The 40,865-nt window shown below is 45.0% G+C and carries 44 protein-coding genes and 2 pseudogenes; 23 read left to right on the top strand and 23 right to left on the bottom strand.

What is annotated here, in order from left to right; translation table 11 throughout:
* The 6 genes and pseudogenes from ACE1CM_RS29720 to ACE1CM_RS29695 form a co-directional block, all read left to right on the top strand.
* Positions 1–190 (top strand): annotated as a pseudogene (locus tag ACE1CM_RS29720) (hypothetical protein); the annotation flags it as partial.
* On the top strand, positions 187–366 hold the full coding sequence (locus tag ACE1CM_RS29715; protein WP_374882455.1) for a hypothetical protein: 180 nt from the start codon (positions 187–189) through the stop codon (positions 364–366). The pseudogene ACE1CM_RS29720 and the gene ACE1CM_RS29715, both read left to right, overlap by 4 nt.
* A gap of 340 nt (positions 367–706) precedes the next feature.
* The gene (locus ACE1CM_RS29710) at positions 707–1,933 is read left to right on the top strand and encodes a GNAT family N-acetyltransferase (protein ID WP_374882454.1); all 1,227 of its coding nucleotides are present in this window, start codon (positions 707–709) and stop codon (positions 1,931–1,933) included.
* Entirely contained in the window at positions 1,934–2,173 is a 240-nt protein-coding gene (locus ACE1CM_RS29705; RefSeq protein ID WP_374882453.1) for a hypothetical protein, read from the top strand.
* Positions 2,157–2,306: pseudogene (locus ACE1CM_RS29700) on the top strand (hypothetical protein); the annotation flags it as partial. The gene ACE1CM_RS29705 and the pseudogene ACE1CM_RS29700, both read left to right, overlap by 17 nt.
* 96 nt (positions 2,307–2,402) lie before the next feature.
* Entirely contained in the window at positions 2,403–2,774 is a 372-nt protein-coding gene (locus ACE1CM_RS29695; protein WP_374882457.1) for a DUF4346 domain-containing protein, read from the top strand.
* A gap of 184 nt (positions 2,775–2,958) precedes the next feature.
* On the opposite strand, the gene psb32 is transcribed toward ACE1CM_RS29695, so the two are convergent.
* From psb32 to ACE1CM_RS29680, 3 genes are all read right to left on the bottom strand, one after another.
* Positions 2,959–3,687 carry a photosystem II repair protein Psb32 gene (gene psb32 / locus ACE1CM_RS29690; protein WP_374882452.1) on the bottom strand — a complete coding sequence of 243 codons (729 nt, stop codon included), beginning with the start codon at positions 3,685–3,687 and terminating at the stop codon, positions 2,959–2,961.
* 145 nt (positions 3,688–3,832) lie between these two features.
* Complete coding sequence (gene ureG / locus ACE1CM_RS29685) at positions 3,833–4,465, bottom strand: urease accessory protein UreG (protein ID WP_374882451.1); 633 nt, start codon at positions 4,463–4,465, stop codon at positions 3,833–3,835.
* 538 nt (positions 4,466–5,003) lie between these two features.
* The gene (locus ACE1CM_RS29680; protein WP_374882450.1) at positions 5,004–5,690 is read right to left on the bottom strand and encodes an urease accessory protein UreF; all 687 of its coding nucleotides are present in this window, start codon (positions 5,688–5,690) and stop codon (positions 5,004–5,006) included.
* Here ACE1CM_RS29680 and ACE1CM_RS29675 point away from each other — a divergent pair.
* Complete coding sequence (locus ACE1CM_RS29675; RefSeq protein WP_374882449.1) at positions 5,680–5,949, top strand: helix-turn-helix transcriptional regulator; 270 nt, start codon at positions 5,680–5,682, stop codon at positions 5,947–5,949. The genes ACE1CM_RS29680 and ACE1CM_RS29675 overlap by 11 nt on opposite strands.
* Positions 5,950–5,968: 19 nt before the next feature.
* Here ACE1CM_RS29675 and ureE read toward each other — a convergent pair whose 3' ends face one another.
* A complete protein-coding gene (ureE, locus tag ACE1CM_RS29670) occupies positions 5,969–6,406 on the bottom strand; it encodes an urease accessory protein UreE (protein ID WP_374882448.1) in 438 nt (145 codons plus the stop codon).
* A gap of 264 nt (positions 6,407–6,670) precedes the next feature.
* On the opposite strand from ureE, the gene ACE1CM_RS29665 reads away from it, so the two are divergent.
* From ACE1CM_RS29665 to ACE1CM_RS29650, 4 genes are all read left to right on the top strand, one after another.
* Positions 6,671–7,081 (top strand): hypothetical protein, encoded by a 411-nt coding sequence (locus ACE1CM_RS29665; protein ID WP_374882447.1) that lies wholly within the window; start codon positions 6,671–6,673, stop codon positions 7,079–7,081.
* Positions 7,082–7,156: 75 nt separating this feature from the next.
* A complete protein-coding gene (locus ACE1CM_RS29660; RefSeq protein WP_374882446.1) occupies positions 7,157–7,651 on the top strand; it encodes a GAF domain-containing protein in 495 nt (164 codons plus the stop codon).
* A 29-nt stretch (positions 7,652–7,680) separates the two neighbouring features.
* On the top strand, positions 7,681–8,796 hold the full coding sequence (locus ACE1CM_RS29655; protein ID WP_374882445.1) for a DNA cytosine methyltransferase: 1,116 nt from the start codon (positions 7,681–7,683) through the stop codon (positions 8,794–8,796).
* The gene (locus ACE1CM_RS29650) at positions 8,771–9,628 is read left to right on the top strand and encodes an NgoMIV family type II restriction endonuclease (protein WP_374882444.1); all 858 of its coding nucleotides are present in this window, start codon (positions 8,771–8,773) and stop codon (positions 9,626–9,628) included. Before ACE1CM_RS29655 ends, ACE1CM_RS29650 begins: the two co-directional genes overlap by 26 nt.
* Positions 9,629–9,630: 2 nt before the next feature.
* Here the strand turns inward: ACE1CM_RS29650 and ACE1CM_RS29645 are convergent, their stop codons facing one another.
* Positions 9,631–10,374: a hypothetical protein gene (locus ACE1CM_RS29645; RefSeq protein ID WP_374882443.1), complete on the bottom strand. Its 744-nt coding sequence runs from the start codon at positions 10,372–10,374 to the stop codon at positions 9,631–9,633.
* Positions 10,375–10,685: 311 nt separating this feature from the next.
* Entirely contained in the window at positions 10,686–11,762 is a 1,077-nt protein-coding gene (gene acsF / locus ACE1CM_RS29640; protein WP_374882442.1) for a magnesium-protoporphyrin IX monomethyl ester (oxidative) cyclase, read from the bottom strand.
* Positions 11,763–12,120: 358 nt separating this feature from the next.
* Between acsF and ACE1CM_RS29635 the strand changes: the two genes are divergently transcribed.
* Together ACE1CM_RS29635 and ACE1CM_RS29630 are read left to right on the top strand one after the other, a co-directional pair.
* Complete coding sequence (locus ACE1CM_RS29635) at positions 12,121–12,591, top strand: TM2 domain-containing protein (protein ID WP_226574455.1); 471 nt, start codon at positions 12,121–12,123, stop codon at positions 12,589–12,591.
* 204 nt (positions 12,592–12,795) lie between these two features.
* Positions 12,796–13,620 (top strand): alpha/beta fold hydrolase, encoded by an 825-nt coding sequence (locus ACE1CM_RS29630; protein ID WP_374882456.1) that lies wholly within the window; start codon positions 12,796–12,798, stop codon positions 13,618–13,620.
* 141 nt (positions 13,621–13,761) lie between these two features.
* On the opposite strand, the gene ACE1CM_RS29625 is transcribed toward ACE1CM_RS29630, so the two are convergent.
* Positions 13,762–14,379: a DUF2996 domain-containing protein gene (locus ACE1CM_RS29625; protein ID WP_374882441.1), complete on the bottom strand. Its 618-nt coding sequence runs from the start codon at positions 14,377–14,379 to the stop codon at positions 13,762–13,764.
* Between the two features lie 253 nt (positions 14,380–14,632).
* On the opposite strand from ACE1CM_RS29625, the gene ACE1CM_RS29620 reads away from it, so the two are divergent.
* The gene (locus ACE1CM_RS29620; RefSeq protein ID WP_374882440.1) at positions 14,633–14,845 is read left to right on the top strand and encodes a hypothetical protein; all 213 of its coding nucleotides are present in this window, start codon (positions 14,633–14,635) and stop codon (positions 14,843–14,845) included.
* A gap of 336 nt (positions 14,846–15,181) precedes the next feature.
* Positions 15,182–15,325: a hypothetical protein gene (locus ACE1CM_RS29615; protein WP_374882439.1), complete on the top strand. Its 144-nt coding sequence runs from the start codon at positions 15,182–15,184 to the stop codon at positions 15,323–15,325.
* Positions 15,326–15,329: 4 nt separating this feature from the next.
* Here ACE1CM_RS29615 and ACE1CM_RS29610 read toward each other — a convergent pair whose 3' ends face one another.
* The 4 genes from ACE1CM_RS29610 to ACE1CM_RS29595 all read right to left on the bottom strand — a co-directional run bounded on the left by ACE1CM_RS29610 (position 15,330) and on the right by ACE1CM_RS29595 (position 17,948).
* Positions 15,330–15,605, bottom strand: coding sequence for a MoaD/ThiS family protein (locus ACE1CM_RS29610; protein ID WP_374882438.1), 276 nt, complete (start codon positions 15,603–15,605; stop codon positions 15,330–15,332).
* Positions 15,606–15,693: 88 nt separating this feature from the next.
* Positions 15,694–16,998: a threonine synthase gene (gene thrC / locus ACE1CM_RS29605; protein WP_374882437.1), complete on the bottom strand. Its 1,305-nt coding sequence runs from the start codon at positions 16,996–16,998 to the stop codon at positions 15,694–15,696.
* Positions 16,999–17,305: 307 nt separating this feature from the next.
* Entirely contained in the window at positions 17,306–17,566 is a 261-nt protein-coding gene (locus ACE1CM_RS29600) for a MoaD/ThiS family protein (protein ID WP_374882436.1), read from the bottom strand.
* Positions 17,567–17,783: 217 nt separating this feature from the next.
* Positions 17,784–17,948 carry a hypothetical protein gene (locus ACE1CM_RS29595; RefSeq protein WP_374882435.1) on the bottom strand — a complete coding sequence of 55 codons (165 nt, stop codon included), beginning with the start codon at positions 17,946–17,948 and terminating at the stop codon, positions 17,784–17,786.
* A 461-nt stretch (positions 17,949–18,409) separates the two neighbouring features.
* Here ACE1CM_RS29595 and shc point away from each other — a divergent pair, with 461 nt between their 5' ends.
* From shc to ACE1CM_RS29570, 5 genes are all read left to right on the top strand, one after another.
* Complete coding sequence (gene shc, locus ACE1CM_RS29590) at positions 18,410–20,320, top strand: squalene--hopene cyclase (RefSeq protein ID WP_374882434.1); 1,911 nt, start codon at positions 18,410–18,412, stop codon at positions 20,318–20,320.
* A gap of 422 nt (positions 20,321–20,742) precedes the next feature.
* On the top strand, positions 20,743–20,892 hold the full coding sequence (locus ACE1CM_RS29585) for a transposase family protein (protein WP_374882433.1): 150 nt from the start codon (positions 20,743–20,745) through the stop codon (positions 20,890–20,892).
* A 33-nt stretch (positions 20,893–20,925) separates the two neighbouring features.
* Positions 20,926–21,096 (top strand): transposase family protein, encoded by a 171-nt coding sequence (locus tag ACE1CM_RS29580; protein ID WP_374882432.1) that lies wholly within the window; start codon positions 20,926–20,928, stop codon positions 21,094–21,096.
* A gap of 194 nt (positions 21,097–21,290) precedes the next feature.
* Complete coding sequence (locus tag ACE1CM_RS29575) at positions 21,291–23,015, top strand: MASE1 domain-containing protein (protein ID WP_374882431.1); 1,725 nt, start codon at positions 21,291–21,293, stop codon at positions 23,013–23,015.
* A gap of 332 nt (positions 23,016–23,347) precedes the next feature.
* A complete protein-coding gene (locus tag ACE1CM_RS29570) occupies positions 23,348–23,554 on the top strand; it encodes a hypothetical protein (protein WP_374882430.1) in 207 nt (68 codons plus the stop codon).
* A 15-nt stretch (positions 23,555–23,569) separates the two neighbouring features.
* Here the strand turns inward: ACE1CM_RS29570 and ACE1CM_RS29565 are convergent, their stop codons facing one another.
* The 10 genes from ACE1CM_RS29565 to ACE1CM_RS29520 form a co-directional block, all read right to left on the bottom strand.
* Complete coding sequence (locus tag ACE1CM_RS29565; protein WP_374882429.1) at positions 23,570–24,055, bottom strand: hypothetical protein; 486 nt, start codon at positions 24,053–24,055, stop codon at positions 23,570–23,572.
* Positions 24,052–25,179 carry an AAA family ATPase gene (locus ACE1CM_RS29560; protein WP_374882428.1) on the bottom strand — a complete coding sequence of 376 codons (1,128 nt, stop codon included), beginning with the start codon at positions 25,177–25,179 and terminating at the stop codon, positions 24,052–24,054. The genes ACE1CM_RS29565 and ACE1CM_RS29560 overlap by 4 nt, the downstream gene beginning before the upstream one ends.
* An 80-nt stretch (positions 25,180–25,259) precedes the next feature.
* Entirely contained in the window at positions 25,260–26,144 is an 885-nt protein-coding gene (locus ACE1CM_RS29555; protein ID WP_374882427.1) for a phosphotransferase, read from the bottom strand.
* 331 nt (positions 26,145–26,475) lie between these two features.
* Entirely contained in the window at positions 26,476–27,012 is a 537-nt protein-coding gene (locus ACE1CM_RS29550) for a DUF6022 family protein (protein WP_374882426.1), read from the bottom strand.
* A gap of 11 nt (positions 27,013–27,023) precedes the next feature.
* Entirely contained in the window at positions 27,024–27,461 is a 438-nt protein-coding gene (locus ACE1CM_RS29545) for a GNAT family N-acetyltransferase (protein WP_374882425.1), read from the bottom strand.
* A 56-nt stretch (positions 27,462–27,517) separates the two neighbouring features.
* On the bottom strand, positions 27,518–27,922 hold the full coding sequence (locus ACE1CM_RS29540) for an MAPEG family protein (RefSeq protein ID WP_374882424.1): 405 nt from the start codon (positions 27,920–27,922) through the stop codon (positions 27,518–27,520).
* Positions 27,923–28,092: 170 nt separating this feature from the next.
* On the bottom strand, positions 28,093–28,392 hold the full coding sequence (locus ACE1CM_RS29535; protein ID WP_374882423.1) for a type II toxin-antitoxin system RelE/ParE family toxin: 300 nt from the start codon (positions 28,390–28,392) through the stop codon (positions 28,093–28,095).
* Positions 28,385–28,612, bottom strand: coding sequence for an addiction module protein (locus tag ACE1CM_RS29530; RefSeq protein WP_374882422.1), 228 nt, complete (start codon positions 28,610–28,612; stop codon positions 28,385–28,387). Before ACE1CM_RS29530 ends, ACE1CM_RS29535 begins: the two co-directional genes overlap by 8 nt.
* Positions 28,613–28,748: 136 nt before the next feature.
* On the bottom strand, positions 28,749–29,480 hold the full coding sequence (locus tag ACE1CM_RS29525) for a class I SAM-dependent methyltransferase (protein ID WP_374882421.1): 732 nt from the start codon (positions 29,478–29,480) through the stop codon (positions 28,749–28,751).
* 172 nt (positions 29,481–29,652) lie between these two features.
* Complete coding sequence (locus ACE1CM_RS29520) at positions 29,653–35,103, bottom strand: AAA family ATPase (RefSeq protein ID WP_374882420.1); 5,451 nt, start codon at positions 35,101–35,103, stop codon at positions 29,653–29,655.
* Between the two features lie 256 nt (positions 35,104–35,359).
* Between ACE1CM_RS29520 and ACE1CM_RS29515 the strand changes: the two genes are divergently transcribed.
* On the top strand, positions 35,360–36,397 hold the full coding sequence (locus ACE1CM_RS29515) for a BMP family protein (RefSeq protein WP_374882419.1): 1,038 nt from the start codon (positions 35,360–35,362) through the stop codon (positions 36,395–36,397).
* Between the two features lie 230 nt (positions 36,398–36,627).
* On the top strand, positions 36,628–37,809 hold the full coding sequence (locus ACE1CM_RS29510; RefSeq protein ID WP_374882417.1) for a radical SAM protein: 1,182 nt from the start codon (positions 36,628–36,630) through the stop codon (positions 37,807–37,809).
* Positions 37,810–37,920: 111 nt separating this feature from the next.
* Here ACE1CM_RS29510 and ACE1CM_RS29505 read toward each other — a convergent pair whose 3' ends face one another.
* Both ACE1CM_RS29505 and ACE1CM_RS29500 read right to left on the bottom strand, forming a co-directional pair.
* A complete protein-coding gene (locus ACE1CM_RS29505; RefSeq protein ID WP_374882416.1) occupies positions 37,921–38,868 on the bottom strand; it encodes a hypothetical protein in 948 nt (315 codons plus the stop codon).
* Positions 38,869–39,165: 297 nt separating this feature from the next.
* On the bottom strand, positions 39,166–39,780 hold the full coding sequence (locus ACE1CM_RS29500) for a histidine phosphatase family protein (RefSeq protein ID WP_374882415.1): 615 nt from the start codon (positions 39,778–39,780) through the stop codon (positions 39,166–39,168).
* Between the two features lie 336 nt (positions 39,781–40,116).
* Here ACE1CM_RS29500 and ACE1CM_RS29495 point away from each other — a divergent pair, with 336 nt between their 5' ends.
* Entirely contained in the window at positions 40,117–40,290 is a 174-nt protein-coding gene (locus tag ACE1CM_RS29495; protein ID WP_374882414.1) for a hypothetical protein, read from the top strand.
* Positions 40,291–40,865 lie beyond the last annotated feature (575 nt).

Raw genomic sequence — 40,865 nt, 5'->3', positions numbered from 1 at the left:
GAAGGCGCATTGGGCTTATTTATCCACTAATTCTACTAATTTACCTGATTGGGGACAAGCGGCTAACACAGCGCTCGAAGTTATCTTGCCGAAAATCCTTTTGTTTCTTTTTTTACTTGACTTGGAACGGATGATTCCTTTAGCACGGAGTTATGGTTTTGACATTCATCTTTCCAGGTGCAAGATGTGAGATTAGACAACATTGATGCAATCGCTCCGAGTAACATTACTATTGATGGCGCAAGTATAGAGCAGTCAGATGGTACTAGCTGGATGGGAATGTACTGTCTGAATATTGAAGACGCAAAGATGGGGAGATGGGGAGATGGGGTGATGGGGAGATGGGGTGATGGGGAGATGGGGTGATGGGGAGCGTGACCATTCTCAAGTCAGGACTTACGCAAAAAAACTAAGGGCGATCCGAAAAATCGTGGGTTTAGAGTCGTGAGATATCACCTTTGTTTTTGGTTGCGCTGGCGTAAGTCCTGAAGTGAGAAGCACTCGGTCAATAGTCTCCCGAATTGGGAAGCGCTATGAAGAAGAAAATTGTTTCTGGTTGGAATCCCCTGACTCCTATCATTTGGTTTCCCTGCCTTCCCGTCTCCCCGCGTCCCCCCTTCCCCGCGTCCCCCCTTCCCCGCGTCCTCTTCAAGCTCCTTATTGTTACCCTAAAAAAAGTTTAATTTTCGCGCTCCAAGTTTCCCCAATGGTAGAACAGCTATTACCTCGCTATTCTGTTTCCTGGATTAACAAGATTGCTGAAATTCCTCAGACAGCGTGGGACGCCCTCGCCATGCCCCTCAAAACTCCATTTTTAGAATGGGAGTGGTTGAATAATCTAGAAACTTCTGGCAGTGCGACGGCGAAGGCAGGTTGGCTACCCAATCATCTTACCGTGTGGCGCGAGCGCCAACTAATCGCCGCCGCACCGCTTTACGTCAAAGGTCACAGTTACGGCGAATTTGTCTTCGACCACCAATGGGCAGATCTAGCTTATCGCTTGGGGGTGCAATATTACCCGAAACTGTTGGGGATGGCGCCGTTTACCCCAGCGGAAGGTTATCGCTTTTTAATCGCCCCAGGTGAAGATGAAGATGAACTCACCGAATTAATGGTAGGGGCAATCGACCATTTTTGCGATCGCCACCAGATTTCTGGTTGTAATTTCCTCTACGTTGACCCCGAATGGCGTCCTATAATGGAACGCCATGGCTTCACCAGTTGGATGCACCACAGCTACGTTTGGCAAAATTCTGGCTTTAACACATTTGATGATTATTTGCAAGTTTTTAATGCCAACCAGCGCCGCAATATCAAGCGGGAACGCAAAGCAGTAGAAACAGCAGGCTTGCGATTAGTAACCCTCACAGGCGATGAAATTCCCAAGTCGCTATTTCCCACCATGTACAAATTTTACAGCGACCATTGCGACAAGTTTGGCTGGTGGGGCAGCAAGTATCTGACAAAGAAGTTTTTTGAGCAACTGCATCACCATTATCGTCATCGGGTGTTATTTGTCGCCGCTTATAACGAAAACGATTCCCACCATCCAACGGGGATGTCTTTTTGCATCACTAAAGGCGATCGCCTTTACGGTCGCTACTGGGGTTCTACCCACGAGATCGACTGCTTGCACTTTAATGCTTGTTACTATATGCCGATTGAGTGGGCGATCGCAAACGGTATCCAAATTTTCGATCCAGGTGCGGGAGGTCAGCATAAAAAACGTCGCGGTTTCCCCGCTACACCCAATCACAGCTTACACCGCTTTTACAACCCTCGTCTGTCTCAAATTCTCCGGTCTTATATTAGCGAAGTCAACGAAATTGAACGGCAAGAAATCGACGCCATTAATCAGGATATTCCCTTTAGCCGTCGCGAAGTTAAACTCAACCCGGATGGGGAAGTAACCTTCTCCGATGCAGATTCCTGAATGCAACCGTTGTATTCTATTCTCTGTGTCACAATTGAGGAACAGACAATTACTCCTACTAACGAACAAGCTCTAGCTTGTCTGCGCGTTTGCCAGATGCTGTCCAACTATTACCGGGACATTCAAATTTTCCGTTTTGATGACCAAACTGGAGTTGTATTCATTTTTGCAGGTGAAGAACTGCAAATTATTGTCCCCCCTAATGGAGCCTGGAGGTTTTTAGATGGCACCCAACTTTGAAGAAATGACCAACAAACAACTGATCGCCTATGCACTGGCACATCGGGATGAGATGGAACCTTTGCGCGTATTATACAATCGTCGCACTCCCGATTCAGAGGCGACTTGGTATGGCCCAATGACGACTCCTGAAGGCGAACCAATCGCAGAAAATATCCGCATCGCAGAGGAAGCTATTCGCCAACGCATTGAACTATCCGACCAAAAAAAAGCGAAAAAAACCGCACAAATTAATCAAATTGCTGAAATTGATAATCAACTATCCCATCGTCATCTTGACCTCGATCCGGGTGGATATTTTATTATCTACCTGGAGCGAGATGCTGGACTAATTTGTGCCAAGCACTTCACCAATGTTATTAACGAACAGGGTTTAGCCGTAGATCCAGAAACCGGAAAAGTGATTCCCGCAAAGGGTAAAGTGCAACGCACCCACGAAACCCTATATACTGGCAGAACCGCGAAGGAACTTTGCGTGAAAATTTTTGAAGAAACCCAGCCATGTCCGGTGACAATGTTAGACCATGCCGCTTATTTGGGGCGAGAATTTATGCGCGCTGAAATGGCACTGATTAATGGGGAAGAGTACGTTCAAGACTAATAATGTAAGTTGCTAGCTATAAACCTATCTGTTGCTTAAATGGCTAATGGCTAATTGCTAATTGTAAAATTTTGACTGCTCCCATTAGCTATTAGCGATTAGCAGCCATAACTAGATAACTAGCAACTTGGGTTAATAGCAAAAACCCGATTTCCCTCAAAGAAACCGGGTTTGGCAATTGGGATTATGACCCCATTGCTTGATACCAAAAATAAGTTGCCATCGGGATGACGGTAGCGGCAATTAACAAGCCAACGACCCAGATTGTAGCGTTGCCTTGGTCGGTTTCTTCGGCCTTTTTAAAAGTGCCTTCGACTTGAATGTTATCGGCAATTTGGGGTGCGCCCGGATCTGGTTGTCCGGATAAGACGGCGACTAAGCGATCGCTTGCATCAGAAAATGCTTGGTTGTATTTCGCTTCCCCATTCCGCAAAGGCACTAAAACGGTTTCCGACGCCACGCTATCGGCAATTTCATCAGAAAGGATAGATTTGACTTTATCCCCCGTCCGAATCGCAGTGTTATTGGTTAAAGTATCCATCACCAATAATGTTTGATTCCCTTGGTCATCAGGGGTAGGAAACCACTTTTCAAATAACCCATCGGTGAAGCTGTCGATGGTTTCCCCGTAGTCGAGGCGGCGAATGGTGACAAATCTGACTTCGTTACCCGTAGTCTTGGCTAAATTATTCAGTGCGTTGCTAATTTTACCTTCAGTGGCGCGGCTGAGGACTTCCGCTTCGTCGAGTACCCGCGTGGGATCACCAGCTGCTAAACTCGGCATCTGATAAACTCCAGTAGCGCTTGCGGGTGCAGCTACCAGTGCGGTAAACAGCAAGAGCGACGCGACTGATAAAATTAGCCGCGTGTAGTATTTTTTCTGTCGGTTAATCGTGTGAAAGAGCTGTTGCATGGAATGAAACCTATGAATCCTTTCCAAAAAATACTACAAATATGGGTAATGGGTAATGGGTAATGGGTAATTGCTCATTGCTCATTGCTCATTGCTCATTGCTCATTGCTCATTGCTCATTATTGTATCGGCGCGCCATTAGCGATTAGCCATTAGCCATTAGCCAAGATGCTTCGGTTGTTGCGCCTAAGTGCAGTTTAATAAACTCGATGACAAAGGGAAGTCCTTCCTGGGTTTTTAAATTGGTAAAGACAAATGGTTTATCGCCGCGCATTTTTTTGGCATCCCGTTCCATAATGCCCAAATCCGCACCTACCAAGGGAGCGAGGTCAATTTTGTTAATTACCAGTAAATCCGATTTGGTGATGCCGGGGCCGCCCTTACGGGGAATTTTATCACCAGCCGCCACATCAATGACGTAAATCGTCAGATCCACCAATTCTGGACTAAAGGTAGAAGCGAGGTTATCGCCGCCGCTTTCGACGAAAATTAGGTCGAGGTTGTTAAAGCGATTTTCCATCTGTTCGATGGCGACTAGATTCATCGACGCATCTTCCCGAATTGCCGTGTGGGGACACCCGCCAGTTTCCACGCCGACGATGCGCGAACTCTCCAACGCCTGACTCCTGACCAAAAACTGAGCATCCTCCTGGGTATAAATATCGTTGGTCACCACCGCAATGCTGTATTGCTGGCGCATCCCCTTGCACAATGCATCGACCAACGCCGTTTTTCCCGACCCCACCGGGCCTGCAATTCCCACGCGAAACCCAGTCATAGATGGTTTCTCCCGATCCAGTTATTTGAATTAAAGCATCTAACAGCTATTCTCCGTAAATTTACTGGAAATTTTAATTGGTTGCGCTCGCTTGCTTCGTCAGGACTTACGCAAACACCAAAGTTTCTTTCGCAGCCAGAAACTTTGGTGATAGTATCTTCCTGCGTAATTCCTGTTCATTTTACACCAACTTTACCAAAACTTTGTCGAGTTGCAACTGCTGCACCAAACCCACTTTTTTATTCATAAATTATTTTTAAAATTTAAGTATATTCAGTATATTTAAGCCCATTTCTTTATGCAATCTTTAAACAAGGTTTGGAGAAATATTAATCTAATTATTTAGATAAAGATTCAGTAAAATTCCGTTTTTATGGTAGACGCCAACTAGATAATTGGATAAGCTAGCATTTAGGTGTAAAAAGCTACATCTGGTTAGCCAAATTAAATCAGGAGGCATTAATTACCATGAAGGAGATAGAAGAGAATCGATTATGGCTTCAATTAGCAATTAGCAATTAGCAATTAGCCAAATAAATCAACTGCGAAATAACCGGGTATATTGGGTTTCGTGAGCCATACTTGCTAGTGCTAATCCCCAACTGCAACTGCTCAAGTCATCATCTGACAAAGCTAAAATTTTTTCCGTCGATTCAACGATGCTGATATGTAAATTTAGCAGCAACTGTTGAGCGGCAGTTTGCCCCAAGGGAATCAGTTTAACCCCAGCACCGATTAAATTGGTAGCCCAACTGTGTAAGTATCCGAGTAAGGCGGTTTTATCAGTTATTTGCCAGTGGGCGGCAACAATGGCGAAAGCGATCGCATAATTACAATGACTCCCGCAAGCGTTCACCATCGGCATTAGCTGCGGTTCCAACTGTTGCAGCAAGCGCGTTAAAGCGCGTCCCATTTGCCAGCTTTGCTGGCGTAATTCTTCAGTTTCCCTCGCCGCTGACGCCCAAGCATTCCAATAACTCAACCTCTCTAAATTGCCCAGTTTAGCAGCTTGATAAGCTCGCAACATCACCGCCGCTTCTAACCGAATTGCACCGCAGGTTAGTTCCCGTTCTAACCAATGTTTCAAACTTGGTTCATCTTTAATAGTTTCCCAAGAAACTAGCTGTTCCAAACCTTCGGAATAGCTGTAAGCGCCCACAGGAAGGGCTGAATTAGTCAATTGTAACAAATTTAGCAGTACGAGGTCATCGATTATGGTTAACATGGTCAAGAAAAAACGAGAAGTAGACGCACCAGAAAGTCCTTTGAAGGTGTTAAGAAGAAAAGTACAATTAACCCAAGAGCAACTAGCAAAGTTACTGGGAGTTTCTACCAGAGCCGTTCAAGCTTGGGAGGGTGGCGAGTATCAACCTAGTTTGACCATTCCTCAAATTAAAGCCCTCTGTCGAGCTTTAAATTGCAGTCTGGAAGATTTGCCAGACGAGTTCGGCACCCCGAAGCGATCCCCGGAAGAAGAAACCTAATCCAAAATCCCAGATGCCGCTAATGCTGGTGTCCATAAGCACCTACCTCCGGCTGAAAAGGCACTACTTCTTCTTTTACCTCCAGATCCATTTGTTCGAGCATAGTCTTCAACACCGGATCTGGAGACAGTCGTAAGTAAGTTGTAGTAATTTCTAGCGCTACGTGGCGATTACCCAAATGATAAGCTGCTTTTAGCAGCGCTAGGGGTGTTTTAGCCGTTACCGTCAGGACGGGTTCTGGTTTAGCCTGGACGCAAACAACAATATCACCGCTGTCCGAGAGTAACAGATCGCGATCGCGCAGCACCGTTCCTCTCGGTAAGCGCAGATACATTGCTTGTCCGTCAGGAGCAAGGTAGCGATGGCGACTGCGAGTGCGTTCCTCTGCGGTCAGCGATAGGGTAAAGCTAACTGCTGCATCCGGATTTGCTGGTAAGCGTTGCGTCAAACTCAACATGAGATAGCTCTGGTCGATTCTGTGCGGTATTTACGTATATTTACGTATTTTCTCATGGGTCTTCGGGTTCGATGACCCACCGCTTTTTTTGCCTCTAGGATTGATAAATCAACCCTCTCAATTAATATTGTTAAATCTAATAGACTGGTTCAGATTGTTTCATCTCAGCACACGCAACAAATTTGTTGTTTTTGTATCCAGCTTTACTTGACACGCCTTTGACATTGTTGCTAGAAAAGTAATCATTCTTAACAACTAGCAATTATGAAACTAAATCTACGCCTTTCAGCAATCCTTTCTACGGCTGCTGTTAGCAGCATTTTGTTAGCTTCAGTTGCTCCCGCCGAAGCTTATTCTTGTATGTTCGGCAAGAATAAGGGCGCTAATGCAGCCACAGATGGCAATTCGCCCAGCCTAACTGCCAACCAAGTCGATTTTCCCAAAAAGATGGCGATCGCAGGCGTTGGCATCACCGCAGTTGCAGGCGCTGTGGCAGCAGGTGTGGTTTACAAGGCACGTCTGGCAAAAGCCGCTGTAGTTGATGCTGTAGTTGATGCTACCGCACATCCAGAAGTTACCTCTGATGCCACGGTTGAAGAAGTGCTGTACGCCCCAAAGGCGGAAGAAAAAGCTTCTGCTTCTACGCCTGACAAAGATTTGACATTGGTCGGCTAGTTAATAGAAAGATTTGAAAATAACCCTCTGGCAACTTTGCTCTTGGGTTATTTTTATGGGACTAGCTAAAGATAGATGTATAATGATAGGCGATCGCATAAAACCTGGAACGCCATCTTGCTGGAAATTAAAACCGATAATTCAGAAATCGAATTGACGCAGATACTCAAACAAATCTGCGAATCTGCTGGTTGGAAATACGGCGAAATGTGGGTGCCAAAAAACGATCTGCTGCAATGCCATCAAGCTTACTACATTGCTGATGAGAAATATGCAGAGTTCCGCAAAGAATCAGAAACTTTTACCTTTGGCGCAGGTGCTGGGTTACCGGGGCGCGTGTGGTTAACGCAACAAAGCGAATGGATTGAAAACGTATCGTTAGAACCATCGATATACTACAGATCCCATCTGGCTAAAAAAGTTGGGTTAAAGGCAGCTTTGGGCGTGCCGATTGTAGAATCGGGTTCGGTTGTTGCTGTAGTGATATTTTATAACGATATTGCCGAACATCTCAGCGAAAACCCGATTGTTGAGTGGAGCGATCGCATTAAATCTTTGATTATTCAATAGCACTACAACAAAGTATCAGGGGTCATCAATTGAACAGAAGCCTAGCTAAGAAATATCGTCTAATTGACCTATTCTCAGGAGCAGGCGGTTTTACTCTTGGATTCACCGACTCACGATATGGGGGTGGATTTCAAAGTATCCTTGCCCTAGATAACGATAAGGCTGCTCTAGAAAGTTATGCCGCTAATTTTGGCAGACATGGGATATTAGCCAATATCGAAGACTGGCTAGGGACAAAACCAAAAATTCCCCTGTCCGATGTTGTTATCGGCGGTTTGCCTTGTCAAGGCTTTAGCCTGCTTAATAAAAAGCGACAAGGCGACTCCCGTCGCTCACTTTGGCAACCATTTATGCAGGTTGTGGAATCAACGCAAGCCTCTATTTTTGTCATCGAAAATGTCTCGGAATTTTTGCGTTCAAAAGAGTGTAATGAAAGCAAAGAATTAGCCGAACGAATTGGTTTTAAAACTGCTTGTGCGATTTTAAATTCGGCGGATTATGGAGTTCCACAAATACGCCGACGCGGTTTCATTATTGGGTGGAAGCAAAAGGCAAGTTTATCTCCTTGTTTTCCCCCATTACCTACTCATTCTAATTTACCGCTTTTGAGCAATCTTCCTAATTGGCTGACAGTTCGCGATGCAATCGGCGATTTACCTGAACCTGAAGGAACAGAAATTCGCAAAATTCCACCACCGCTTGATTTACACTTTGGACGAAATCCTACTGCAATAAGTTTGGCGCGTTATCAAGCTGTTCCCCCAGGAGGTAATCGCTTTGACTTGCAAAAGAATGCGCCAGAATTAACTCCCGATTGTTGGATTAAAAAAACTTCTGGAGGAACGGATTTATTTGGTCGATTATGGTGGGATAAACCATCAGTAACAATTAGAACGGAATTTTTTAAACCGGAAAAAGGACGCTATCTTCATCCAGAAAAACACCGCCCAATCACTCATAGAGAAGCCGCAAGACTCATGGGATTTCCGGATGATTTCCGTTTTATTGGCAGTAAATCAGAAATTGCAAAGCAGATTGGCAATGCCGTTCCTCCACCCCTAGCAGGAGCGATCGCTAGAACTATCCGGGTCATGTTAGATTCATTTGAGAAAGAAAGGGATGAGTGCTTACTTTTCCGAAGCTAGAAAAAACTTTCATGCCGCTGTACTGGTGGGAGTAATACGTTTTAATAATCAAAGCGTGCCTAACTTTGCCGATGCATCCAGTAGAGCCAGTTCTAATATTGCCAGACGTATTGTTGAAAAGTTGCAAGGAGAAGTAAGTATTGGTCGGATTGCTGGACAAACTTCTGGAAAAGTTTTTGAAGATTTAGTTTTGGAGTTTATACAGGATTGTTTCGGAAGACTCGGTCATCTCAGACCTGGAACATGGGGAATTAGAAAAGTAAGCAGTCGAGATAGATTATCCATAGCTCAATTTGAGCAGTATACTCACTTGGTTATACTTGATGAGGCAGCTAGATCTAATCCAGCACTTGCCGCCGCTTTGGGCAGTGACTACACTATTACACCTGATATTGTGATGTTCCGCGTTCCAGAACCAGATGACCGAATTAATGCCATATCAGAACTGGTGGATGAGGAATCAGCAAATTATGCAATTATCAGACAAAAGAATAATGGTGCTTCTATTCTACATGCCAGCATTTCTTGCAAATGGACAATCCGCAGCGATCGCAGTCAAAACTGCCGAACAGAAGCACTCAATTTAATTAGAAACCGGAAAGGCAAATTACCTCACATTATTGTAGTAACTGCTGAACCTTTGCCCAGTCGAATTGCTTCTATTGCTCTTGGCACAGGTGATATAGACTGTGTTTACCATTTTGATCTTTATGAGTTAATGGCAGCTGTTAGGGAAGCAGATTTAGACGATGCTGGTGAAATGTTGCGAATTATGGTTGAAGGCAAGCGTTTGAGAGATATCAGCGATTTGCCTCTAGACCTCGCTGTATAACCTTATGGCATCCACTCGAAAACAATTCCCACCCGACTATCCTTATCTTCCCTAGCATTTTGCCGCTGAATATCTGTAGCAACTCGGACATTGCGAGTAACGGCATAACCAAAAGAAAGCGTTGTCAAACCAATTTCTTCATCGGTTCCTGGGGATACCCAACTCTGAGTTAAAGAAATATCTGCCGCACCGCCGCGAGATAATACCAACATTAACCTAGCACCGATATTCACCCCGCCCCTGGAATATTTTTCGGTTTCTAAATGCCGATAACCCAACACAGGGGCAACATTTATATAACCGCCTAAAGGCAGCAGATAATAACGCAAATCTCCCCCATACCCCGATCGTTCGCCGTTAAACGAAGTCTGGTATTCTCCACTCAGGGTTAACCCGGTTCGACCTAGAAAAAAATCTTCCACACCTAAATTTACACCACTAGCGCGATCGCTCGAAGGAAACTGGGAATAACCCAACCGCAATCTGGTACGAAAACTAGGGTCATTTCTAATATCCCGCAAAACATTCGGTACTTGCTGTCGCCACCGCTGCAAAACCGGACTGCTTTCAATAATTTCTGGACTTAAATCTAAGTCATCCGCAGCAGGGGTATGATTTTGTTGCGGCTGAGTTTGTTCGCCAGCAGCAGGCGTGGGAGTTGCTTGGGGTTGAGTTTGACACAGAGCAGGAGTTGTTACCAGTGTCAAGCTAATGCCAATCGGTACAAGCCAGTAATTGAATTTCATTGCCAGTTAGAATTTAAAATTTAAACCCACAGCGTGCTAGCAGCGAACCCTGATACGGTAGCAAATATAGCATCTGTTATAGCAAATCCGCCTGGAAAACCCCCTTTATCATCTTCCTCTTCCTCTTTCTCTTCCTTTTGGCGCTCTACCCTACGGGAAACCGCTACCCTTGTCTATGGCGTCTTGGCGGTTGATTAAAAAAAGGGAAATGCTGTCCGGATTTGGTATCACATCCCCGGCAAAATCCGTTGCAAAAAAAACGGTTCTGCTAAAAGCAGAACCGGGATAATCAAGGAGCAACATATGAAAAACTATTTGACTGTACCTTCGAGAGGCGTTACATCAATTGGCTTCATCAAGTACAGTCGCAGTAACTGCCAACCATTCGAGATGTAGTATGGCAGCTTTTGGAACAATTGCAGGAATTTTGGAGTGTTGGTGTTTGCGATCGCTGTCAACTTTTCGTTATTCTTGACGCAAACATCCAGTCGCTGATAAAACTCTGGTTTATTCACATCCAACATCACCGGGAACACGCGCCCAGCGGTTTCGTTGGTTTTCTCGATCACGTGAATATCATATTCCCGCGCATCCAAACCAATCGAGGCGTAGAAATCTTTGCGCTGAATATCGTTGAGATACATTGTCGCAAACACCGACAGCAGGAAGAAGCGACTCCACAGCTTCGCCTTCCAATCGTTCAGCGTGTGGGGTTGCGACTTCATGATGGCATCAAAGAAGTCCCCGTGGCGGTTTTCATCCTGACACCAGTTTTCAAAGAAGCGGAAAATTGGATAAATCCGATCTTCTGGATGGGCTTCCAAATGGCGATAAATTGTGATATAGCGCCAGTAACCAATTTTTTCTGAAAGGTAGGTGGCGTAGAAAATAAACTTGGGCTTGAAGAAGGTGTATTTTTTATTTTTGGTCAAAAATCCCAAGTCCAGCGACAGATTGAAATCTGACATCGCCTTGTTGAGGAAACCCGCGTGGCGTGCCTCATCCCGCGACATCAGGTTAAAGCATTCTGCCAAAACCGGGCTTTTATCTTTCAAGCGGCGTCCCAGTTCCTTGTAGAGCAAAAAGCCGGAAAATTCTGCCGTACAGGAACGTTCCAAGAACTCGATGAACAACTTGCGAGTTTCCCCGTCGATTTTATCCCAAGATTGTTCAAACTCAGCATCCCGGACGAAGTGGTTGCGATTGTAGTCGGTGCGGAACTCTTCTAAAATCGCCCTCAACTCGTCTTCGTTGGGCGAAATGTCCATTTTCGCCATTTCGTCGAAGTCGGTGGTGTAGAACCGAGGCGTCAGGATAGTGTCCTTAGCTGGGACTTTAATACCGGGCCTTAGCTCTTCAAAGCTGGGTTTCTTGAGGGAATCTACCATAGGTAATTGTTCTTTTATCTGTTTTTAAGTTTTTGCCTGTGTCCAGCGATTCAGGGGCTGGGTTTTAGTCTACCAAGGTCTAGGCTACTAATTGTTGCGAATTTTGTTAAGACTTGCAAAGGTTTTTGACAAGGCAGAAGGCAGGTAAATGATTTTTTATAGCACAGTCAATTATTTTTGTCAAGAAGCGCGCAACGCAAAGAAACCGGGTTTCTGTGAAAAATCGTGGCTTTGGAACTAGAGATCTAGGCAGAAACCCGGTTTCTAGGAAAGCCCTTGCGTAATTCCTGTATTTGTGAAGCTGGTGTGAAGAAGAGCTACTATGATTAAAATTGGATAACTTTAGCGTTAGCAACCGATGAACGATATTGGCACTAGCTATCTGTTCTGGCTGGGTTGGTTTTTCGGCTTAGGCGGACTGCATCGGCTTTATAACAAAAAGATTGGCACGGGGCTGCTGTGGTTTTGTACCTGGGGCTTATTTGGCGTTGGGCAATTTATCGATTTAGTTTTAGTTCCCAACATGGTGGACGAACACAACGCCCAAACTAGAGCCAAATTGGGTTTATCTCCCACGGGAGTTCCTTTAACTCAAGCCGCCGTTGCAGCGGCTGTTGTTCAAACTCCCCGCGAGCAATTGATGGTAAAACTCGTCAAAGCGGCGGCGGTTCGTGGTGGTAAAATTACGGTCACTCAAGCAGTAATGGATACCGGGGTTGGCTTTGCCGAGGTGGAAGCAACATTAAAAGAAATGGTGCAAAGCGGCTATATCGATGTTGGTAACGATCCAGTTTCTGGCGTTGTAATTTATGACTTTATAGAACTGTGAGGTTGGGGTGGGATCGCAGTTAAACACATCCGGCTAATAGCCCATCATCGCTAATGGCTAATAGCTAATAGCTAATGGCTAATGGTATAGCCAGAAAATATTCCCATGAGCAATTAGCAATTAGCAAATAGCAAATAGTAAGAATTGCAGCATTTTAGAAGTATCCGTTAGATATCAGCTTTCATTAATGTGGTTTTGGCAGCAATGAAACGAGTTAATCAGGTGACTACTGAGCAGATCGTTGAGCAGGATGGCTGTTTGCTTCACTACTGGCTGACTGGTTCAGAAGATAAACCTTTAATTATTTTTACGCACGGAGCCGGAGTAGATCACCATGAGTTTGACGCGCAAGTACCTTTCATTGCTCAAGAATATCGCGTGCTGACTTGGGACGTGCGTGGACATGGGCTATCGCAACTAAGAGGCAAAGAGTTTAAAATTCGCGATGCGATCAACGATCTACTCATAATGCTTGAGCGGTTGGGTTGCTCCCAGGCAACCTTTGTTGGACACTCAATGGGAGGCAACATTCATCAGGAGCTTGTGTTCTATTATCCAAACTCCATTAGGGCATTGGTCATGCTGGGTTGCACTTGTAACACACTCAAACTTTCACAACTAGAAATGTTGCAGACTCAAATTGCCATTCCACTGCTCAAGTTCTATCCGTGGAATTTACTGAAGCATCAGATGGTTCAGGTGAGCGCGATCAGTGCTGAGGCTCGAGCGTATTTGAATCGAGCATTCGAGCAAATATCAAAGCATAATTTTATCGCGGTGATGACTGAGTTAACGAAGGTCTTGCACTACGAACCTGGATATCACATTACGCAACCCCTGTTGTTAACGCATGGTGATAATGATATGACAGGTAACATTAAAAAGATTGCCTCAGTATGGGCAACACGCGAACCAAATTGCCGATATCAGGTGATTCCCAAGGCGGGGCACGCGGCAAATCTAGATAATTCAAAATTTTTCAACAGCTTACTGCTTGATTTTTTGCATGAGTATGTACAAGCAAGGTAACAGGGAAGTTACCCCCGTGGGGGTAACTTCCGCCTATAACTTGGGTATTGCTTATTGTTTCCATTGCGATCAAAAAACCCGGTTTCTTTAAGAAACCGGGTTTTTAAAGAAAGCCATGTGGCGTTTAATTATGCCTATTCGCTAATTTCTCACCAGCCACTTTTGACCATTTAACCGCTGGACAACCCCAAACAATAGCAAATCGAGGGTGATTTTCCGTTCGTCAATCAAGAAAGGTTCAATGGTACTCGGTTTTCCTTTATTTTCAGCATAGGAAAAACCACGTGGCCCTTGAAGATTGTCTTGGATGAAATAAACGCGAAATTCACGCCAACCGTCATTCCAGCGACCGATAATTTGCGAACATTCCGGCGCATCGGCATAGCCAATCACTGGAATTTTTTCCTTTGCCAGCGTCAGTTCTAAATCCTCCACGCCTTGCTTAGCCAGTTTTGCTGTCAAGGCTGGCATGAAGTCTTGTTGAATAAACTCGGCGAAGGGTTTATCTTCAACAGCTGGTGCTTTTTCCTTTTTGGCAGCAGCTGGTTTAGCTGCATCACCCGCAGGTTTGGCAGCTGGCTTTTTCGCAGTTTTCTCTTCCGCCGCATTCGGGCTTGTTTCTGGATTTAATGCTGTTGGATCGGGCGCGTTTGCAGAGGGAATATCCGTCGCCACCGGGGAGTCGGTGCTGGGGGCGCTTTCTTCTGCGACGCTGGGTGCTACTTCACCCGCTTCATTGGGATTGGTTGCTTCTGCCATAGCTCAATTCAACAGAATTTAGGATTATTTATTGACTGGACATGGGCAAATTCTAGCGTTTACTGGGGGACAGGGAGCGATCGCCGTGAGATTTCAGGTTTTATAGGACTTACGCAACTGGCATATTTTTTCTCTCCGGGTGCGTGACGTTGTGAGAATATTTCAACGTAGCAATGAGACTTGTAACGTCACGCACCAGCCAGCAATTGTGACACGCAGCTTTAGTCCTGTTTTATTGACGAGGGTACGAGCCATGACATTAGTCAACTACAATCAGATGAGCCTTGACGAACTACGTCGGTATGTGCTGACTCACCGAGAAGACATAAATGCTTTTCATATCTATGTCGATCGTTCAAAAGCAGCAGGGCGCATGATAACCATCAACCCGGACGATCCTGATTGGGAAAAAACCCTAGAACGGAAGATTCAGCAGGCAACCTCTGGTGAGACAGAGCCAAATTAGGCGTAATATCATGTCCTTAAGATTACCCATAATTAGCAGCCGGGACACGGCATTATTAACGTTATCTGTTTGTCCGAGATATCTATAATGCCGTGTCCCTACGCAATAACGGGGTAAGGTTTTTTTATTATGGGCAATTCAACGGACATCATATCACTATTCGCTCGGCAGGAATACCTTTATGCAGAAGACGGTCAAAAGCTTTTGGTGGTGATGCCAAGGCTTTTAACCGTCCGTTGTACGAAGCCGGGACACGGCATTATTAACGTTATCTGTTTGTCCGAGATATCTATAATGCCGTGCCCCTACGCAACAACGGGGTGAGGTTTTTTGATTATGGGCAATTCAACGGACATCATATCACTATTCGCTCGGCAGGAATACCTTTATGCAGAAGACGGTCAAAAGCTTTTGGTGGTGATGCAAAGGCTTTTAACCGTCCGTTGTACGAAGTGCGATCTAAAATTCAAAATCGATTAAATCTTCAACCACCTGCAACAGCTGGAACAATACTAACTTCATCGCCATCTTTAAGCGGTGTCTCGGTTCCTTCTAAGAAGCGGATGTCTTCGCTGTTGACGTAGAAGTTCAAAAATCTTCTCGGTTTTCCTTCTTCGTCGCACAGACGGGATTTAATGCCGGGACAGCTTTGTTCTAAAGAATCTAGCAGTTCAGCAACGTTGTTGGCGCTACATTCTAAGGTTGCTTGGTCGTTGGTAAATTTTTGCAGTGGGGTGGGGACTAAAACTTTTACGGTCATAGGTAATTGGTAATTGGTAATTGGTAATTGGTAATTGGTGATGGGTCATTGGGGATTGTTTTGCCTATGACCCATTACCGATTAGCACTTACACAAGCACTTGTTGCCATTCGAGGCGTTCGAGGGTTTGAGCGCGTTCCAAAGCTCGCTCGAAACTATCTAGCTTCGGTTCGATGGTCAGGGGTTCGCCGATGTAACCTTGTACGGCTTCCTGTGTCTTCAAACCGTTGCCGGTGATGTATACCACTGTAGTTTCTTCTGGGTCAATTTTCCCAGCTTCTACTAATTTCTTTAATACGGCGATGGTCGTGCCGCCTGCGGTTTCGGTAAAAATACCTTCGGTTTCGGCTAGCAGTTTGATGCCTTCGACTATTTCGGCGTCGGTGACGGATTCGATGTTACCGTTGGTTTTCTTAGCGATGTCTACGGCATAAACTCCATCTGCTGGATTACCGATGGCGATAGATTTGGCAATGGTGCTGGGTTTGACTGGCTTGATGAAGTCGCGGTTTTCCCGGAACGCTGAGGCGATGGGGGAGCATCCTTCTGCTTGCGCGCCGCTGAAGCGGACTGGTTTTTCATCGACTAAGCCGACTTTGACGAATTCTTGGAAGCCTTTGTAAATCTTGGTGAATAAGGAACCCGATGCCAGGGGGGCGACGATGTGGTCGGGGAGTTTCCATCCGAGTTGTTCGATGACTTCGTAACCCAGGGTTTTGGAACCTTCGGAGTAGTAGGGGCGCAAGTTGATATTGACAAATCCCCATCCATATGTATTGGCAACTTCCGAGCAGAGGCGGTTGACTTGGTCGTAGTTGCCTTGAACTGCCATGACGGTGGGGCCGTAGATTAACGTACCCAAAACTTTACCGGCTTCTAGGTCGGAGGGGATGAAGACGCAGCATTCGAGTCCGGCGTGGGCGGCGATCGCAGCTGTAGAATTAGCCAAATTCCCCGTGCTGGCGCAAGATACCGTGGTGAATCCCAACTCGCGGGCGCGGGACAGTGCGACTGATACCACCCTATCTTTGAAGCTGAGGGTGGGCATGTTGACGGCGTCGTTTTTGATGTAGAGATTTTTCAGTCCCAGGCGGCGGGCGAGGCGGTGAGAACGAACCAGCGGCGTCATCCCGGTTCCCACGTCAATGACGTTGTCGGTGGCGACGGGCAAAAATTGCCGATAGCGCCAAATCGAATTCGGCCCAGATTGAATGCTTTCGCGAGTCACTTGGCGACGGATGGCGTCGTAGTCGTATGCGACTTCCAACGGCCCAAAGCATAACTCGCACACGTGCAGCGCTTTGGCTTCGTACTCTGCGCCGCACTCTTTACACTTCAGGTGTTTAAAGTTAGAGGTTTTAGCCTGGGTTGGGGTGGTAGTCGCAACAGTCATGGGTTTAATCTCTACTTTCTGGGCATTCCGTCAACATGTGTTTGATACTATCACGGGGTAAAAATACTCGTCAAACATATCCGACTTTTTTTGTCGGGTATGGGGTAAGCTGAGTCAGCAGTAGGATTGAGAGCGATCGCTACGCCAAAATCAGCTATTATTAATAATTAAAAATTAATTTGAATATTAATTAAATTTATATTGACAAAAGTTACTTTGCTATTACCAGCAGGTGAGCGGGTGTGCAGGTGAGAATATAAATTCAAATTCTCCCCTGCTCCCCTGCCCCCCTGCCCACCTGCTAGATTCAACCGCCGCTGACGGGTGGAATGAGTACAACTTCGTCGCCATCTTGCATAACGGTATCGGGTGCGACGAATTGGAGATTGATGCCAAAGCGGGTGATATCGCGCCATTGTGCGAGAGAGGGGTGTTCGGTGATGAAGCGATCGCGCACTGCAAAGACGGGTGTATCTTGAGGAAATTCCAGGACTAATTCAGGGACTTTGTAAGCTTCCTGGTAGACAGCAAACAGTTTGACGGTGACGGTGATAGAAGAGTTGGACATAGGAACGGATAAACAAATGCTGCCCTTAAAGTAGCGCGAACTTAATAGACCTCTGCAAAAAAGAATCTCTTTGACAGGCATCGACGCCTATACCACAAGAAATATGGTCGAAGTCTAATCAAAGTAAAACCCCGGCTTGCCAGCCGGGGTTTAAGCTAGGTGCATTTTGAAAATGGTAGATGCAGATGCTTGTCCGAACTTTGAGGACTCTTAACAATTAGTTTCTAAATTGCCACTCTGCAACCAGGTGTTCGCGCCCCTCATTATCTATTTTTTTGACCCAAACCATATAAAGCTTAGCTTCAGAGGTGAATTGAATTTTTGTTAAATAAGTTTCACAAGTGGTGGCAGATGAAACAGCTATATTTTCTAATACTTGCATGTTTTTTAGCTCCCCTGATTGATTGATAAATCAGATATACTTAACTACAGTCTGGATCTGATAAATAATTTGTCTTGTGATTTGAATCAGTCTTAGTGGTGATTTTTCATCGGTTTTCCAGCGAGCTTGCTCACACCCAAATTGAGTATATTGATTAAATTCAATGGTTTTGTTGCAAGTGGAAGCTTGATATTTGTGATTGATATTTTAAGTATTTTTACGGTGATTATGGGTGTAGGGAAAATCAGCAAGTTGTTTGACTAAGGCGAAGATGTTCAGATACCGTAGAACTACTCAATCGCTCCTGGGGGCAGGGAGGCATCAGTAAGTTGTGTGACTCACTCGAAGATGTTCAGATGCCGTGCAGGGGTACTTCAAATTTTGTAATAATCTATTAGTCATTAGTTATTATTACTGACCGATAGCTAATGACCGACCACGTTGTAGAGTGAACGATAAACATGCAGACTCAAGACAGGACTACGACTGAGACTAAGGTAAAGCGTGCGATCGCAGCATCTCAAAACTACCTGCTCTCGATTCAAAATCCAGAGGGTTACTGGTGGGCAGAATTAGAATCGAACGTATCCATTACCGCAGAAGTCGTTCTCCTGCACAAAATTTGGGGAACAGACAAAACGCGATCCTTGCACAAAGTCGAAACCTATCTCCGCAGAGAACAGCGAGAACATGGCGGATGGGAATTATACTACGGCGATGGGGGAGAAATCAGCGCATCGGTAGAAGCGTATATGGCGCTGAAGTTGCTGGGTGTATCAGAAAATGACCCCGCGATGGTGAAGGCGCGTAAGTTTATCTTAGAGCGGGGCGGTATTAGCAAAACGCGCATTTTTACTAAACTCCACCTGGCATTAATTGGGTGTTACAACTGGCGCGGGGTTCCTTCGATTCCGCCTTCAATTATGTTGCTACCGGAATCTTTCCCGATTTACGAAATGTCGAGTTGGGCGCGCAGTAGTACGGTTCCTTTATTAATTGTATTTGACCGCAAGCCGATTTTTAAAATAGATCCGGCGATTAATTTGGACGAACTTTATGCAGAAGGGATTGAAAACGCCAAGTTTGAATTACCCCGCAACAATGATTGGACGGATATCTTTATTTACCTAGACAATGCCTTTAAATTAGCGGAAAACTTAAATTTAGTTCCCTTCCGCGAAGAAGGAATTAAAGCCGCCGAAAAATGGGTATTGGAACGCCAAGAAGTAACCGGCGACTGGGGTGGAATTATTCCCGCGATGTTAAATTCCCTGTTAGCATTGCGCTGCTTAAATTACGATCCGGCAGATCCGTTTGTGGAACGAGGGTTAAAAGCGGTAGATGGATTTGCGATTGAAACCGAAGATACTTATCGCATGAATTGTTGTATTTCCCCCGTTTGGGATACGGCGTTAGTCATGCGCGGATTAGTTGATTCTGGACTCGCCTCGGATCATCCTGCTGTAGTGAAAGGTGGAGAATGGTTAATCGAGAAACAAATTCTTTCCTATGGCGATTGGGCGGTTAAAAATAAAGTTGGAAAACCGGGCGCATGGGCGTTTGAATTTGAAAATCGCTTCTATCCCGATGTGGATGATACCGCAGTTGTCATGATGGCGTTGCAAGGGGTGAAATTGCCGAATGAAAATTTGAAGAAACAGGCAATTATCCGCGCCTTAAATTGGGTTGCTTCGATGCAATGCGTTGATGGAGGTTGGGCAGCTTTTGACCTCAATAATAATGCAGATTGGCTGAATGCCGTGCCTTATGGCGATTTAAAAGCGATGATCGATCCCAACACCGCAGATGTGACGGCGCGGGTTTTAGAAATGTTGGGGCGTTGCGATTTATCGATCGATAATTACAACTTTAATCGCGCCTTAGCTTATCTCGCCAAAGAACAAGAACCAGAAGGTTGCTGGTTTGGACGTTGGGGAGTTAACTATATTTATGGCACCAGCGGTGTACTCGCTGCACTTGCTTTAGTTGCGCCGAAATCTCATCGGCAAAATATCGAACGCGGTGCAGCGTGGTTAGGTAACTGCCAAAACAAAGATGGGGGATGGGGCGAAACTTGCCGCAGTTATAATGACCCCAGTTTGAAAGGAAAAGGAGAGAGTACCGCCTCTCAAACTGCGTGGGCATTAATTGGTTTATTAGCAGCAGGCGAAGCAACTGGAAACTATGCCAAAGAAATGATTGAACGGGGAGTTAATTATTTAGTTGAAACTCAACGCGCCGATGGTACTTGGGATGAAGATTACTTTACAGGTACGGGTTTCCCCTGCCACTTTTATCTGAAGTATCATCTGTATTTTCAACATTTCCCGCTAACAGCTTTAGGGCGCTATCGTTCTCTGTTAGGCAGCTAAAACCCTGTAGGGTGCGTTAGCGACAGCGTAACGCACCTTATTTCCCAGCAAGTACAATAAAAGAGAAGTCGCTGCCTACCTTGATTCTATGCAAGCCAAGCTGAGTGTAAAAGAATTGTTACTTAAGGAACGGGTCTTTCGGGGTCGAGGTGTAAAAAGTAACATAAGCTACGAAATATCCAGGCCAAGTCATTAAACTGAAGATAATTAACCAGCTCGCATCCTCGCTATAAGTATTAGCCCTTTCCCTAAAACAAGCTAGTTAATTATCTTGAAAAAATCGACTGATGCAGTTAAGTCTGTTGATTGGGCTAACTTAGTGATGGACTTTCATTTAGATGCGCTGTTAAATTTACCGAATGTGACAGGTTTTATTTGTTATCAAGAGCAAAAGTTCATTATTCTAAAACTCCAGTTTTTAAATGAAGGGACGGTTTGCCCACATTGCCAAACCTATACGGATGATATCAATCAAACGCGCACAATTTTTTTTGGTGCGGGATTTAGCTATCTGTGGGCAAGAAGTTTATCTACAAGTTCTCCGGCGACAATTTTATTGTCATCACTGTTGAAGATATTATACAGAACGTTTAGAGTGGATGGAGATGGGGCGAAAGTACACCCAAAGATATGAATTATATATTTATGAACAAGTTAAACAGCTAGCCACCGAACAAGTCAGTAGAAATGAAGGCATTAGTGCCGAAGAAGTCCAAGGAATTTTTCATCGGATTAGCCGCCGAAAAAAAAAGATTGGGGCGATCCTGAACGTCTAAGTCTGGATGAGTTTAGCAGGCTTAAAGGTCAAAGAAAATTTGTTACAGTAGTCAGCAATATTGACCGAGGAGCCTTAATTGAGGCGATTGACAGCCATCAAAGTGAAGAAATAATTAAAGTGTTAGAAAATATGAAAGTTAACCCATTTTTAAGAAAACTTTTTCCTTCATCTTTTAGGGACTGGAACTTTTGGTTGAAAACGGCTCTGGTTGCGATCGCCTACTATGCGACTGCTAAGTTAGCCCTTGCCTTTATTACCCTACCTGGTGATGTTGTCCCTCTATGGCCACCTGCGGGAACTTCACTGGCAGCTACTTTGATATGGGGCTATCCCATGTGGATAGGAGTGTTTGTTGGCTGCTACTTGGGTCAGTTATCGTCCTATGGATTTGTCACTACGTTATGGGTTACCGTATCAGAGACATTTATCAGCATCTTTGCGGCTTATCTGGTACGACGGTTGATCGGCAATCGCTACATCCTAAATCAGGTAAAAGATGTTGTAATTTTTATGATTGTGGGAGCATTTATCGGTTGTCTGCCTTCAGGAATCATGTCTCCCACTATCCTCTGTTTTTATGGCAAAATACCCTGGTCGCTCTACCCCACAGTTGTCTTAACCTGGACACTTTCCGAGCAGTTTGCCGTTCTAATCTTCACTCCTTTATTCCTAGCCTGGAGTCAGAACAGCAGGCAGGCAGTCCAACGGTTTAAAAAACGGTGGATGGAAGCAGCCGTTTTATTCTTCTTGGTCATTGCTGTCAGCCGCATTGCTTTTGGCAGCACCTATCCAATCGAATTCATGCTCATTCCCCTAATCGTTTGGGCAGCCTTTCGCTTCCATCAACCCGGCTCTACCTTACTAACCGTTATCGTTTGCTCAATTGCCGTAGTCGGAACAGCAAAAGGCTTTGGCTACTTTGTTCGCAATTCCCAAAATGAATCCTTGCTACTGCTGGATTCCTTTGTTGGTGTTATTGCTCTTACAACTCTCTTGTTAGGTGCAGTACTCAGCGAAAATGACAAAGCCAAAGCCGATTTACGCCATGCCAATGCTACCTTGGAAAGCAAAGTCAAAGAACGCACCTCCGAACTCGCCACCGCTAACGAAGAAATTATCGCCCTCAACCAGAAGCTGAAGCAGGAAAACCTGCGAATGGGAGCAGAACTTGATGTTGCACGTCAAATTCAGCAGATGCTCCTGCCTAAACCTGAAGAACTCGAAAATATTCAAGGTTTAGATATTGCTGGTTATATGGCTCCTGCCGATGAAGTAGGAGGTGATTATTATGACGTACTCGAGACAGAAGGTATTGTCACTTTAGGGATTGGTGACGTAACGGGACACGGATTAGAAAGTGGTCTGCTGATGCTGATGACTCAAACCGCTGTGCGAACGCTCAAGGAAGTACAAGAATACGACCCGGTGAAATTTTTAGATACCTTAAACCGCACGATTTATAAAAACGTGCAACGGATGAATTCCGAGAAAAACCTGACCCTCGCTATTCTCAACTATGCTTCTGGTCTGCTCAGTATCAGTGGTTTCCATGAAGAAACTTTAGTGGTGAGAAAGTCCGGTGCTGTGGAACGGGTGGAGACAATCGAGTTAGGAATGTTCATTGGTTTAGATGAGGATATTACAGATTTAATTAGCCATACAACGGTGGAGTTACAGCCCGGAGATGGGGTAGTTCTGTATACGGATGGCATTCCGGAAGCCATAGATATCCATAAAAACTTCTACGGACTGGAAAGGCTGTGTGACGTAATTAGCTCTCATTGGCATTTGGATGTCGAACAAATCAAGCAAGCCGTAATTGAAGACCTGCGGCGATTTATTGGAGAACAAAAGGTGTTTGATGATATTACCCTATTGGTGATCAAACACAAGGATGATTTAAGTGTTAGTCCTTAGGAGCAATTGCTTGTCTCGGCTTAACGATGACCTACTTGCTCGGATTGTCTCTCATATCATGTCCGGTGGCATCGGTAGTGTATGATCGGGTGGTGAAAAATACTGTGCGATCGCAACCGATATGTCTGGGCAATTAAAGATAGCTCCTCAAAAGAAGTGTGGAGCAACTAGAAATCAACTACCGTCGAGCATCTAACCCCATGTTATCGTTCTCTGTTGGGCAGTTAAAATTGTGTAGGGTGCGTTACGCTGTCGCTAACGCACCTTTCTTTTTTGCGCTTTAGTTCCTCAGAAAGTACAATAAAAGAGAAGTCGCTGCCTACCTTTGCTCTATGCAAGCCAAGCTGAGTGTAAAAGAATTGTTACTTAAGGAACTTGAGCAAACCCCAGAATTTATGCTGCCAGAAGTTCTAGATTTTCTACAGGTTCTCAAAATGAAACATTTACAAGACAATTTAGAGGTGAGTATCCTGAGTGAATCTTCTCTTCAGAAAGATTGGTTAAAGCCAGAGGAGGATGAAGCTTGGCAGGATTTGTAAAAGGAGATGTTGTTGTTAATTAAACAGAAATGGTTTTACAGCTAAAATCATCCGATCTAACTCGGCTTTATTGTGTTCAAGAAGAGGATGCCCCCATAATTCATTCGTATTATCGGAGCAATCTTTTGCAAGAGCTTCTCCTATCTTCTCAAAATTCTTGTTAATGTCTTTCTTTAGACGCTCTGGTTCAGATAACACTCCCAGAACGAATACTCTTTCTTTTAGATCGTCTGGAATCTGACTCTGGACATAACTCAACCGATTTTCACTTTCATCGAAATCAATCAGGAAAACAATCATTATCTCTGAATATTGCCGCATCTCAGGGGCATGTTCTTTAGTAAATTTCTCAACAACTTTTTTCCAACCACGAGCAGGCGGCAGGACTTGAATAGCACGGTCGTTAAGGTTTGGATTAAGACGAAATCCGTTTACAATCTGGCGATTAGCATCATCTTCAGGCAACACAAAAAGGCACGGTTTATCCCTATTCACGCTCATAATTCTATATTGCCCATAATCAATGTATCGACAAGATCTCCTCTGACAGGTATCTTACTGAGCAATCCAATCAAAGTTGGTTCTAAGTGGCTTTTGCGATCGAGGACAAATGTATTTTCATCTGAAAACTTTCGGATTGCTTCCTCATTATGTGAGGTCACCAAAATTTGACCACTATTCTTAAATGAGCGTCGCAGTGATATAACAAAATGTCCCACCTCTGACAAAGAGAGATAGTTGTCAGGCTCGTCCCAGAAACAAAAAAGTGGCCCGTATGATTTGTTGGCAGCTAAGACGACAGCACAAAGAAAAAAGCATTTCTCTCCGTCAGATAAGTCTTCAAAGTCAACACTCAGATTCGCATTATTTTTTTCAAACCTAACAATCATGCTTTTGGAGTCTTTGCCGATCAGTTGATTCAAAAAATCCTGAATGTCAGGCATAACTTCTCGGAGATATTTATCAACCTGTGTGTAGGCGGCAGGATAGCGACTGAGTAGCCCAGAAATCCACTCCCCAAAGTTTGAACCATCCCGCTTTGGCTCCAATGTTTCGCCGTTGGAGTCTCCTGTCATCAAGCTTGGGATTGGGGCTAAAATAATCATGCGAGCAAGCCAAGTCCTGAAAATATGAAGCGGAGTGTCTGATTGATCTTGAATCACTGGAAGGGCGACAAGATGCCAATCTAGCCGAAACTCAGCTTCACGACTTCGCGAACTGGTGTGAAGAGTGACTTGGGCTTCTTTTCGAGAGTAAATTGGCTCTCCTGCAACTAGCAGTTGCTCTTCAAGAACTCGAAGTTCTCTAAAATTTTCTGGTAACTCCAAGGCAAGGACATATTTGTATAATTTCTCGTTTAGTAATGCTTCTATTTCAAAGCGGATCGGGACATCGGATCTACCACGAGCGAAATCTTTCGGGCCAATAAGTTCAAATGGTGGTTTGTCAAGATCGCGCATTCTATTGATGCCTCGACTGATGGACTGAAATATTTCTAATACTTTGCCAATAGTTGATTTACCTGAACCATTTTTGCCAATCAAAAGAGCAGATGGCAGCCCCTCTAGGTTCAGTTCAAAATTTTCTAGGCATCTGAAGTTGTTTACATATAGTCTTTGAAGCATATGAAAAATACTCCGAGGATTGGGAAGTGAAAGAACTTTTTGCTCGGCCTATCGCACCGTCACTAAGGAGGAAACAGATACTAATATAACCGTTGCGATCGCTCTCGCAAATCATCAAGCATAATTTTGGCATATTCGAGCCAGTTAGGAAACTCAGGCAGCAACGCATATACCCACACGATTCCATGTAGCTGCCGCATCTTGATGTACGGTTCCAGTGTCGCAGAGTCGGGGGCGTCTGGATAAGCTGCCCTCCCCGCGTCGTCAAGGTTAATCAAATCCCAAGCAACCGGACCGATGCAAGTATCCTCAAAATCGTTCCACAGCAATCCATCCGCAGTTGGAATTAAATTGAAAGCATGGGCATCACCGTGCAATGGCTGCAACAAATCAACTGAATTGCTCAACTGAGGAAGCAAGCGATTGTAAGTTTCTTGTAGCAACATTAGGTCGCTCTTGGGAAGGATGTCGCCAGCACTTTCAATCCGCTCAAGTCCGCGTGGAATATCGTTAAATGGCGGTGCTAAAAGCGGTAAATCGCCAGGATAATCGCGCAAAACGGCGTGCAATTCGGCTAGCATTCTTCCCACAATTGCAGACTCTGGTAAGGCATCAGATACTGGTTGGAAGTAGCGCCAGAAGGTCATAAACAGCCCATCATAATAGTGCGGCCCTGGTGGCAAAATATCGCTGGGTGGGACTACGTTCGCGCCTTTTGATCTCAGAAATTCAGCCACGGAAATTTCACGCAAAAGCCATGATTCGATCGGAGAGCGTAGCAAAGAGGTGATGGTACTTATACGGGCAACGATTGGTGCAGGTCGCAGATGGATTCTCACCGAATAAGCATCAGCAAGTACGTGGGGGTCGTTAACACTTACGCCGTGGGCAGTAGCAACAGATACCGCTGCTGCTACTGCTCTGGCAGTCAGTGGGGAAAGTTCTGGTTTTTCGGAGATTGACATGATAGGAACTTTTGGATTTGTAGAGTTTTAATTTTCTAAAAGGGGGTTTGAAAAGTTGTTCGCATTATCTTTATAGCGGGTTGCGACTTGATCAAATACAGCCCTTGCGGGTTTAAAGAGATATCTCGTGGTTCGGTGAATTGATTGGTAAAACCCACACCGTAAACAGGTGTATTCAACCAACTTGCAACCCGCTATACTGGTTGGAGATCCCCCTAAATCCCCCTTAAAAAGGGGGACTTTGAACCGATACCCCTAAATCCCCCTTAAAAAGGGGGACTTTGAACCGATACCCCTAAATCCCCCTTAAAAAGGGGGACTTTGAATTCGCTTAAACACGCTCTAAACTTTGGAAGTATTCTGCATATTCAATCTTGAATTCAAGTGCATTCTTGAAATCAGAGGAACGTTGCGACAGCGCCTCTACAATAGCTTCCTTAGTTGTTTCTGTTAAGGCGATAATCTGGGGTTTTTGAGGGATGCGAAACTGCGTGTGGTCGTGAAAAGTAATGGTAACAATGGTTCCCAGTGGCTTTCCTTCTGCTGAATTGATGGTACTCCACATCCAACGTTGTTGGTCGGTTTGTTCTTGATTACCCCATTCTCTTGAGATGTTGAAATCGCCAGGAAATCTGGGTTCGGGATGCAATTGAGCTTGTTTAAGCTGCTTGTGTACTGTTAGAAATAGCCAGCCTAGATACATTCCATATGCCATATCACCGGCTTTGTTGAATACGCCCACTAACTTATCAATATTCTTGTGAATTAAGGTTTGCCAGTTGAGCGCAATATGAGCTTCTATGTATTGAGCGATCGCCAAAATATCGCTCTGCTTATTTTCCGCCATAAATTCCTGTAATGATGCCATCTCTTGCTACCTCAATCGTACTCAAACATCACAACATCATCTGGGTATGATTTTTTTCCGCCTGTAGATTGATACAACTGCATAGCTGGAAGATTGCTTTCATTCGTTAACACAAATGCTTCAGAGCAACCCTCTATCCGACCAATTTTTCTGACGGCTGCGATTAATGCTTTCCCAATTCCTCTTCGTTGGTAGGTTTCTGCCACATCGATTGAATACAAAAATAACATTGGTTCATTTTTATCCCAGCGATCGAGAATATAACCAATGAGTTGACCGACTAGCGCATCATCTAACTCTGCTGACAACAAAATGTTTTGAGAATTGCTGAGAAATTTGACAATTGTTTCTTGACTAGGTGCTGTATCCCAAAACAGCGTAATGCTTGCTTGTGCTTTTTCCCATTCATCTGTTGTCAAGCGAGCGATTGAGAGTTCTTCTATACCCATCTCGGCGCTAAATCCTTTGATTTAATCCTACCAAAACTTGATCCACCCATCCAAAACTAGAAAATTGCCAGACCAGTTAAGGTAACCAAGCAACCTAACTGAATAACTAAGCATAAGAACCTAAAAAATGGATCGATACCCGCTATGTGAATCGCTGAGTGTATAAGCCGAAATACGATGTATACAACAACAAGCGAATCTACTGCGATTCCAGATACGCCCCGAACTGTCAGGAGGAACACAACTCCTATATACAAAGGAAGGTTCTCTACCAAGTTGGACTGCACCCGAAATAGTCGCCAAAGCAAGCTTTCGTCGTTGGGTGTGGCGAAATCTTTTACAGATCCACCAGCAGATAGATGCCGAATCCTGACTGTGAGCAGAAGGATAACGACAGCAATCGTCCACAGGATGAAAATTACTAAACCCCAAAGAGGGAAGGTCATATCGATAGTAGCCATGACTGAACTCCTAAACTTCATTTTGTCAAATATAACTCTCAAACACTGCCACAAGCTGTAATCGAAGCAGAGGAAGATAAGTGTGGTAGAGTGTAGAGCGATATGCCTTGGGCTAGCTGCGCGATCGCAACAAGGAATCGACCGATTTGTTCTGCCGCATTCGGTTGTTCCTATGACAGCCGACTACGCCATTTCTTAGGGTCTTGAGAGCAATGAAAAACTGAGTAGACAATAATAGTATTGTCCAAATTTTCATAGAAAATTACGTAAGGGAAGCGACGAACTACAGCCCTTCGATAGCTCTCGTGAACCACCCCATACATCTGAGGATTTCGCCGGATAAATTGAATACAAGCATCAACACAACGAAGAAACTCTTCACCCAAGCCAGGTTCTTGTTCTTCGTACCAAATGTAAGCCTGAGCCACATCTTGTTCTGCCTCTGGCAGAATAATCAGATTTCTAAGCACGATGCTGTCTGTTGCGAATTCGTTCCTTAGCCGCTTCCCATGAACTGCCTGAGCCAGGATTCTGCAAATAGACTGCTTTTCTTCTTGCAAGTTCTTCTTTTTGCCAGTCAAGCACAGGTATTTGCTCTGGAACCAAAGCAATGCTGTCCCATAAGTCTTCAAGAAGCTGCAATTTTTCTGAGAGGGTTAACTCAAAAACCTGAGTAAACTCTGCCTTCATACTGACCTCGCTCAGTAAGTAGCCATTTTGTTCTAAGTCTATCACTGGCAGCACTAAACGGCAGAACTGCTTGCTTCACCAACCGCAGATAGCACCAAGAGGAAGCTAGCGAGCGATCGCATCACAGCAATCGCTTTTAAGCTACTTTTGTAGCGATAAATCCAACGTGAGCTTTTCTAAATGTTAACTCTCCATATCGGCGAATGATTTTGACTCGAAAGCCAACTTGCCGCAGTTCTTTGGCAATTTCAGCACTTTTATACAATCTAACGCGGTGAATTTCTGCACTTTTGCGATAAAGCTCGCCAACTTGACGGAATATAGTCATTTTGCGAGTTAAAGTACTTGTTTTCTTATCCTCTTCTTTTTCCAGCAAAATTGCCCATTCTTCCCTTTCGTAATAAGTTTGGTGGGGATTGGAAACCGTTAAAGATCCTGGTTGCAGAATATCGAAAATAAATAGACCGCCTGGGCGTAATGCTTCGTATATTCGAGCGAATAGTTGTTTTATTTCGCCTAAGCCATGTTCGTCAAATTGATAATTTAAGCATTCTCCGATTGAAGTTACGGCATCGCATTTTGGCAGTTCGACTCTCAGTAAAGATGCTGTTTGGAAATTAGCCTTTGGTGCTTTTTTCTTGGCTAAATCTATCATCGCATCTGATATATCTATTCCCAAAACATCATATCCGGCTTCGGTGAGGGCTTTTGCCCAGATGCCGCTACCGCATCCCAAATCGACAATTAGACCTTTTTCTATACCTTGTTGGCACAATATTTCTAGCAATCCGGGTGCGGATTGAGTGGCGAAAGTGCCAAATCCTACATCGTGAATGTAAGCCAGATCTTCTTTGTAGCCGCGATCCATAGAACAATAAGCTACTGAACTATTTGATTATTTTATCTTGGTACGGCGCTAAAGCGCCTACTACGAACGACAATAAGCTACTGAACTATTTGATTATTTTATCTTGGTACGGCGCCCAAGCGCCTACTACGAACGGAGCGAACGCTCTCACCACTGCCAGTCCTTAACATAACTACACATTTGTTTTTACAGGGAGTGTGATGATAAATTCAGAACCTTGACCGAGGGTAGAGTTGACTTCGAGCAAACCATTATGTTTTTGAGTCACAATTTGATCGGCGATCGCTAACCCCAATCCTGTCCCTTTGCCAACGCTTTTAGTGGTGAACAGATGGTCGAAAATCTTGTGCTTCACTGATGCGGGAATTCCCGTGCCATTGTCTCTAATTTTAACACAAACTGCGTTCTGAGTTTCGACGCATTCGGTGGTAATGGCAATCCAATTTGGCTCAGCTTTAATCTCTGCAAAACTGCGGCCTATATTCGACTCTTCCAGCGCGTCGATGGCATTCGCCAGAATATTCATAAACACCTGATTTAGTTGTCCGGCAAAGCATTCAACGTTAGGAATCTGACCGTAGTTTTTGATGACTTTAATCTCTGGACGATTTTCGTTGGCTTTGAGCCGATGTTTGAGAATCAATATCGTGCTGTCGAGTCCTTCATGCAAGTTGAAGGGAACGGGAGTGTCGCTATCAGCACGGGAGAAGGTTCGCAGTGAAGTGCTGATGTTACCGATGCGAGCGACTCCTTCTTGCATTGAGCTAACCAATTTGGGTAAATCTTCGCGTAAGAATTCTAAATCAATTGTTTCGATTTCATCTTCTATTTCCGCATCGGGATTGGGGTATTTTTCTTGATATAAATCGATTAAGCCAAACAAGTCTTTGATATAGTCGAGGGCAGGTTGGATGTTGCCTTTGAGGAAGCCAACTGGGTTGTTGATTTCATGGGCTACGCCTGCTACCAAATTGCCTAAAGCCGACATTTTTTCCTTCTGCACCAGTTGCAGTTGCATTGTTTGAAGTTCTTGTAAGGTTTGCTCCAATTGCTGAGATTTCTGGCGCAGTTGTTCGGCATAAGTTTGGGATTGTTGATAGAGTCGCGCATTTTGTAGAGAAATTGCGGCTTGGGAACAGAGGAATTTGAGCAATTCGACGCGCTCGCTAGTAAATGCTTGACTGGTGAGGGAGTTTTCTAGATACAACACGCCAATTAGCTTGCCTTGATTCAGAATGGGGGTACACAACAGACTTTGGGGTTGGTGTTGAGTGAAATAGCGATCGCTAACAATGCTGGGATGGGTTTTAGCATCGGTAATGACGGTTTCTAAGGTGCGTTCTACATAGTGAATCACGGCTGATGGGAAGTGCAAGCACTCATTTACAGACTGGGGAGACAAGCACTCAATGGCATTATTTAAATATTCGACAGCGACTTCTAACTCGCCGTCGCGATCGAGAAATAGAGCCGCTTTATCGGCTCCAGAGTTTTCGACAATGACTTGCATTAAAGTAGCAAGTAGTTTATCGAGATGGATTTCGCTGTAGAGTGTTTGAGCCGCTTTAAGGAGAGTGCCGAGATCGAGCAGGTTAGAGATAGAAGTGGCAGTACTGGAGACAGTTTGGTGCAGGGAAATAAGGGTATTAACCGAAGTGGCGAGGGGTGAGATATCGCTAATCTGCAATCTTTGCAAAATTGGACTCAGTAGTTTCGGATAGCGGGTTGCCAAATCTTCAACTTTGGCTTTGGCTCCCCATTTGGCGTAGCAGTAGTAGGCTGCTTGCATATAGCCTGCGGCAACTTTTTCTTTACCCCAGTCGAGGTAGAATTTAGCAGCGAGTTCGTTGCTAAGTGCTTCTTCTTGGATGTATCCGTTGGCTTTGGCTCCAGAGATGGCGCGATCGTACCAATCTCCTGCTTCATAATTCTTGCCTAAAACGCGGCATTTTTCCGCTTCTACTAAGTCAACCTTATGTTGGTGATTCATGGGGGCATAGTGCGCCCAGTGCTGTTGTAATTGCGTTTGGTTTTCTTCCACCCGCCCTAATGCCTCTGATCTCTTCTCTGATTGTGGACTACTAGCTGCTAGAACGGTCAAAGAATCATAGAAATAAAATGCTGGTTCACCAACAGTTCCAACAACAGCCATTAAATAGTGTCTGACCTCAACTGCATGGTTTTGAGCTGATTCAATTTCCCCAAACAGGTAGCAAAGCATCAGCTTGTATAAATAAAAGAAATACAACCCAAACAAGTCATGGGCTTCGAGCAGTAGGGGCAGAAATTCTGCTTCTTGGAGGGCTTCCCCAGACAAAATACTAGGCTCAGACCCAACCCCCAGCAAATTTAAAATAGATTGCCAATAGATGCGACACCAATTAGCTGTTATCAGTTGATTTAATTGCATCAATCCATTGCAGTAGGCGCGAGTCTCCTGCTCCAAGGTAGCAAGGGGCTGACCGGACCAAAAAGAATTGAGGCAAAACTTGTGGGCAGTATATCCGACGTATTCCAGGTTTCCGACTTCTAGCGCCGCCGCATACCCCTCTTGCAGAAGCGGTAGCGTTTTTTTAATGTGAGATTTGCGGTGTAATATGAATAATCCCACCACACTGAATATCTCTGGCTTGACAGCTTTAGTATCCATTTTGGAGACGACCCGAAGTGCCAAATGACCGAACTTTACCCCTGTATCCACATCTTGCAAAAGATTACAAGCAATGATGCTATAGCTAGCATAACCAAAGGCGGAAACTGATGTATTTCCATATTGAATAGATAGCTTGACTGACAAGGTAACCAGCAATGGAAACAAGGGAGACCCAGAGATGTAAGCGGCTGCTATGATGCTATTGGTAATCTGAACAATGGCGATTTTTTCCACCTCCGTCATCATCGGCAGGTTAACAAAGTCTTCAATTTCCCTGTCTCCAATCAGTTGTGCAATCTCTGCAATTGCCTGTTGAATGTCATGCTCTGTGGGTGTTTCGGGAAAAGTGACACCCAACTGTTGCAAGAGTTGTTGGGCAATGGCAATGGCTTCGGTCAGTTTATTCTGGGAGAAATTGGCTAGAATCCTGATGTGGTAAACATTAACCTTTTCAAGTAAAGTGTGTGCTTGCTCGAACACCATCTCAATCAAACGATCCATTGCCTCAAAGTCACCGCATAGCGAAGCTAATTCAGCCCCTAAGTCATGGAATGCTAGACTCATTTCATATTGCTGTTGCCAAGGTTTTTCTCCTAGCATTGACAATCCAATGCTGGCATATTCACGCCCCGCTTGATAGGCGGTGGCGACTCTCGCTTTGCGACAGGCAATCAGATTGAGTTCGGCTAATTCATCTCGGTCTTTTTGTTCGGTAATTAAAGTAGTTCCATAGTTTAATTGATTGACCAGTTCAAAAATCCGCTCAACTCTTGCTTCTTTTGATATACTTTGCAGCAGCAGTTGTCCGATGTGGTAATGGGTCGTTTGTTTTTGGTCGTCGGGAATGAGTGAATAGGCAGCTTGTTGAACGCGGTCGTGCAAAAACTTGTAGGGAACCGATATATCTTGAGTAGATGTTGCGTCATTGTTTTGGAAAAACTTATAAGTTTCACTAATCGGCAGAATCAACCCTGACTGCAACGCTTTCCACAAATCCGCAGCCGCATCAACTAGCGATTTTTCCGACACAATCGCCAACGTCGTCAAATCAAAAGAGTTGCCAATACAAGCGGCTAACTTCAGCATTTCTTGCGTTTGGTCAGGCAATTTTTGCAACTGCGCTGCCATAAACTCGACCACGTCCGATGTGAGGGCAGCGGCTTTTACCTGCGCTAGATCGCATTCCCAGTGTTGTTCTTTCTGGTTGAATGCAATCAAGCGTTCGCTATACAATGCCTGAAGAAACTGCGTGGCAAAAAACGGATTACCCTTGGTTTTATGATATGTTATATCCGTCAATGGTTGCGCTAATTCTTTTGAGCAAAAGATCGTATCTGCTACCAACTTATTAATATCTGCCCGATGCAACGCTGCCAGGGTAATTGTGTTAATCGTTGCACCTGCTTTTTTGATTTCCTCCAGCGTCAACATCAACGGATGTGCTGGAAACACTTCATTATCTCGATAAGCACCCAGCAATAGCAAATATCCGGTTTCCGTTTCACTCAACAACAGTTTCAGCAAAGAAAGCGATGCCGAATCTGCCCACTGCAAGTCATCCAAAAACATCACCAACGGATGCTCAAGAGTAGTAAAGACTTGAATAAACTTCTGGAACAGCAAGTTAAACCGATTCTGCGCCGCACTGCCGGATAATTCCGGTACCGGTGGCTGTTTGCCAATAATCCGTTCCAGTTCGGGAATAACATCAATAATAACCTGCCCGTTCTCGCCTACAGCTTGCAGGATTTTGCTTCGCCATTGTGAGAGTTGAGCCTTACTTTCCCCCAACAATTGCGCCATCAAATCGCGGCAGGACTGGACAAAGGCAGAGAAAGGAATGTTGCGCTGAAATTGGTCGTATTTCCCTTTGATAAAATAGCCGCGCTGACGCACAATTGGTTTGTGAACTTCATTCACTACGGCAGTTTTGCCAATGCCGGAAAAGCCTGCAACCAGCATCAGTTCGCTGCTGCCGTTAGCGACGCGATCGAAGGCTGATAATAAGGTGGCAACTTCGGTCTCTCGACCGTAAAGTTTTTCTGGGATAATGAAGCGATCGCTCCTATCCTGTTGCCCAATCTCAAACTCCGCAATCGTTCCCGTTTCCTTCCATTGATGCAGACAAGTTTCCAAATCGTGCTTCAATCCCATTGCACTTTGATAGCGATCTTCGGCATTTTTTGCCATCAATTTCGCCACAATTTGTGATAAGACGACAGGCACAGATGAATTGACCTCGTGTAGCGGTCGTGCAGTTTTTGCCAGGTGACAGTGAACTAACTCCATTGGGTCATCGGATTGAAACGGCAGTTTCCCAGCAAGTAGTTGATAGAACGTCACCCCCAAGGAATAAAAATCGCTGCGATAATCAATCCCGCGATTCATGCGTCCGGTTTGTTCTGGTGATAAATAGGCAAGGGTTCCTTCTAAAACGTTGGGATTTTGGATTTCTTGGGTTTCTCTGGGTAAAAGTGACGAGATGGAAAAGTCAATTAATTTGACTTGTTTGGTTTCTTCATGAATCAGGATATTGGCAGGTTTAATATCTTTATGAATAACCCGGTGTTGGTACAGGTGGTGCAGGATATCCGTGAGTTGAATTGCGATCGCACCAAATGTAGCGATCTCTAGCGGGTGTCCTTGGGTAAATTGCGATAGAGAAATCCCGCCAAAGTCTTCCATCACGAGAACGTAGCCATTCCCGCAAGGTTCTAGACTATAAGGTTGGATAATTCCCGAATTGCTACTGTATATCTCAGTAATTCCACGCATAATGGCGTACTGATTGCGAAACTGCACCAACTCGCTAAAGGTAGGCATTTCGTTTCGCAGCAGCTTCAAAATCACCTGCTTAAAGTCAGACTCTCGAATTGCTCGATAAACTAACGTTCTCGAACCCGTGTAAAGTTGCTCGGTAATTTGATATCCGGCGATCGCGCCACCTGGCAGCATGTTCATCCCAGTCATTCTCCTTGAATGCGTTTAAGCGTCATCATTTATCATGCCCATTGGGAAGCTGAGTTTAACAAGACCGGGGTAGATTTACGCGCCAGCTGCCCTGGTGTTGGCGGTCTGACGCGCTAATTCATCATGTTATCCGGGGTTAAGCGATATGCCGACCGCACGAATCCGCGCATCCGCAATGCTGAGCGAACGCGAACGCAAAACTCCGCAGTTAGGTTTAACATAACTACATATCGAGGAGTATGGGAGAGCTTCGCCCATGACAGAAAACGTAACTCGGCGCAGATTCCTGTTATACAGTTGGGCCGCATTGGGAACGAGTTTATTGCTGAAAGCTTGCAACAGCAATACCCAAACCACAAAAACGGATAAAAATTTCCCAGTTGCCATTGTTTTACCGGGAATTATCACCGATAAAGCTTGGAATCAATCTGGTTATCAAGGCGTACAAACGGCGAAAGAAAAGCTAGGAATTGAAACCGCTTATGTAGAAAAAGTCCAGCCAGCAGATCAAGCAGAAGCGATGTCCGACTTTGCGCGGCGAGGGTATAAAGTAGTATTTGCCCACGGCGGACAATTTGATGCAGCAATTCAACAAGTAGCGGCGCAATTTCCCAATACCTTTTTTGTGGGTGTGAATGGTAACGTCAAGGGAAATAATATTGCCTCGTTACGCATCGATCACCTGCAAGCAAGTTATGTCTGCGGAATTATTGCGGCTGCGATGACAAAATCGGGGCAATTGGCTTATCTTGCTGCACAGTCATTTCAAGCGACAGATGAAGAATTGCGAGGATTTGAATTAGGGGCGAAGTCTGTGAAGCCGAATATTAAAATTGCTTCGAGTTATACGGGTGACTGGAATGATGCGGCGAAGGCGAAAGAAGCAACCCTGGCTTTAATTTCTTCTGGAGTGGATGTGGTTTATCAGTGGTTGGATAATGCCTCGCCTGCTGTGCTGCAAACTGCTGCGGAAAAGGGTGTATTTGCGTTTGGGAATACGGCTGATCAATTAGATGTTGCGCCCAAGGCGGTGTTAACCAGTGCGGTGAAGCGAATTGATTTGGCTATTGCTTATTTAGCAGATTTGGCGGTGAAGGGGAATCTTAAAGGAGAGATTTACACGATTGGGTTAGAAAATCCCGAAATTTTACATCTGGGCAAGTTTGGCGCGATGGTTTCCCAGGAGGTGCAGCAAAAAGCAATGCAGACGAAACAAGCAATTTTGGCTAAAAAAATTATGTTTGAACCTTGTAAGGAAAATGGCAAGGATACTCGATGCGCGAAGCAGACGTAATTACAGCGGAAAACGCTGTATGAGCTTTTTTGTACTCTTCTCGCTCCTCCAAACTGTATAGGTTATTCAGAGGAATCTTGCCATTTGTCTGGGGCCAGTTCAAGTTCGGCGATCGCGTGACAGCGCTCGAAGTGTCCAGAGCTTTTAAGTGCAGTGTCAGGAGCCAAGTATAAAGGAATTAGGAATTAATTGCATGTGCGAACCCCAGTTCAACTCAGGAGGGATGTTCTATGCTGACCCAAGAGGTTCTCCGTTCTTTTCTTGGCCCGCCAGGAGCCTATTTACATATCCCTTTTTGCCGGTCTATTTGTCCATTTTGTCCCTACAACAAGATCGTCTACCAGCCCGAACTCGTCCGTCGCTACTTCATGGCAGTGGAAGAGGAAGTGACTCGCTATGTTAAGCATTTGGAAGCACCTTTTACCTCCCTCTATATCGGTGGAGGAACGCCAACGCTGTGTCTCGATGAACTCTCCTCGCTCGTTGCGAAAATCCCTGTTAAGGGCGAACGGGCAATGGAAATCTTACCTACCCATGCCACTGGCGATCGCCTCGACCAGATCGAGAAGATGGGCATTACTTTCATCAGTCTGGGAGTCCAGTCTTTTAATGCCGACATGCTCCGCCACTTGAAGCGCCCCAATTCTGTGCTAGACAACCAACAGGCACTCGATCGGGTGGCAGGTCGATTTGCTTGCGTCGATATTGACCTGATCTTCGACGTCGCTTTTGAGGATGAGACGGTCTTTCTGCACGACCTAGAAACTTGCTTTATCAGAGGAGCCGACCAGGTTTCTACTTATCCGCTGATGCGTTTTGGTTATACGCCCTTTGGTAAGGGGGGTCACGATCGCCGCCAGGAACATATACTATTGCACAAGGCTGAGGAACTTGCCTCCCGTTACGGCTACGAACGCCGCTCGGTGTGGACATTTAACCGCAAACAAGCTCCCAATTATACCTCCATTACGCGCCCATTTTACCTCGGTCTGGGAGCGGGTAGCGCTTCCTACACCGGGCGCTTGTTTCTAGTCAACCACTTCTCTATTGACCGCTATATCGAGAAGGTTCAGGCAGGAGAGCTTCCCATTGCCCGGACTGTGAAACTTTCCGCCTTCCCATCTTCAGCCTATGCCCTGTTCTGGCAGTTATACACGGGTTCTATCGATACTGATGCTCTTGCAGATCGCTTTGGGACAATGCTGGCAATGGGGTGGCGAACCCTGTTCTCTCTGCTGGCGTGGGCAAACTATCTGGAAAAAGATGACAATGTCTTTATCCTGACTCCCAAGGGGCGCGATCGCTACCACGACCTGGAACAGTGGGTGACCTATCACTTCATCGAGCCACTTTGGGCTGAGATGATGCAGGAACATCGTATCAGTGCCCGTGCCCAAAATGGAGCCAATTAACGGCTAAATCTGCCAAAATTCCGGTGATGAAGTCGAGCCGCTTTTGATCAGACTGGCAATTCTGAGCTATTACCATTAGAAACGAAAACTAAGTATCGCTTGGTGACAAATTTACCTCAAGAAAGAGAAATGGCTCTTTCTAAAGTGTAAGATATCAATCTGTAACCATGCACATAACATACTAATCCCTAGAATTCCTGCATAAACAGCCACCCCAAGCCAAATCAGAGGAATACCTCTCCAAGAGGAAATTTGAACTCTACTTGGTGGAGTAAACACAACTTGAAACTTGGCAAAGCCTTTTAAAGCTTCGGTTTCCCAAGCCACCGAACTCGACTCGCTAGCTAATTCAGGTAGTGGAGTTTGGTCAACATTGTCAGCTGAAGCTTGGTTCATGGGTTCATAAGCAATCACCGTTCCATTCCAGTTAACTCCGACGAGATAGTTCAGTTGACCGATGGATGTTCTTAGATCGGTTTTCCAGATTTGAGAAATCCTATAATCCAGGATCTTTTCTAACCTTTGAATGTCCCAATAGTTAACAATATCAGTGGCTAAAGCTAAGGGAGACTGAAGTAAAGGATGCTGACTGACCGATTTCTTTTTAAGAAGGCAAAAGCCAATGGCTTGAGTTGTTGGTAACAGGGTCAGCGAGAGTACGTCCAGATTGAATCGCAACCAGCCACGAGTTAAAAATCCAAGCAAAAGTGGAACGCCTCCTGATAGCACTGCAATCAATGGAATCAGAATCCACCAACGGGCTTGAGTAACGTATGGACGCAAAACATACCACTGTAGGTATCCATAAATCAAAATGGCTGCAATTGAGGTTAGCAAGATAACTGTCAATACAAGAAGTAGAGAGATTCCCGCTCCAGATCCCGCATTAGCAGGAGAAAGAAGTGAGTTGATCCACAGATCTGAAACTGTCTGGATGGATGCGATCGATGCCAGACCCAGACCCATGACTAAAATCCATTTCCAATCTGATATATATTGACGAAGAATCAGCCATTGAGAAGTTCCGAGAAACATTCCTGAAATGATTCCAGCAGCCATTCTATATTGTAATTGACTTCGCTCCCAGAGCTGGTCAAAAGCTGCTTGAGAGGCTAGGAAATGATACAAGCTGGCTCAAACTTGTAGCGAGGACAAAAACGATCGCAAACCTAAATCTCTCGAATGGTTTGATCAATAACCGTTGAGCATCAGCCAAGTTATATGAAGTAGACATAGATTATCAAACCAACTTAACTCATCAGGGTTTTAAGGCTTTTATGCCAAAGGAATAGGATAGAGAGTAGAAGCTATGACTTAAGTGTAGTTACTTATTTGCCACCATACATAAGTAACTGTTTATACTAGGCGAATCTCACCCCACTGGAGACATCTGAACCCATCCGGTTGTGGTTCGGTGATGATGCAATCTGTATGACAGATGCCATGCTCAGTGACAAAGTGGCGATCGATATTCGTCAGCAGCAGGGGCAACATCAGTTGAAAGATACCGCCATGCCCGACCAGTAAAATGTGGTTGTCAGAGCGGAATTCTGCCTCAGTCAGTCGCTCAATGAACGGCACAAACCGATTTTTGATTTCCAGAAAACTCTCACCCCCATCTAGTTTGCGTTGCCAGTTCTGCTGAACTACCCAATCTTGAGCGATTTCCCGATGGAGTCGCCAGCTTTCCTGGTCAGATTTTCCTTCCAGAATGCCACAATCATACTCGCGGAGGGCATCGGTGATTTGGTAAGGCTCTCCCAGTTCGTCAGACAGAATTTCTGCCGTTTCGATCGCCCGACGCAAAGGGCTGGTAAAGATGGTAGATAGAGGAAACGGCTTGAGGTTTTCAGCCAATGTGCGGGCTTGTTGTTGTCCTTTCGCTGTCAAACTGTAGCGATCGCCACGATTCGATATCACCTGCAAGCGGTTGGCTTCACTTTCGCCGTGTCGAATGAAGTAGAGTCGCATAAGGTTATAGTTGCTGTCCCAATAGCTCCAACCATGTAGTTAAACGTATTTTTAACGGCTTTCATGTAAAAGTCTCCTCCGAACAGCTTTTCACCATCCCAAGAAAAAAGGTGATCTAACGCTGCCAAGGACAAACCAAGCAAAAATAAGACGGGAAATCCCTGGAATAGCCAACGTTCTTCGTTTTGAGTCCTCTAAGGGTTTTGGCGAAATAATCTTCGCCGTCACTGTCCCCACAGCATACTGCTCTTTGAGCAGTGCGATCGCCCGACACAACTGCGTGAGAGGTTGGCGGCTGGACTGGGGATAAAGTGAAGTTATGCCGAAGATTCCTCAATGCGATCGCTTCCCAGTGCTGGGGCAGATCACCTGTTAACGGGTTTTGGGTCTGGGGGAAACTTCGTCACGGTGCAGAAACTGGCGGGACATTCCAGCTTTGCTGTTACTTCCAAGTCCGATAGAGGCGGCGAAGAAGTGAAAAAGAAAGCGGTGAATTTGTTGAAGTTTTGAGCGGTCTGATCGGAAGGTAATTCAATATGAATAATGCGAATCACTTAAGCTTTAAGGATCTAGTCGATCTAGCGTTCAAGTTACATGAAACCATCAATTGGTATTGGAGTTTATCCGCGATTTCGTTAGCCTCTTTATTGATTTTTATCTACTCGAAAAAATTTAAGTTTACTCTCCAAGAAAAGCTAGGGTTGCTTCTGGTTTGTCCCGGGTTTTTATTGATGAATTATTTGGCGCTTAAACGCACAGTTATATCCGCTTCATTTTTAATTAAATAACTGAATTTCAGAGGGCAAAAAACGGCAACAAATTTAAGTCCATCTACCCAGGGGTTTCTTACCGATTTAGCAACTCAATCTGGAAACTATATTTGGATTTTAATTCACGCTATAGTCGATTTAGTAGTGATATTTTTTATAGCGACACTTCCATCTCCATCTGAACTGCGGGGTACTCCCGCCAGAGTGCGATAGCACTTGGCGGTGAGGGGGATAGCAGGTGAGCGAGGAATCCCACCCCCGACCGATTTTGGCTAACACACAAAGAGAAAGTGGGGTGGGTGACGAGTGAACAAT

This window comes from Microseira sp. BLCC-F43, from assembly GCF_041929235.1.
Lineage (GTDB): Bacteria > Cyanobacteriota > Cyanobacteriia > Cyanobacteriales > Aerosakkonemataceae > Microseira.
Note: the sequence above shows the minus strand (reverse complement) of the source record. Positions and strands in the feature narration are given on the sequence as shown.

What these genes read in the sequence shown, in the direction of transcription:
- ACE1CM_RS29600 (WP_374882436.1), bottom strand. Translation starts at nt 17,566, where the DNA reads ATGTCCAACTCTTCTATCACCGTCACCGTCAAACTGTTTGCTGTCTAC.
- ACE1CM_RS29555 (WP_374882427.1), bottom strand. Translation starts at nt 26,144, where the DNA reads ATGTCAATCTCCGAAAAACCAGAACTTTCCCCACTGACTGCCAGAGCA.
- ACE1CM_RS29550 (WP_374882426.1), bottom strand. Translation starts at nt 27,012, where the DNA reads ATGGCATCATTACAGGAATTTATGGCGGAAAATAAGCAGAGCGATATT.
- ACE1CM_RS29495 (WP_374882414.1), top strand. Translation starts at nt 40,117, where the DNA reads ATGCGATCGCTTCCCAGTGCTGGGGCAGATCACCTGTTAACGGGTTTT.
- ACE1CM_RS29595 (WP_374882435.1), bottom strand. Translation starts at nt 17,948, where the DNA reads ATGCAAGTATTAGAAAATATAGCTGTTTCATCTGCCACCACTTGTGAA.
- ACE1CM_RS29675 (WP_374882449.1), top strand. Translation starts at nt 5,680, where the DNA reads ATGGTTAACATGGTCAAGAAAAAACGAGAAGTAGACGCACCAGAAAGT.
- ACE1CM_RS29570 (WP_374882430.1), top strand. Translation starts at nt 23,348, where the DNA reads ATGCAAGCCAAGCTGAGTGTAAAAGAATTGTTACTTAAGGAACTTGAG.
- thrC (WP_374882437.1), bottom strand. Translation starts at nt 16,998, where the DNA reads ATGACTGTTGCGACTACCACCCCAACCCAGGCTAAAACCTCTAACTTT.
- ACE1CM_RS29565 (WP_374882429.1), bottom strand. Translation starts at nt 24,055, where the DNA reads ATGAGCGTGAATAGGGATAAACCGTGCCTTTTTGTGTTGCCTGAAGAT.
- ACE1CM_RS29515 (WP_374882419.1), top strand. Translation starts at nt 35,360, where the DNA reads ATGACAGAAAACGTAACTCGGCGCAGATTCCTGTTATACAGTTGGGCC.
- ACE1CM_RS29680 (WP_374882450.1), bottom strand. Translation starts at nt 5,690, where the DNA reads ATGTTAACCATAATCGATGACCTCGTACTGCTAAATTTGTTACAATTG.
- ACE1CM_RS29630 (WP_374882456.1), top strand. Translation starts at nt 12,796, where the DNA reads ATGAAACGAGTTAATCAGGTGACTACTGAGCAGATCGTTGAGCAGGAT.
- ACE1CM_RS29645 (WP_374882443.1), bottom strand. Translation starts at nt 10,374, where the DNA reads ATGAAATTCAATTACTGGCTTGTACCGATTGGCATTAGCTTGACACTG.
- ACE1CM_RS29665 (WP_374882447.1), top strand. Translation starts at nt 6,671, where the DNA reads ATGAAACTAAATCTACGCCTTTCAGCAATCCTTTCTACGGCTGCTGTT.
- ACE1CM_RS29510 (WP_374882417.1), top strand. Translation starts at nt 36,628, where the DNA reads ATGCTGACCCAAGAGGTTCTCCGTTCTTTTCTTGGCCCGCCAGGAGCC.
- ACE1CM_RS29500 (WP_374882415.1), bottom strand. Translation starts at nt 39,780, where the DNA reads ATGCGACTCTACTTCATTCGACACGGCGAAAGTGAAGCCAACCGCTTG.
- ACE1CM_RS29620 (WP_374882440.1), top strand. Translation starts at nt 14,633, where the DNA reads ATGACATTAGTCAACTACAATCAGATGAGCCTTGACGAACTACGTCGG.
- ACE1CM_RS29520 (WP_374882420.1), bottom strand. Translation starts at nt 35,103, where the DNA reads ATGACTGGGATGAACATGCTGCCAGGTGGCGCGATCGCCGGATATCAA.
- ureG (WP_374882451.1), bottom strand. Translation starts at nt 4,465, where the DNA reads ATGACTGGGTTTCGCGTGGGAATTGCAGGCCCGGTGGGGTCGGGAAAA.
- ACE1CM_RS29530 (WP_374882422.1), bottom strand. Translation starts at nt 28,612, where the DNA reads ATGAAGGCAGAGTTTACTCAGGTTTTTGAGTTAACCCTCTCAGAAAAA.
- ACE1CM_RS29710 (WP_374882454.1), top strand. Translation starts at nt 707, where the DNA reads ATGGTAGAACAGCTATTACCTCGCTATTCTGTTTCCTGGATTAACAAG.
- ACE1CM_RS29545 (WP_374882425.1), bottom strand. Translation starts at nt 27,461, where the DNA reads ATGGGTATAGAAGAACTCTCAATCGCTCGCTTGACAACAGATGAATGG.
- ACE1CM_RS29540 (WP_374882424.1), bottom strand. Translation starts at nt 27,922, where the DNA reads ATGGCTACTATCGATATGACCTTCCCTCTTTGGGGTTTAGTAATTTTC.
- ACE1CM_RS29660 (WP_374882446.1), top strand. Translation starts at nt 7,157, where the DNA reads ATGTATAATGATAGGCGATCGCATAAAACCTGGAACGCCATCTTGCTG.
- ACE1CM_RS29560 (WP_374882428.1), bottom strand. Translation starts at nt 25,179, where the DNA reads ATGCTTCAAAGACTATATGTAAACAACTTCAGATGCCTAGAAAATTTT.
- ACE1CM_RS29525 (WP_374882421.1), bottom strand. Translation starts at nt 29,480, where the DNA reads ATGGATCGCGGCTACAAAGAAGATCTGGCTTACATTCACGATGTAGGA.
- ACE1CM_RS29610 (WP_374882438.1), bottom strand. Translation starts at nt 15,605, where the DNA reads ATGACCGTAAAAGTTTTAGTCCCCACCCCACTGCAAAAATTTACCAAC.
- ureE (WP_374882448.1), bottom strand. Translation starts at nt 6,406, where the DNA reads ATGTTGAGTTTGACGCAACGCTTACCAGCAAATCCGGATGCAGCAGTT.
- ACE1CM_RS29635 (WP_226574455.1), top strand. Translation starts at nt 12,121, where the DNA reads ATGAACGATATTGGCACTAGCTATCTGTTCTGGCTGGGTTGGTTTTTC.
- shc (WP_374882434.1), top strand. Translation starts at nt 18,410, where the DNA reads ATGCAGACTCAAGACAGGACTACGACTGAGACTAAGGTAAAGCGTGCG.
- acsF (WP_374882442.1), bottom strand. Translation starts at nt 11,762, where the DNA reads ATGGTAGATTCCCTCAAGAAACCCAGCTTTGAAGAGCTAAGGCCCGGT.
- ACE1CM_RS29585 (WP_374882433.1), top strand. Translation starts at nt 20,743, where the DNA reads ATGAAGGGACGGTTTGCCCACATTGCCAAACCTATACGGATGATATCA.
- ACE1CM_RS29705 (WP_374882453.1), top strand. Translation starts at nt 1,934, where the DNA reads ATGCAACCGTTGTATTCTATTCTCTGTGTCACAATTGAGGAACAGACA.
- ACE1CM_RS29650 (WP_374882444.1), top strand. Translation starts at nt 8,771, where the DNA reads ATGAGTGCTTACTTTTCCGAAGCTAGAAAAAACTTTCATGCCGCTGTA.
- ACE1CM_RS29615 (WP_374882439.1), top strand. Translation starts at nt 15,182, where the DNA reads ATGGGCAATTCAACGGACATCATATCACTATTCGCTCGGCAGGAATAC.
- ACE1CM_RS29625 (WP_374882441.1), bottom strand. Translation starts at nt 14,379, where the DNA reads ATGGCAGAAGCAACCAATCCCAATGAAGCGGGTGAAGTAGCACCCAGC.
- ACE1CM_RS29505 (WP_374882416.1), bottom strand. Translation starts at nt 38,868, where the DNA reads ATGGCTGCTGGAATCATTTCAGGAATGTTTCTCGGAACTTCTCAATGG.
- psb32 (WP_374882452.1), bottom strand. Translation starts at nt 3,687, where the DNA reads ATGCAACAGCTCTTTCACACGATTAACCGACAGAAAAAATACTACACG.
- ACE1CM_RS29580 (WP_374882432.1), top strand. Translation starts at nt 20,926, where the DNA reads ATGGGGCGAAAGTACACCCAAAGATATGAATTATATATTTATGAACAA.